Source organism: Tsukamurella sp. DT100 (assembly GCF_049844855.1).
GTDB lineage: Bacteria > Actinomycetota > Actinomycetes > Mycobacteriales > Mycobacteriaceae > Tsukamurella.
In genome coordinates, this window is record NZ_JBNCLV010000003.1 from 395,621 (window position 1) to 449,325 (window position 53,705).

General features: G+C 71.0%; 59 protein-coding genes, 4 tRNA genes and 1 pseudogene (2 of these 64 running past the window's edge). 38 read left to right on the forward strand and 26 right to left on the reverse strand.

The window, feature by feature from the left end:
- A protein-coding gene (locus ACLQ3K_RS09040) for a DUF899 family protein (protein WP_425998675.1) crosses the window boundary here: on the forward strand, positions 1-164 show its 3' end. It extends 523 nt beyond the left edge of the window; 164 of the gene's 687 nt are visible here — the last part of the coding sequence; its start codon lies beyond the left edge, outside the window; its stop codon occupies positions 162-164.
- 219 nt (positions 165-383) lie between these two features.
- Here ACLQ3K_RS09040 and ACLQ3K_RS09045 read toward each other — a convergent pair whose 3' ends face one another.
- Both ACLQ3K_RS09045 and ACLQ3K_RS09050 read right to left on the reverse strand, forming a co-directional pair.
- Positions 384-1,934 carry a hypothetical protein gene (locus tag ACLQ3K_RS09045; protein ID WP_425998677.1) on the reverse strand — a complete coding sequence of 517 codons (1,551 nt, stop codon included), beginning with the start codon at positions 1,932-1,934 and terminating at the stop codon, positions 384-386.
- Positions 1,931-2,881 (reverse strand): ABC transporter ATP-binding protein, encoded by a 951-nt coding sequence (locus ACLQ3K_RS09050; RefSeq protein WP_425998679.1) that lies wholly within the window; start codon positions 2,879-2,881, stop codon positions 1,931-1,933. Before ACLQ3K_RS09050 ends, ACLQ3K_RS09045 begins: the two co-directional genes overlap by 4 nt.
- A 90-nt stretch (positions 2,882-2,971) precedes the next feature.
- On the opposite strand from ACLQ3K_RS09050, the gene ACLQ3K_RS09055 reads away from it, so the two are divergent.
- On the forward strand, positions 2,972-3,667 hold the full coding sequence (locus ACLQ3K_RS09055) for a TetR/AcrR family transcriptional regulator (protein WP_425998681.1): 696 nt from the start codon (positions 2,972-2,974) through the stop codon (positions 3,665-3,667).
- On the opposite strand, the gene ACLQ3K_RS09060 is transcribed toward ACLQ3K_RS09055, so the two are convergent.
- Positions 3,664-4,311 carry an FABP family protein gene (locus ACLQ3K_RS09060; RefSeq protein WP_425998683.1) on the reverse strand — a complete coding sequence of 216 codons (648 nt, stop codon included), beginning with the start codon at positions 4,309-4,311 and terminating at the stop codon, positions 3,664-3,666. The two genes, ACLQ3K_RS09055 and ACLQ3K_RS09060, sit on opposite strands and share 4 nt — an antisense overlap.
- 115 nt (positions 4,312-4,426) lie before the next feature.
- Entirely contained in the window at positions 4,427-5,446 is a 1,020-nt protein-coding gene (locus ACLQ3K_RS09065; protein ID WP_425998685.1) for a LacI family DNA-binding transcriptional regulator, read from the reverse strand.
- Between the two features lie 133 nt (positions 5,447-5,579).
- Between ACLQ3K_RS09065 and ACLQ3K_RS09070 the strand changes: the two genes are divergently transcribed.
- The 6 genes and pseudogenes from ACLQ3K_RS09070 (at position 5,580) to ACLQ3K_RS09095 (ending at position 9,751) form a co-directional block, all read left to right on the forward strand.
- Positions 5,580-6,584: a substrate-binding domain-containing protein gene (locus tag ACLQ3K_RS09070; RefSeq protein ID WP_425998687.1), complete on the forward strand. Its 1,005-nt coding sequence runs from the start codon at positions 5,580-5,582 to the stop codon at positions 6,582-6,584.
- A complete protein-coding gene (locus ACLQ3K_RS09075) occupies positions 6,581-7,540 on the forward strand; it encodes an ABC transporter permease (RefSeq protein ID WP_425998689.1) in 960 nt (319 codons plus the stop codon). The genes ACLQ3K_RS09070 and ACLQ3K_RS09075 overlap by 4 nt, the downstream gene beginning before the upstream one ends.
- Entirely contained in the window at positions 7,537-8,331 is a 795-nt protein-coding gene (locus ACLQ3K_RS09080; RefSeq protein WP_425998691.1) for an ATP-binding cassette domain-containing protein, read from the forward strand. Before ACLQ3K_RS09075 ends, ACLQ3K_RS09080 begins: the two co-directional genes overlap by 4 nt.
- A 19-nt stretch (positions 8,332-8,350) precedes the next feature.
- Positions 8,351-8,563, forward strand: a pseudogene (locus ACLQ3K_RS09085) (PfkB family carbohydrate kinase); the annotation flags it as partial.
- Between the two features lie 349 nt (positions 8,564-8,912).
- Positions 8,913-9,146, forward strand: a complete 234-nt coding sequence (locus ACLQ3K_RS09090) for a PfkB family carbohydrate kinase (protein ID WP_425998693.1) — start codon at positions 8,913-8,915, stop codon at positions 9,144-9,146.
- A complete protein-coding gene (locus tag ACLQ3K_RS09095; RefSeq protein WP_425998695.1) occupies positions 9,128-9,751 on the forward strand; it encodes a nucleoside/nucleotide kinase family protein in 624 nt (207 codons plus the stop codon). Before ACLQ3K_RS09090 ends, ACLQ3K_RS09095 begins: the two co-directional genes overlap by 19 nt.
- 8 nt (positions 9,752-9,759) lie before the next feature.
- Here the strand turns inward: ACLQ3K_RS09095 and ACLQ3K_RS09100 are convergent, their stop codons facing one another.
- The 9 genes from ACLQ3K_RS09100 to ACLQ3K_RS09140 all read right to left on the reverse strand — a co-directional run bounded on the left by ACLQ3K_RS09100 (position 9,760) and on the right by ACLQ3K_RS09140 (position 16,225).
- Entirely contained in the window at positions 9,760-10,428 is a 669-nt protein-coding gene (locus ACLQ3K_RS09100; protein WP_425998697.1) for an alpha-ketoglutarate-dependent dioxygenase AlkB family protein, read from the reverse strand.
- A gap of 1 nt (position 10,429) precedes the next feature.
- Positions 10,430-11,137 (reverse strand): 2OG-Fe(II) oxygenase, encoded by a 708-nt coding sequence (locus ACLQ3K_RS09105; RefSeq protein ID WP_425998699.1) that lies wholly within the window; start codon positions 11,135-11,137, stop codon positions 10,430-10,432.
- Complete coding sequence (locus tag ACLQ3K_RS09110; RefSeq protein ID WP_425998701.1) at positions 11,134-11,736, reverse strand: methylated-DNA--[protein]-cysteine S-methyltransferase; 603 nt, start codon at positions 11,734-11,736, stop codon at positions 11,134-11,136. The genes ACLQ3K_RS09105 and ACLQ3K_RS09110 overlap by 4 nt, the downstream gene beginning before the upstream one ends.
- The gene (locus ACLQ3K_RS09115; RefSeq protein ID WP_425998703.1) at positions 11,733-12,203 is read right to left on the reverse strand and encodes an RNA polymerase sigma factor; all 471 of its coding nucleotides are present in this window, start codon (positions 12,201-12,203) and stop codon (positions 11,733-11,735) included. The genes ACLQ3K_RS09110 and ACLQ3K_RS09115 overlap by 4 nt, the downstream gene beginning before the upstream one ends.
- A complete protein-coding gene (locus ACLQ3K_RS09120) occupies positions 12,200-12,733 on the reverse strand; it encodes a methylated-DNA--[protein]-cysteine S-methyltransferase (RefSeq protein ID WP_425998705.1) in 534 nt (177 codons plus the stop codon). The genes ACLQ3K_RS09115 and ACLQ3K_RS09120 overlap by 4 nt, the downstream gene beginning before the upstream one ends.
- A gap of 83 nt (positions 12,734-12,816) precedes the next feature.
- Entirely contained in the window at positions 12,817-13,860 is a 1,044-nt protein-coding gene (locus ACLQ3K_RS09125) for an alpha/beta fold hydrolase (RefSeq protein ID WP_425998707.1), read from the reverse strand.
- A gap of 145 nt (positions 13,861-14,005) precedes the next feature.
- Complete coding sequence (locus ACLQ3K_RS09130) at positions 14,006-14,311, reverse strand: DUF1416 domain-containing protein (protein WP_068522737.1); 306 nt, start codon at positions 14,309-14,311, stop codon at positions 14,006-14,008.
- 11 nt (positions 14,312-14,322) lie between these two features.
- A complete protein-coding gene (locus tag ACLQ3K_RS09135; protein ID WP_425998709.1) occupies positions 14,323-15,150 on the reverse strand; it encodes a sulfurtransferase in 828 nt (275 codons plus the stop codon).
- Positions 15,151-15,409: 259 nt separating this feature from the next.
- A complete protein-coding gene (locus ACLQ3K_RS09140; RefSeq protein ID WP_425998711.1) occupies positions 15,410-16,225 on the reverse strand; it encodes an LmeA family phospholipid-binding protein in 816 nt (271 codons plus the stop codon).
- A 107-nt stretch (positions 16,226-16,332) separates the two neighbouring features.
- On the opposite strand from ACLQ3K_RS09140, the gene ACLQ3K_RS09145 reads away from it, so the two are divergent.
- The 7 genes from ACLQ3K_RS09145 (at position 16,333) to ACLQ3K_RS09175 (ending at position 23,205) form a co-directional block, all read left to right on the forward strand.
- Entirely contained in the window at positions 16,333-17,067 is a 735-nt protein-coding gene (locus ACLQ3K_RS09145; protein WP_259144045.1) for a winged helix-turn-helix domain-containing protein, read from the forward strand.
- Entirely contained in the window at positions 17,068-17,943 is an 876-nt protein-coding gene (gene mshD, locus ACLQ3K_RS09150; RefSeq protein WP_425998714.1) for a mycothiol synthase, read from the forward strand.
- 167 nt (positions 17,944-18,110) lie between these two features.
- The gene (pstS, locus tag ACLQ3K_RS09155) at positions 18,111-19,196 is read left to right on the forward strand and encodes a phosphate ABC transporter substrate-binding protein PstS (protein ID WP_425998989.1); all 1,086 of its coding nucleotides are present in this window, start codon (positions 18,111-18,113) and stop codon (positions 19,194-19,196) included.
- A gap of 110 nt (positions 19,197-19,306) precedes the next feature.
- Positions 19,307-20,314: a phosphate ABC transporter permease subunit PstC gene (gene pstC / locus ACLQ3K_RS09160; protein ID WP_425998716.1), complete on the forward strand. Its 1,008-nt coding sequence runs from the start codon at positions 19,307-19,309 to the stop codon at positions 20,312-20,314.
- Entirely contained in the window at positions 20,311-21,225 is a 915-nt protein-coding gene (gene pstA, locus ACLQ3K_RS09165) for a phosphate ABC transporter permease PstA (RefSeq protein ID WP_224649339.1), read from the forward strand. The genes pstC and pstA overlap by 4 nt, the downstream gene beginning before the upstream one ends.
- A 14-nt stretch (positions 21,226-21,239) precedes the next feature.
- The gene (gene pstB / locus ACLQ3K_RS09170) at positions 21,240-22,016 is read left to right on the forward strand and encodes a phosphate ABC transporter ATP-binding protein PstB (RefSeq protein WP_425998718.1); all 777 of its coding nucleotides are present in this window, start codon (positions 21,240-21,242) and stop codon (positions 22,014-22,016) included.
- Between the two features lie 49 nt (positions 22,017-22,065).
- On the forward strand, positions 22,066-23,205 hold the full coding sequence (locus ACLQ3K_RS09175; RefSeq protein WP_224649344.1) for an FHA domain-containing protein: 1,140 nt from the start codon (positions 22,066-22,068) through the stop codon (positions 23,203-23,205).
- A gap of 66 nt (positions 23,206-23,271) precedes the next feature.
- Here the strand turns inward: ACLQ3K_RS09175 and phoU are convergent, their stop codons facing one another.
- The 8 genes from phoU to ACLQ3K_RS09215 form a co-directional block, all read right to left on the reverse strand.
- Positions 23,272-23,934 (reverse strand): phosphate signaling complex protein PhoU, encoded by a 663-nt coding sequence (gene phoU, locus ACLQ3K_RS09180; RefSeq protein ID WP_212553810.1) that lies wholly within the window; start codon positions 23,932-23,934, stop codon positions 23,272-23,274.
- A gap of 65 nt (positions 23,935-23,999) precedes the next feature.
- Entirely contained in the window at positions 24,000-25,202 is a 1,203-nt protein-coding gene (dusB, locus tag ACLQ3K_RS09185) for a tRNA dihydrouridine synthase DusB (RefSeq protein WP_425998721.1), read from the reverse strand.
- A gap of 131 nt (positions 25,203-25,333) precedes the next feature.
- Complete coding sequence (locus ACLQ3K_RS09190) at positions 25,334-26,320, reverse strand: acyl-ACP desaturase (RefSeq protein ID WP_425998723.1); 987 nt, start codon at positions 26,318-26,320, stop codon at positions 25,334-25,336.
- 156 nt (positions 26,321-26,476) lie between these two features.
- Positions 26,477-27,115: a response regulator gene (locus ACLQ3K_RS09195; RefSeq protein ID WP_425998725.1), complete on the reverse strand. Its 639-nt coding sequence runs from the start codon at positions 27,113-27,115 to the stop codon at positions 26,477-26,479.
- Entirely contained in the window at positions 27,112-28,266 is a 1,155-nt protein-coding gene (locus tag ACLQ3K_RS09200) for a sensor histidine kinase (protein ID WP_224647393.1), read from the reverse strand. Before ACLQ3K_RS09200 ends, ACLQ3K_RS09195 begins: the two co-directional genes overlap by 4 nt.
- Positions 28,267-28,270: 4 nt before the next feature.
- Complete coding sequence (locus ACLQ3K_RS09205; RefSeq protein ID WP_425998727.1) at positions 28,271-29,101, reverse strand: ABC transporter permease; 831 nt, start codon at positions 29,099-29,101, stop codon at positions 28,271-28,273.
- Positions 29,098-30,060 (reverse strand): ABC transporter ATP-binding protein, encoded by a 963-nt coding sequence (locus ACLQ3K_RS09210; RefSeq protein ID WP_425998729.1) that lies wholly within the window; start codon positions 30,058-30,060, stop codon positions 29,098-29,100. Before ACLQ3K_RS09210 ends, ACLQ3K_RS09205 begins: the two co-directional genes overlap by 4 nt.
- Positions 30,057-30,338 (reverse strand): hypothetical protein, encoded by a 282-nt coding sequence (locus tag ACLQ3K_RS09215; protein WP_224647387.1) that lies wholly within the window; start codon positions 30,336-30,338, stop codon positions 30,057-30,059. The genes ACLQ3K_RS09210 and ACLQ3K_RS09215 overlap by 4 nt, the downstream gene beginning before the upstream one ends.
- Before the next feature lie 191 nt (positions 30,339-30,529).
- Here ACLQ3K_RS09215 and ACLQ3K_RS09220 point away from each other — a divergent pair, with 191 nt between their 5' ends.
- The 4 genes from ACLQ3K_RS09220 to ACLQ3K_RS09235 are packed head-to-tail and all read left to right on the forward strand — an operon-like array spanning position 30,530 to position 34,765.
- Entirely contained in the window at positions 30,530-31,462 is a 933-nt protein-coding gene (locus ACLQ3K_RS09220) for a carbohydrate ABC transporter permease (RefSeq protein WP_425998732.1), read from the forward strand.
- 26 nt (positions 31,463-31,488) lie between these two features.
- Complete coding sequence (locus ACLQ3K_RS09225; RefSeq protein WP_224647399.1) at positions 31,489-32,292, forward strand: carbohydrate ABC transporter permease; 804 nt, start codon at positions 31,489-31,491, stop codon at positions 32,290-32,292.
- A gap of 38 nt (positions 32,293-32,330) precedes the next feature.
- Positions 32,331-33,647, forward strand: a complete 1,317-nt coding sequence (locus ACLQ3K_RS09230; RefSeq protein ID WP_425998734.1) for an ABC transporter substrate-binding protein — start codon at positions 32,331-32,333, stop codon at positions 33,645-33,647.
- Between the two features lie 47 nt (positions 33,648-33,694).
- The gene (locus ACLQ3K_RS09235; protein ID WP_425998736.1) at positions 33,695-34,765 is read left to right on the forward strand and encodes an ABC transporter ATP-binding protein; all 1,071 of its coding nucleotides are present in this window, start codon (positions 33,695-33,697) and stop codon (positions 34,763-34,765) included.
- On the opposite strand, the gene ACLQ3K_RS09240 is transcribed toward ACLQ3K_RS09235, so the two are convergent.
- Entirely contained in the window at positions 34,679-35,941 is a 1,263-nt protein-coding gene (locus tag ACLQ3K_RS09240; RefSeq protein WP_425998738.1) for a glycosyltransferase, read from the reverse strand. The genes ACLQ3K_RS09235 and ACLQ3K_RS09240 overlap by 87 nt on opposite strands.
- Before the next feature lie 99 nt (positions 35,942-36,040).
- Here ACLQ3K_RS09240 and ACLQ3K_RS09245 point away from each other — a divergent pair, with 99 nt between their 5' ends.
- Positions 36,041-36,460 carry a VOC family protein gene (locus ACLQ3K_RS09245; RefSeq protein WP_425998740.1) on the forward strand — a complete coding sequence of 140 codons (420 nt, stop codon included), beginning with the start codon at positions 36,041-36,043 and terminating at the stop codon, positions 36,458-36,460.
- Here the strand turns inward: ACLQ3K_RS09245 and ACLQ3K_RS09250 are convergent.
- A complete protein-coding gene (locus ACLQ3K_RS09250) occupies positions 36,438-37,202 on the reverse strand; it encodes an HNH endonuclease (protein WP_425998742.1) in 765 nt (254 codons plus the stop codon). The genes ACLQ3K_RS09245 and ACLQ3K_RS09250 overlap by 23 nt on opposite strands.
- 3 nt (positions 37,203-37,205) lie before the next feature.
- On the opposite strand from ACLQ3K_RS09250, the gene ACLQ3K_RS09255 reads away from it, so the two are divergent.
- A tRNA-Lys gene (locus ACLQ3K_RS09255) sits at positions 37,206-37,278 on the forward strand.
- 88 nt (positions 37,279-37,366) lie between these two features.
- Positions 37,367-37,936, forward strand: coding sequence for a YdeI/OmpD-associated family protein (locus ACLQ3K_RS09260; protein ID WP_425998744.1), 570 nt, complete (start codon positions 37,367-37,369; stop codon positions 37,934-37,936).
- 55 nt (positions 37,937-37,991) lie between these two features.
- On the opposite strand, the gene ACLQ3K_RS09265 is transcribed toward ACLQ3K_RS09260, so the two are convergent.
- Positions 37,992-38,375 carry a DoxX family protein gene (locus ACLQ3K_RS09265; RefSeq protein ID WP_425998746.1) on the reverse strand — a complete coding sequence of 128 codons (384 nt, stop codon included), beginning with the start codon at positions 38,373-38,375 and terminating at the stop codon, positions 37,992-37,994.
- Between the two features lie 78 nt (positions 38,376-38,453).
- On the opposite strand from ACLQ3K_RS09265, the gene ACLQ3K_RS09270 reads away from it, so the two are divergent.
- From ACLQ3K_RS09270 to ACLQ3K_RS09305, 8 genes are all read left to right on the forward strand, one after another.
- On the forward strand, positions 38,454-39,305 hold the full coding sequence (locus ACLQ3K_RS09270) for a sigma-70 family RNA polymerase sigma factor (protein ID WP_425998748.1): 852 nt from the start codon (positions 38,454-38,456) through the stop codon (positions 39,303-39,305).
- 167 nt (positions 39,306-39,472) lie between these two features.
- Positions 39,473-39,545, forward strand: a tRNA-Glu gene (locus ACLQ3K_RS09275).
- A gap of 25 nt (positions 39,546-39,570) precedes the next feature.
- A tRNA-Asp gene (locus tag ACLQ3K_RS09280) sits at positions 39,571-39,647 on the forward strand.
- A gap of 42 nt (positions 39,648-39,689) precedes the next feature.
- Positions 39,690-39,763 (forward strand) — tRNA-Phe (locus ACLQ3K_RS09285).
- Positions 39,764-39,845: 82 nt separating this feature from the next.
- On the forward strand, positions 39,846-40,127 hold the full coding sequence (locus ACLQ3K_RS09290; RefSeq protein ID WP_386849577.1) for a hypothetical protein: 282 nt from the start codon (positions 39,846-39,848) through the stop codon (positions 40,125-40,127).
- A gap of 80 nt (positions 40,128-40,207) precedes the next feature.
- Positions 40,208-40,645, forward strand: a complete 438-nt coding sequence (locus tag ACLQ3K_RS09295; RefSeq protein WP_425998751.1) for a hypothetical protein — start codon at positions 40,208-40,210, stop codon at positions 40,643-40,645.
- 257 nt (positions 40,646-40,902) lie between these two features.
- Positions 40,903-41,091 (forward strand): hypothetical protein, encoded by a 189-nt coding sequence (locus tag ACLQ3K_RS09300; RefSeq protein ID WP_425998753.1) that lies wholly within the window; start codon positions 40,903-40,905, stop codon positions 41,089-41,091.
- 98 nt (positions 41,092-41,189) lie between these two features.
- Positions 41,190-42,128, forward strand: a complete 939-nt coding sequence (locus tag ACLQ3K_RS09305) for an LppP/LprE family lipoprotein (protein WP_425998755.1) — start codon at positions 41,190-41,192, stop codon at positions 42,126-42,128.
- Between the two features lie 13 nt (positions 42,129-42,141).
- Here the strand turns inward: ACLQ3K_RS09305 and ACLQ3K_RS09310 are convergent, their stop codons facing one another.
- Complete coding sequence (locus ACLQ3K_RS09310; protein ID WP_224647360.1) at positions 42,142-42,765, reverse strand: TetR/AcrR family transcriptional regulator; 624 nt, start codon at positions 42,763-42,765, stop codon at positions 42,142-42,144.
- Between the two features lie 178 nt (positions 42,766-42,943).
- Between ACLQ3K_RS09310 and ACLQ3K_RS09315 the strand changes: the two genes are divergently transcribed.
- Entirely contained in the window at positions 42,944-44,329 is a 1,386-nt protein-coding gene (locus ACLQ3K_RS09315) for a lipase family protein (protein WP_336671293.1), read from the forward strand.
- Between the two features lie 7 nt (positions 44,330-44,336).
- Here ACLQ3K_RS09315 and ACLQ3K_RS09320 read toward each other — a convergent pair whose 3' ends face one another.
- Positions 44,337-45,398 carry a 2Fe-2S iron-sulfur cluster-binding protein gene (locus ACLQ3K_RS09320; RefSeq protein ID WP_425998757.1) on the reverse strand — a complete coding sequence of 354 codons (1,062 nt, stop codon included), beginning with the start codon at positions 45,396-45,398 and terminating at the stop codon, positions 44,337-44,339.
- An 87-nt stretch (positions 45,399-45,485) separates the two neighbouring features.
- On the opposite strand from ACLQ3K_RS09320, the gene ACLQ3K_RS09325 reads away from it, so the two are divergent.
- The 7 genes from ACLQ3K_RS09325 to ACLQ3K_RS09355 form a co-directional block, all read left to right on the forward strand.
- Entirely contained in the window at positions 45,486-46,466 is a 981-nt protein-coding gene (locus tag ACLQ3K_RS09325; protein ID WP_425998759.1) for an alpha/beta hydrolase, read from the forward strand.
- Positions 46,466-47,320: an SDR family NAD(P)-dependent oxidoreductase gene (locus tag ACLQ3K_RS09330; protein WP_425998761.1), complete on the forward strand. Its 855-nt coding sequence runs from the start codon at positions 46,466-46,468 to the stop codon at positions 47,318-47,320. The genes ACLQ3K_RS09325 and ACLQ3K_RS09330 overlap by 1 nt, the downstream gene beginning before the upstream one ends.
- A 35-nt stretch (positions 47,321-47,355) precedes the next feature.
- Complete coding sequence (locus ACLQ3K_RS09335; RefSeq protein ID WP_336671290.1) at positions 47,356-48,279, forward strand: ferritin-like domain-containing protein; 924 nt, start codon at positions 47,356-47,358, stop codon at positions 48,277-48,279.
- A gap of 17 nt (positions 48,280-48,296) precedes the next feature.
- Positions 48,297-49,781: a flavin-containing monooxygenase gene (locus ACLQ3K_RS09340; protein ID WP_425998764.1), complete on the forward strand. Its 1,485-nt coding sequence runs from the start codon at positions 48,297-48,299 to the stop codon at positions 49,779-49,781.
- Positions 49,782-49,790: 9 nt separating this feature from the next.
- Positions 49,791-50,561 carry a MerR family transcriptional regulator gene (locus ACLQ3K_RS09345; protein WP_425998766.1) on the forward strand — a complete coding sequence of 257 codons (771 nt, stop codon included), beginning with the start codon at positions 49,791-49,793 and terminating at the stop codon, positions 50,559-50,561.
- 65 nt (positions 50,562-50,626) lie between these two features.
- On the forward strand, positions 50,627-51,472 hold the full coding sequence (gene fdhD / locus ACLQ3K_RS09350) for a formate dehydrogenase accessory sulfurtransferase FdhD (protein ID WP_425998768.1): 846 nt from the start codon (positions 50,627-50,629) through the stop codon (positions 51,470-51,472).
- Positions 51,469-53,705, forward strand: the 5' portion of a protein-coding gene (locus tag ACLQ3K_RS09355) for an FdhF/YdeP family oxidoreductase (protein ID WP_425998770.1). It continues 103 nt past the right edge of the window; only the first 2,237 of its 2,340 coding nucleotides appear in the window; the start codon lies at positions 51,469-51,471; the stop codon falls past the right edge of the window. Before fdhD ends, ACLQ3K_RS09355 begins: the two co-directional genes overlap by 4 nt.

Genomic DNA, 53,705 nt, shown 5'->3' on the forward strand with positions numbered 1-53,705 from the left:
GCGCGGAGCAGGTGTCCTACACCTTCGGCCTGCTCGACGTGCTGCCCTACGGCCGCCAGGAGGAGTGGCAGGACGCGCCCGACGGCTGGCCGCAGGGGCCGACCTATTCGCGCTGGGCGTCGTCGAAGCAGTTCGCCGACTGGTACGGCGAGAATGCATCCTGACCAGCGTGTTCGCCCTCCGGATAATTCCGTTGCCGACGCCTGCGAGCGGGCGTAGCGTCGAAGACGTCAACGGAAAGGAGGTGATCCAAGAAATGGTGAATTTCAGGATCAAGGAGGTGGCTGACCGCTAGGCGGCCACCCACCTGGAATACGGCAGGCCCCGGGAGCGCGTGATGTTCACGCCCCCGGGGCCTGTTTCCGTTCCGGGGCCGGCGCGGCTCAGCCCGCGGCGAGGTCCCGCCGCGCGGCGAGGGCCGGCGTCGCCGCGCCGAGCACGACGGCGAGCGCCCCGAGGACGACGGTGGCGGTCAGGTCCGGCGCGTCGATCGGCAGGGTCCCCACCGCGTGCAGCGGGGACAGGTCCCGCGCCCAGCCGGGCAGCCGCAGCGTCTCCGCGAGCAGCCCGACGACGCCCGCCCAGGCCAGCGCGACCCACCCGAGCAGGACGGGGCGCACCGTCGCCGCCCGGGAGGCGAGCCCGACGAGGACGATGACGGCCACGGGGATCAGGTAGCCGGCGCCCGCCGCGAGGGCCGAGCCCACCTCCGCTCCGCGCCCGGTCGCGAGCGCCGTCGCGACGCCCAGGACCGCGGCACCGCCGAGCAGGACAGCGCCCGCGCCCGCGAGCGCGACCGCGCCCCAGGAGGGCCACCAGGTCCGGAGCGGGACGCGCGTCGCGGCGACGAGGCCGAGCCGGCCCTCCGCCTCCTCCGCCGAGAGGGTGCCGACGGTGCCGAGCCCCGCGGCGCCCGCGCTGAGCGCGATGAACAGGAGCGCAAGGCTGCTGACGAGATCGGTCGCGGACCGCACCCCCATCGCCTCCAGCAGAGCGGAATTCGCGTCGATGAGGCGCGTCACCTCGTGCGAGAGGGCCCCGAACACCGCCGCCCAGACGGCGGCGAACGCCGCCCAGCCGACCAGCGTCCCGGCCGCGAGCCGGGCGGCCAGGCCCAGCGGCGACGCGAGCCCGGGCCGAGCCCGCGGCGGGCCCAGCCGCGGCGCGACCACGCCCGCGCCGAGATCGCGGCGCCGCGCGATCGCCACCGCGCCGGCCGTCGTCAGCGTCGTCATCGCGGCGAGGGCCACCAGCGGCCACAGCTGCGGCGCCGCCCCGAACGGGCGGATCTCGGCGGGCCAGCCGAGCGGGCTCAGCCAGGTGGCGTCGAGGCCGCGGCCGTCGACCGTCGCGCGGACCAGCAAGGTCGCGAGCAGGAAGCCCAGCGCGAGGGCCCACGCGGTGCGGGCGGTCTGCGCGAGCTGTCCGGCGACGAGGCCGACGCCCGCGTACGCCGCCATCAGCAACCCGATGCCGGCGCCGTAGCCGGCGCTTCCGGTGGCGAGCGCCGAGAGGACGCCCGCGGCCGTGCACGCGCCGCCGATCACGACCGCCGCGGAGGCCAGGGGCGCGAGCGGGGCGATGCGCGTCGCGGTGATGAGTTCCGTGAGGCCGGACTCCTCCTCGCGGCGCGTGTGCCGGATCGCCAGGCCGATGCCGCACGCCGCCACCAGCAGTTGGCCGAACAGGCCGACCTCCAGCGCGGTGATGCCGCCGGCGGTGTCCAGGTCGTAGCCGCGGCCGTTGAAGGCCGCGCCCGCCGCGGAGTCGCCGATGGAGGCGGCGTACCCGGCGCGGGCCTCCGCGGTGCCGTAGAGGCCGGCGATGCTGACCGCCGTCACGGCGACCAGGCCCGCGATCGCCGCCGGCGCGGCGAGCAGGCTCACCCGCCCGGAGCGCAGGCGCAGCCGGATCGCGGCGACGAGGCCGTTCATCGGGGGCTCCCCGCGGTCTCGGCGCTGCCCGCCTCAGCGCCGTCCGCCTCGTCGCGGTAGTGACCGAGGAAGAGCTGCTCCAGGCTGGGCGGGTGCACCGCGAGCTCGGTGGGCCCGGCGGCCGCGACCGCGGCGACGGCGCCGGCCAGCCCGGCGTGTGAGGCCGTGAGCCGCGTGCGGATCCCCGCGGCGGTGCCGGCGGTCTCGAGGTCGGCGACGCCGGGCAGGCCGTCGAGGCCCACGGGCGGCGCGGGGGTCACGGCGTCGATCGCGGTGCGGGTGCCCGCGCGCAGCTCCCGGAGCGTGCCGGTGGAGACGGTGACGCCCGCGCGGACGATGGTCACGCGGTGGCACAGCGCATCGACCTCGGCGAGGATGTGGCTGCTCAGCAGGACCGTCCGGCCCTCGGTGTTGCGCTCACGGACCGCGTCCTGGAAGTGCGCCTCCATCAGCGGGTCGAGCCCCGAGGTGGGCTCGTCCAGGACGTACAGGTCCGCGTCACAGGCGAGGGCGGCGATGAGCGCGACCTTCTGCCGGTTGCCCTTGGAGTACGTGCGGGCCTTCTTGCGCGGGTCCAGTTCGAAGCGCTCGATCAGCTCGTCGCGGCGACGCGGGTCGAGGTGTCCCTGTAGGCCACCGAGCACGTCGATGCACTCGCCGCCGCTCAGGCCCGGCCACAGCGAGACGTCGCCGGGCACGTAGGTGAGGCGGTCGTGGACCGCCGACGCGTCCGCGCGCGGATCGAGACCGAAGACCCGGGCCTCGCCGCCGTCGAGCCGCAACTGCCCGAGCAGCGCGCGGATGGTGGTCGACTTGCCCGCGCCGTTCGGGCCGAGGAAGCCGTGCACCTCGCCCTCCTCGACGGTGAGGTCCAGTCCGTCCAGCGCGACGGACCGGCCGAAGTTCTTGCGGAGGCCTGATGCGGAAACTGACAGTGACTTGCTCATGACAGTGACTGTACGACTTTCGTCCGCCCTTGGGAAGATGATTCTGCGAGTGACTGTCAGAATGGACGGTGATCGAAGGAAGGGGTCCTGATGCCGGAGCCGATGAACACCGCGGTGCGCGATGCCGCCGGGCACGCGGACGGCCCGGCGCCGCAGCCGACTCTCCGCGAGCGCAAGAAGATGGCCGCGATGGTCCACATCCAGCGGGTGGCGCTGCGGATGATCGACGAGCGGGGTTTCGACTGGGTCACGGTCGAGAAGATCGCGGCCGAGGCGGAGGTCTCCCCGAGCACCGTCTACCGGTACTTCGGCACGAAAGAGGGGCTCATCCTCACCGACGCCTTCGACTCGCGATCGCTCGCGACGATGGGACATCTTCTTGCGCAAGGGGTCCCACCCTGGGAGGCGGTGACGAAGGCGGTCATCGACATGTCGGTCGAGACGAAGGACGAGCTCGACGAGACGGCCCCGATCCGCGCGCGGCTCTGGTTCGAGATCCCCTCGGTGCGCGCTGCGGCGTTCCTCATGATCGACGAGGCGACCGAGCATCTCGCGGAATCCGTGGTCGCCGGAGGGCGGTACGACCGCTACGAGGCGCGGGTGATCGCGAACGCGATCCTGTGGTCCCTCGTCGCCGCACTGCGGAACTGGCACGAGGCCGGCGGTGGGGACGACTGGCACGCGCACATCACGGGCGCGATCGACACCCTGCGTCGGTTGGGGGTTCCGCCCGCGCCGGGAGCTGCGGCGCCGAATGATCCCGAGGGGATCGCGCCGGGGAACTAGCCCGCGTAGCGGTTGAGCTTGGCGCTCAGGCGGGGGATGAGCTCGCCGTCGGCGTCGATGCGCTCCTCGACGTACGCGAGCGCGCCGCCTTGCTCGACGAGGCCGTACAGCCGCTTGGCGGCGCCGGCGAGCGGTGAGGACTTGGAGCGGATCACCACGTCGGCCTCGAGCTCCCACGCGGTCTGGGAGACGGGCTTGCCGTAGTAGAGCTCGACGATGCCGCTGGCGTGGGTGACGACGAACTCGATCTCGTCGTCCTCGCCGATGTGCCAGAAGCCGGCCTCGCGCAGGTCGGGCTCGGAGAACTCGCCCTTGTCGTCCAGCTTCCAGGACCGCGCCTCCCACGAGAGGAAGTTCTGGCCGTCGTGGCTGACGACGATCTGCTGCCCGAAGTGGTAGTCGCCGGCCGCGTCGTGGCCCTCGCCCTCGCCGCGCCAGATGCCGACGAGGGGGAGCAGGCCGAGCAGGCCGGAATGCAGGTCCGGGCCCTGCCGCAGGTTCGCCGTGTCGTCGGCGAGCGGCAGCCCGGGGAGGTTCGAGATGTTGCGCGACGAGGTGGTCTCGGCGCGCTCGACGGCGGCGTCCAGCGCCTCCTGACCGGTACCGGCGGAGACGGAGGCGTCGGGGGTGGCCTCGTCGCTCACGGCGGTTTACTGCCCGTCGGTGAGGACGCGGTACATCACGAAGATCGCGAACGCGAAGATCGCGACCGACGCCACCGCCATGAGGATCTCGAAGAAGATGACCATGGCCTCGATACTAACCCCCGGCGTGCGGCCGCTCGCAACCGCACGAGTCCCGGTGGTGGAAGGCTGTGGGCAATCTCTCGACCCGCCGCGGACCGTCGAATCCCTCGATCCGTTCGACGAGGAGGTCGACGCACCGGCGTCCGATGGCCTCGACGTCCTGGGCCGCGGCGGTGAGGCCGGGGGCGAACAGGTCGGACCACTCGAAGTCGTCGTAGGCGACGAGCGCGACGTCGTCGGGGATGCGCAGGTCCAGCTCGCGCAGAGCCCGCATCGCGCCGACCGTCATCTCGTTGTTGAGGACGACGAGGGCGGTGGGCCGCGGTGCCCGCGCGCGGAACATGGCCAGGGTCTGGACGCGGGCCTCGTCGGCGCGGGAGTCGCCGCAGCGCACGTGCCGGGGCGCGGCGCGCAGCCCCGCGGCGTCCATCGCGCGGACGAAGCCCTCGATCCGTTCCTCCGTGGACTGGATGCCGGGTCGGCCGGTCAGGACGCCGATGCGCCGGTGCCCGAGCTCGGCGAGGTGCGTGGTGAGCCGGACGACGGGTTCCGCGCCCTCGGACGCGACCTGGTCGACGTCGGCGGGGGAGAGGCGGTCGATGAGGACCAGGGGTGTCCCCGCCGCCCGGACGGTCGGGATGGTCCGCTCCTCAGATCCCGGCGACGGCGCCATGATCAGCCCGTCCACGCGGCGGTCGAGCAGCGAGCCGACGAGGCGGTGCTCGATCTCGGTGTCGTCGTGGGAGTCGCCCATCATCAGCGTGTAGCCGAGCTCGCTGGCGCGCGACTCGATCGCGCGCATGAGGGGGCCGAAGTAGGGGTTGCGTCCGGCGGCGATGCTCAGCGCGAGGACGCCGGACCGCGACGTCGCGAGCGCGGCCGCCAGGGCGTTCCGCCGATAGCCCGTGGAGGCGATCGCGGCGAGCACCGCGTCGCGGGTGCGCGGGTCCACGCGCCGCGTCTCATTGATGACGTGGGAGACGGTGCTGATCGACACGCCGGCGGCGGCGGCGACGTCGGCCATGTTTCCCATCGGCCCAGTCTGCCCGCCCGTGAATCGGCCGCGCAAGCGTTTGCGCAAACCCTTGCGCGGGTTTCAGCTGCGGGTATAGCGTCGCAACCACTCGCCAGTCGTGTGATTCACAACACAGTTGAATGGAGCCCTCATGTCGAATCGGAAGAGCCTGCGCATCGCGGCGGTGTGCTGCGCCCTCACGGTCAGCCTCACCTCGGTGGCCGCCTGCAACCGCGACGGCGGTTCGTCGGGCGACGTCAAGGTCGGCCTGATCACCAAGACCGATACGAACCCGTTCTTCGTGAAGATCCGCGAGGCCGCCAAGAAGCAGGCCGAGGCCAAGGGTGCGAGCCTGGTCGCGCTCGCCGGCAAGTTCGACGGGGACAACGAGGGCCAGGTCGCCGCGATCGAGAACCTCGTCAGCCAGGGCGTCAAGGGCATCCTCATCACCCCGAACTCGTCGACGGGCATCCTCGCGGCGATCAAGAAGGCCCGCGACGCGGGCGTCGTCGTCATCGCCCTCGACACCGCGACCGACCCCGAGAGCGCCGTGGACGCCACCTTCGCCACCGACAACAACGAGGCCGGCCGCTTGCAGGGCGCGTGGGTCAAGGGCGCGCTCGCGGGTAAGCCGGCGAAGCTGCTCATGCTCGACGGCACCCCGGGCAGCACCGTCTCCGAGTTCCGTCACCAGGGCTTCCTGCAGGGCATCGGGTTGGCGGAGAACGCGCCCGAGGTGGCGGGCAAGGAGACCACCAACGGCGACCAGACCAAGGCGCAGACGGCGATGGAGAACCTGCTGCAGCGCGTCCCGGACGCCAACGCGCTCTACACGATCAACGAGCCCGCGGCGGCCGGCGGTTACGAGGCGGCGAAGAAGGCGGGCAAGGCGGCGCAGCTGGCGATCGGCTCGATCGATGGCAGCTGCACGGGCGTCGACAACGTGAAGAAGGGCGTCATCGGCGCCACCGTGCTGCAGTTCCCGGCGAAGATGGCCGAGCAGGGCGTGGACGCCGTGGTCGCCTTCGCGAAGGACGGCACCAAGCCGACCGGCTTCACCAACACGGGATCCCAACTGGTGACCGACAAGCCGGTCGCCGGCGTCGAATCGAAGGACACCGCGTGGGGCGCGGAGAACTGCTGGGGGCAGGCGTGAGCCTGGCCCGGCCGTCTCTGGCGGGCGTCCTGCGGGAACCCCTCGCAGGGCCGCTCGCCGCCCTCGTCGTCGCCTGCGTGGTCTTCTTCATCCTCACCCCGCAGTTCGCGACGGGCTACAACATCTCGCTGATCCTGCAGCAGTCCATGGTGATCGGGATCCTCGCCGTCGCGCAGTCGCTCATCATCCTGACCGCCGGCATCGACCTGTCGATCGGCGCGACGTGCGTGCTCGGCACCGTCGTCCTGGCGAAGGTGGCGGGCACCGACCCGGTCCTGGCGATGGTGGCCGCCCTCGGCGTCTGCCTCCTGATCGGCGCGGTCAACGGGGCGCTCGTGACCCTGCTCAAGCTGCCGCCGTTCATCGTCACGCTCGGCATGTTCACCATCGTGGCGGCGGCGACCCAGCTGTACGCGGGCTCGCAGACCTACCGCGTGGCCGACGGCCCGCTCACCTTCCTGGGCAAGGGCTTCGACGTCGCGGGCTTCCCGCTCACCCTGGGCCTGCTCGTGCTCCTGGTGGTGTACGCCGCCGCCTGGTACGTGCTCAACCGCACCGCCACGGGGCGGCACGTCTACGCGGTGGGCGGCAACCCCGTCTCCGCGTCGCTCGCCGGCATCAAGACCTCCAAGACGGTCTTCGGCGTCTACCTGGTGTCCGGCCTCATCGCCGCGATCGCGGCGTGGGCGGCGCTCGGCCGCATTCCCACGGCGGACCCGAACGCCTTCCAGACGGCCAATCTCGACACCATCACGGCGGTCGTGATCGGCGGCACCAGCCTGTTCGGCGGCCGCGGCTCGGTGCTGGGCACGCTGGTCGGCGCGCTCATCGTCGGCGTGCTGCGCAACGGGCTCACGCTGGTGGGGATCGACAACCTGTACCAGAACATCGCGACCGGCGTCCTCGTCATCGCCGCCGTCACGCTGGACCAGATCTCGCGCAGGAGGCAGCAGTGACCACCGCCGATCGCACGCCGGTGCTGCAGGCCCGCGGCCTGGTGAAGAACTACGGGCAGGTCCGGGCCATCGCGGGCGCGGACTTCGAGCTGCGGGCGGGCGAGGTGCTGGCCGTGATCGGCGACAACGGCGCCGGCAAGTCCAGCCTCATCAAGGCCCTGTCGGGGGCGCTCGTCCCGAGCGAGGGCGAGATCCTGCTCGACGGTGCGCCGGTCCACTTCCGCAGCACTCTGGACGCCCGCAACGCCGGCATCGAGACCGTGTACCAGGACCTCGCCGTGATCCCCGCGCTGGACATCGCCGCGAACGTCTACCTGGGGCGGGAGATCCGTAAGCCGGGCGTCTTCGGCTCGGTGTTCCGCCAGCTCGACCGGCGGGCCATGCGGGACGCCGCGGCCGGGTACCTCGCGGACCTGCAGATCGGCATCACGTCACCGACGCAGGCCGTGGAGACCCTCTCCGGCGGGCAGCGTCAGGGCGTCGCGGTGGTGCGGGCGGCCGCCTTCGGCACGAAGGTGATCATCATGGACGAGCCCACCGCCGCCCTCGGCGTCCGCGAGTCGGGCCAGGTCATCGACCTCATCCGGCAGATCCGCGATCGGGGCACGCCGGTGATCCTGATCAGCCACGACATGCCGCACGTCTTCGAGGTGGCCGACCGCATCCACGTGCACCGCCTCGGCCGCCGCGCCGCCGTCGTGGATCCGAAGCAGCGCAGCATGTCCGAGGTGGTGGCGCTGATGACGGGCGCGCTGGCGCCGACCGACGAGGAGGCGGCCGGTGGGCCGTAGCGGGCCCCGGGGCCTCTTCGTGGGGCTCGCCACCGTCGACGTCATCTCCCGCGTCGACGAATCGCCGCCCCGCAACGGGAAGGTCACCGCGGTCCGGCAGGACGTCTCCGGGGGCGGCCCCGCCCTGAACGCCGCGGCGGTCTTCGCCGCCCTCGGCGGGCGAGCCGTGCTCGCCGCGCCGGTCGGCGACACCGCCCTCGGCCGCCTCGTGTGCGAGGACCTCTACGCGTGCGGGGTCGAGCTCCTCGACCTCGCCCCACCGGGTTTCGCGCCGCCCGTCTCGTCGGTCACGGTCCACGCCCCGTCGGGCGACCGGCAGGTGGTCTCCTTCGACGGTTCCTGGTACCCCGACGCCGTGCCGCCGATCCACGCCGAGGGCTTCGACGTGGTGCTGCTCGACGGGCACGGCCCCGCCGCCGCGCGGTCCGCGATGCGCAGCGCCGTCGCCGCGGCCGGCGACGATCCTCGACGCCGGCCGCTGGCGCCCCGTCTTCGCCGACCTGCTGCCGCTCGCCGCACACGCCGTCTGCTCCGCGGACTTCGTTCTGCCCGGGGACGTCCCGACGCCGCCCGTCCTCGCCGTGACCGACGGTGCCGGGCCGATCCGGTACCGCGACCACGGGGTCGACGGCACCGTCGACGTCCCGGCGGTGCCGGTGGTCGATACGCTCGGGGCGGGCGACGCGCTGCACGGCGCGTACGCCTACGCGATCGCACGGGGTGAGGTGGTCGCCGACGCACTGCGCTTCGCGGCGGCTCACGCCTCCGCGAAGTGCCGCTATCCGGGGGTGAGGGCGTGGCTGAAGACGCTGTGACGGTCGAGCTGCTCGCTCGCGCACGGGAACTGATCGCGCGCCCGGGCCGCGCGCTGCTCGGCGTCGCCGGGGCGCCCGCGTCCGGCAAGTCGACGCTGGCGGAGCGGCTGGTGGACGCGCTCGGCGACGACGCGGTGCTGGTCCCCATGGACGGCTTCCACCTCGACGACGCCGTGCTGCGCCGGCACGGCAGCTGGGGGCGCAAGGGCGCGATCGACACCTTCGACGACGCGGGCTTCGCCGAACTGCTGCACCGCCTGCGCGCGGCCGACGGCACCGTCTACGCCCCGCGGTTCGATCGCGGCCTCGAGGCGTCGATCGGCGGCGCCATCGAGGTGGCGCCGGACGTTCCACTCGTGGTGACCGAGGGGAACTACCTGCTCGCCGAGACCGGCGCCTGGCCCCGCGCTCGCGCCGCGCTCGACGAGGTGTGGTTCCTGCGGATCGACCCCGCCCTGCGCCGGGAGCGCCTCATCGCGCGGCACATGCGATTCGGTCGTGGGCCCGAGGAGGCGCGCGCCCGCGCCGACGGCACCGACGAGACCAACGCCCGGCTCATCGAGGGCACGGCGCGGCGCGCGGACCGCATCGTCGCCGGGGCGTAGCGGCGGGCTCAGCCCTCCATGCCGGTCTCGCGGAGGGTGAGGTTGATCCGACCCGTTTCCAGGCCGCAGCCGGGCGGCGCCGTCCCGGGCTGGACGGCGGTCACGCCGTGGAAGGCCAGCCGGGACGGGCCGCCGAAGACCACGAGATCGCCGGATTCGAGCGTCACGTCCGCGTAGGGGCGGTTCCGGTTCTCCGTGTTGCCGAGCCGGAAGGTGCAGCTGTCGCCGATCGACAGGGAGACCACCGGCGCGCGGGAGATCTCGTCCTTGTCCTGGTGCATGCCCATGCGGGCCTGTTCGTCGTAGAAGTTCACCAGCGCGGTGTCGGGCGTGTACCGCTCGACCTCGTCGGCGTCGTGCCCCGTGTCGGCGAGCGCGCTCCGGCCGGCCCGCACCAGCCAGTCCGGGAAGGGCAGCACGCGAGCGCCGTTCACGTCCGTCGCGTCCCGCGAGTAGCGGTAGGGCTGCCAGTGCCAGCCCAGGCACACCGTGCGCACCGACATCGGGTGCCCGCGCACCGTCGCCGCGCGGATCGGCACCGGCCCGGTCGCCCACTCCCGGAACCGGCGGACGATCCATTCCTGCTGCGCGAGGTCGAGCCAGCCGCGGATCAGGTACGCGCCCGGCGCGAGGTCGACTACGGCTCGGTCGGGCGGGAACAACATGTCGGAGCCCATGTCATGCCGCGTCGTGGAAGACCAGGGCCAGCGTGTGCCGCTCGCCCGAGCGGACCGTCGAGACGCCGTGCCGCACGGGCGCCGCGGACCAGCCCCGCGCGGAGCGGACCGGGCGATCGCGGGTGGTGAACACGAAGCCGTGCCCGCGCGGCAGCGTGAAGGACGTGCCGCGGGACTGCGCGCGGGGCCGCTGCTCGAGCAGGAGGAACTCGCCGCCCTCGTGGTCCACACCGGGATCGTTGAGCGCGATCACCACCTGCAGTGGGAAGACCAGGTCGCCGTACAGATCCCGGTGCAGCGCGTTCCAGTCGCCCGCGCCGTACTTGAGCAGGATCGCCGTCGACTTCCGCTGGCCCGCCTCGTGGCACATCGCGAGCCACTCGTCGAGGTCGTCGGGCCACGGCGCCTCGCGGCCCAGCCGCTCCCACCATCGTCGCGCGATCGGCAGCAGGTACGGATACAGCGCGTGCTTGAGCTCCTCGATCGGCTCCGGATACGGCCGGGCGAAGTAGCGGTACTCCCCGGCGCCGAACCGGTACCGCTCCATGTCGATCGTGCTGCGGAACAACTGGTCCCGCCCGTACAGCTCCCGCAGTTCGACGGTGCGCTCGTCGGACAGGAGGCGGGGCAGGAGCGCCCCGCCCACCGCGTCGAGCTCGGCGGAGACGGCGCCCCAGTCGGCGGAGTCGAGCCCCGGGGCGGCGCTCACGCGGCCGACTCCAGCTCCAGCAGGGCGGCTTTCGCCTCCACGCCGCCGACGTACTGCCCGATGCCGCCGTCGGACTTCACGACGCGGTGGCACGGGACCACCACGGGCAGGGGGTTCGTGGCGCAGGCGGTGCCGACGGCGCGGACCGCCGCCGGGCTGCCGACGAGCTCGGCCACCTGCTTGTAGCTCAGCGTCGTCCCGTAGTCGATGTCGGGCAGCCGGCTCTGCACCAGCTGCCGGAAGCCGTGCGAGAGGGCGTGATCGAGCGGCAGGTCGAACGCGGTCCGCCGGCCGGCGAAGTATTCGTCGAGCTCGCGGGCCGTCGCGTCGAGCCGTCGTGGCGCACGCAGCACCCGCGGGCTCACCTTCTGCGCCAGCGTCTCCAGGACGGCGTCGTGGTCCTCGCGGGCGTAGGCGACCCGGACCAGGCCGCGCTCGGTCGCCGCGAGCAGCAGACCGCCGACGGGGGAGTCGACGACGGTGTAGGCGATGTCGAGCAGGCCGTCCGCCTCGGCGCTCGCCGCGAGGCGGGCGCGGAGCCGGGCGAGGGCGTCGGTATCGGCCGGCGCCGAGAGGGTGTCGGTGATCTTCTCGCTCATGAGAGTTCCTCCCTGGTGCGAGTGGTTCGGAGTTTCTTGAGGCCGTCGGCGGCCGCGCGGCGCGCGGCGTCGACGGTGCCGCCGAGGATCTCGGCGATCTCGGCGTAGGGCAGGTCCGCCGCGTAGCGGTACGCGACGGCCTGCCGCTGCTTGTCCGGCAGGGCCGTGACGGCGACCCAGAGGTCACCGTCGGGCGGGGCGGAGACGACGGGGCGCTCCGGGACGGTGTCGACGGGGACGGCGCGCCGCTGCGCCGCCCGGACCTGGTCGATGGCCTTGCGGTGCGCGATGGTCACGAGCCAGGCCTCGACGTTGGCCGATTCTGGCAGCTCCGGGTAGGCGCGTAGCGCGGAGAGGAAGGTCTCCGACCACGCGTCCTCGGCGTCGTGCGGGCCGAGGATCGCGCGGCAGACGCGCAGCACGGTACCTGCGTGCTCGTCGACGACGCGCTCGAACGGTGGTTTCACGCCGCCCCCGGGGTGTGGGCCCCCATGCCGGGGAGCCAGGGCTCGCCGTCGGCGGCGGCCTCGAGGTCGAGCAGGACCCGCTTGCGGCGCAGGCCGCCCGCGTACCCCGTCAGCGTGCCGTTCGACCCGAGCACGCGGTGGCACGGGATCAGGACGCACAGCGGGTTCGCGCCGACGGCCTGCCCCACGCCCCACGCCGACGTGACGAAGTCGAGCCGCTCCGCGAGGGCGCCGTACGTCGTCGTGGTGCCGTACGGGATCTCCCGCAGCGCCGCCCAGACTGCCTGCTGGATCTCGTCGCCCGCGGCGGCGAGCGGCAGGTCGAAGGCGCGACGCTCCCCGGCGAGGTAGGCGCGGATCTCGTGCGCCGCCTCGTCGAGGAGGACGTCCGAGGCGACCCGCTCCCCGAACGACGATTCCGCCGGCCGGCGGATGTGGTGGCGGAAGTACACGCCGGTCACGGCGCGGCCCTCGGCGACGAGCGTCAGCTCGCCGAGGGTGGTCTCCGCCACGATGTGCCTGGTGCTCATGATCTCTCCTCGTCTCGATCCTGCCCTGTAGACGCCGCGGGCGGGCGGAACGTGAGATCCGGATCTCCAGGAGATTCGAGGGGCTACCCGGTGTAGCCGGGGCGGGCGAGCAGCTCCCGCAGTCCGGCGTCGATGAAGGCCGTGTCGACCGGGTTGGCGCCGCCGCCCGCGAAGTGGCCCCACACGCCGGGGATCACCCGCACCTCGCCGTGCTCGATGAACTGCGAGGCCCACGCCTCGTCCTCCGGCGGGAAGTACAGGTCCTTCTCCGCGGGCATCGCCAGGAGGGGGCACTTGATCGAGCGCAGCGCGGCCTCGTGGTCGCCGTCGAACCCGGGGGTGTTGCCGACGTTCCCGGCGTGCCACGTGCCGATCATCGCGATCAGGTTGTTGGGGTCGCGGCCGTCGCGGAAGAACTGCTCCCAGAAGCCGTAGAGGAAGTCGTGGAGTGAGGTGAAGCCCAGCTCGCGCCACGTCTCGTTCCAGTAGAAGGCCTGGGAGAAGCCCCATCCGGAGTAGATCCGGGCGAAGGCGCGCAGGCCCTTGATCGGCGGGCGCGCGGGCTCGTAGTCGCCGTCGGCCCACGCCGCGTCGGCCCGGAGCGCCTCGCGCAGGGACTCGAGGAACACCTGGTTGTGCGGTGCGGTGCGGCTGGAACCGCAGAACGGGGCCGCGCGCTGCACCATCTCGGGGTGGCTCACCGCCCACTGATAGGTCTGGCCCGCGCCCATCGACCAGCCGGTGACCAACGCGATCGTCGAGATGCCCCACTTCTCGGTGAGCAGGCGGTGCTGCGCCTCGACCTGGTCGTAGAAGGTGACGAGCGGGAAGCGGGCGTGGTCGTACGGCGAGGCGGCGTTCGACGGGGAGGTCGAGAGGCCGTTGCCCAGCATGTTGGGAATGACGATGAAGTACTCGTCCGGGTTCAGGGTCTTGTCGGTGCCCACGAGCCACTCGTTGTCGGTGTGCCAGCCCGAGTACCAGGTGGGGTAGACGATCACGTTCGACTTGTCGGCGTTGAGCGTGCCGAAGGTCTTGTACGCGAGGCGGGCGCCGCGCAGGGTGTGGCCGGACTGCAGCGTGACGTCGCCGAGCTCGAAGTACTCGGCGTCGGAGGGAGCGGGCACGGTGGGACTCCTCGGATAGCGGGTTCGCGACGTAGTACCGAATCGGTACTGATCCCCGACGCTACCCGTCCGATTTCCGCCGGGTAGCGGAAAACGGAAAGGGCGCGCACCCGGAATCCGGATGCGCGCCCCTCACCTGTCCGGCCTACTTGGCGACGGTGATGTCCTGGTTGTAGACGCCGTTCGACTCGGGCGAGACCTGGATGTCGCCGTTGCCCACGGAGGACAGCGCGCGCAGCGTCCAGGTGCCCGGCGCCGCGAAGAAGCGGTAGTCGCCGGTGCCCGAGGCCACGACCTCGGCGGTGAACTCGCCGGTGCCGTCGAGCAGGCGCACGAACGCGCCGGCGACGGGGTTACCGGCACCGTCGAGGACCTGACCGGTCAGGACGGTCTCCTTCTCGACGTCGACGCCTGCGGGCAGGACCTGGCCCTGCTTCGGTGCTCCACACATGATGGTCTTCCTTACTTCTCGATCGGGGCGCCCACGAGGGAGCCGTACTCGACCCACGAGCCGTCGTAGTTCTTGACGTTCTTCTTGCCGAGGAGCTCCTGCAGCACGAACCACGTGTGCGAGCTGCGCTCGCCGATGCGGCAGTACGCGATGGTCTCCTTGGACTCGTCGAAGCCCTTCTCCGCGTACAGCGTCGCGAGGTCGTCGTCCGACTTGAAGGTGCCGTCCTCGTTCGCGGTGGTCGACCACGGGATGTTGATGGCGCCGGGGACGTGGCCGCGCTGCTGCGCCTGCTCCTGCGGGAGGTGGGCCGGCGCGGAGATCTTGCCGGTGAACTCGTCGGGCGAACGCACGTCGACGAGGTTCTTCTTGCCGATCGAGTCGATCACCTCGTCGCGGAAGGCGCGCAGCGACAGGTCGACGGGCTTGGCCTGGTAGGTCGTGGCCGGGCGCGACACCGCGTCGGTCGACAGCGGGCGGGCGTCGAGCTCCCACTTCTTGCGGCCACCGTCGAGCAGCTTCACGTCCTGGTGGCCGTAGAGCTTGAAGTACCAGTAGGCGTAGGCCGCGAACCAGTTGTTGTTGCCGCCGTAGAGCACCACGGTGTCGTCATTGCCGATACCGCGCTCGGAGAGCAGCTTGGAGAAGCCCTCCTGGTCGAGGAAGTCGCGTCGGATCGGATCCTGCAGGTCCTTGCGCCAGTCGAGGCGGACGGCGCCCTGGATGTGGTTGTCGTCGTAGATCGACGTGTCCTCGTCGACCTCGACGAAGACGACACCCGGGGTGTCGAGGTTCTGCTCAGCCCAGTCTGCGGAGACCAGGACGTCGGAGCGTGCCATAAGGGAGCCCTTTCATCGGGGAGAGTTCTTCAGGGTGCGCGGATGCGCTGGGAGGGCATGAGGATGCACCGGGAGAATCGGGCACCCGGCCCGGAGAGAGGCGGGACTAGCCCAGACAGCGACAACCGGCCATACGGCACAGATCGACCGCCAGACGGCGGGTGAGCAGCAGCTCACAGCGGTTGCGCATGAGACCGAGGATACCCAACCCGCGAGGTTCCGTCACGGGAGGGGCACGGGACCCTCGGTGCGCGGAGGGTCAGGCCAGGGGGCGGTAGAAGGCGCCGGGGGTGACGGTGACCCCGTCGGCCTCGCCGAGCAGCACGACGTCGGCGTTCTCCGCCCGCGCGCCGGTGGGCGCGACGCCGAAGGGCAGGGCCATCCGCGGCAGCACCCGGGTGAAGGCTGCCAGGACCGTCCGGTCCTCGCCCGGCAGCAGGTCGGCCTTCGCGTGATCCTCGGGGCCCGAGTAGATCCCGGTGGCGCGCACGGAGATCGCGTCGCCCGCGTTGGTGAAGTCCGCGGCGACCGAGATCAGGACGGTGCGCTTCGGCTCGGCCGGGGTGGGCAGGGGGACGGTGCCGGTGAGGACGATGCCCTTCGACGCCTTCACGTAGCCGTCGGCGGGGCTGCCCGCGCCGGCGCGCTTCGGCGCGGGCGTGTGCACCTGCAGGTCGACGATGTCCATGTACCGGCCCACCGTCTTCTGGTCCAGCCGCACCCGCGCCTCCACATGCCCCGCGGCGATCGGGGTGTCCGGCGCGAACACGGGCAGCAGGCCGCCGGGGATCCGGACGTCGGCCATCTCGGCCTCGAGCCGGGCGTTGCGGTCGTGCACCTTCGCCGGCACGGCGATCGTCAACTTCGGGTGCGCCCCGCCCGAGGTCAGGTACGGGAAGCCGCCGATCGTCACCTCGGGGTCGTCGGAGAGCCCCGCGGCGGCGCGCAGCTCGCGCGACAGGCGGTACTCGGCGGTCGCCGCGGAGCCGAGCTCGGCGAGCAGTACGACTGTGACGAGCGTCGCAACGGCGATCAGAACCCGCCTGATCCACGCCCGTCCCTGCGCCTGTGTCACGCCACGTCCCTCTCGTTCACCGTCACACCGTCACGCACGGCGTCTTGACCACCGCTATTCTGACATTCGTTGTTTTCTCGTCGACCGCCGCGCAGTGAGGAGGGCAAGTGGATCTGATCCTGCTCACGTCCGACCGGGAGCCGGACACGGTGCTGCCGTCGCTCTCGCTCCTGCCGCACACGGTGCGCACGCTGCCCGCCGACGTCTCGTCGCTGCTGGAGGTCGGACCGGCGGAGGTCGCCCTCGTCGACGCCCGCACCGATCTGGTGACGGCGCGCGGCCTGTGCCGGCTGCTCGGTAGCACGGGCGCGGGCCGGATGGCCGTGGTCGCGGTGCTCACCGAGGGCGGGCTCGTCGCCGCCAGCGCCGACTGGGGTCTCGACGACTTCCTCCTGCCCACGATCGGACCCGCCGAGATCGACGCCCGGCTGCGGCTCGTCGTCGCGCGGCGCGACGCCGGCGGCGAGGACGAGGTGGCCGACAAGGTCACGCTCGGCGAGCTCGTCATCGACGAGGGCACCTACACCGCCCGCCTGCGCGGCAAGCCGCTCGACCTCACCTACAAGGAGTTCGAGCTGCTCAAGTTCCTCGCGCAGAACGTGGGCCGCGTCTTCACCCGCGCCCAGCTGCTGCAGGAGGTGTGGGGCTACGACTTCTTCGGCGGCACCCGCACCGTCGACGTGCACGTCCGGCGCCTGCGCGCCAAGCTCGGCGCCGAGCACGAGGGCATGATCGGCACGGTCCGTAACGTGGGCTACAAGGCGGTGCGGCCCGTGCGCGGCAAGGGCGAGCGTCCCGTCGAGGACATGGAACCGACGGACGAGGATCTCGAGGAGATGTAGATGGTCGACGTGGTGCGCGGTCCGATCGCCGATGCGGAGGCGGTGCTCGGGATCGCCGGCGCCGCGGAGGCCGCCGACGGCATCGGCCCGCTCTCGGAGCAGTTCCGCCTGGGTATCGCGGGCGACGGCCCGCACGTGCTCGCGCGGGGCGCGGACGGCGCACCGTCGGGCTACGCCGGCGTCGTCGTCCCGCCCGCCGGCGGGCCCGGCGCGGCGGAGGCGGTCGTCGCACCGTCGGAGCGCCGACGGGGCCTGGGGCGCGCCCTGGTGACCGAAGCTCTCGACCTCGTGGGCGAGGGCGGCACCGTCTGGGCGCACGGCGACCTCCCCGGCGCCCGCGCGCTCGCCGCGGAGCTCGGCCTGACCGCCGTGCGCACCCTGCTGAACCTGCGGCGACCGCTCGCCGGGCTGGAGCCGGCACCGTCGGCCCCCGCCGGCGTGACCGTGCGGACCTACGCCGGGCCGGCCGACGACGCCGCGATCCTCGCGGTGAACAACGCCGCGTTCTCCTGGCACCCCGAGCAGGGCGGCTGGACCGGTGAGCAGATCGACGAGCGGACCGGCGCCGACTGGTTCGACCCGGCGGGCCTGTTCCTGGCCGTCGACGAGCAGGACCGCCTACTGGGCTTCCACTGGACGAAGGTCGCCGATCCCGCCGCGGGCCTCGGCGAGGTCTACATCGTCGCGGTCGCGCCCGCCGGGCAGGGGAAGGGCTTCGGGAACCTGCTGACCGCCGCCGGCCTGCACTACCTCGCAGGTCGCGGCCTCGCGGAGGTGGAGCTGTACGTGGAGGGTGACAACACCGCGGCGCTGCGCACCTACACCCGGCTGGGTTTTGAGGAACGCGAAAGACACGTGGCGTACGCGCTACGGTAATCCACTCGACCGGGCGAGTTTCCCCGCCGTTCACCCGGGACACCCGATTCGGACACCCGGCCTCCCTATGTTGCTGGGAGACACCCGCAGTGCCGGGGTGATCAGTCCTGACTCGACCCGGAGGAATCTCGGTGAACTTCAAGCGTGGATCCGTATCGGCCCTGGCCATGGTGGCCGCCCTGTCCCTGACCCTGTCCGCGTGCGGCGGCGAGGAGTCGAGCGACGCCGCGGGCAGCTCGTCCGCCGGCGGCTCCGGCGTGCAGTGCGACGGCAAGCTGCAGCTCAAGGGCAGCGGCTCGACGGCGCAGGCCAACGCCATGACCGTCTTCAAGAACACCTTCGCCCAGGACTGCGACGGCGCGAACGTCGACTACAGCGGTAACGGCTCGGGCCAGGGCATCACCGAGTTCACCTCGGGCCTGACCAACTTCGGCGGCTCCGACTCGCCGCTCAACGCCGACCAGGCGAAGAAGGCCGAGGAGAAGTGCGGCGCGCCCGCCCTGAACCTCCCGCTCGTCTTCGGCCCGATCGCCGTCGCCTACAAGCTGCCCGGCGACGTCGCCGTGAACCTCTCGGCCCCGACCCTCGCGAAGATCTTCAGCGGCGTCGTCACCAAGTGGAACGCCCCCGAGATCGCCGACGAGAACAAGGGCACCGCGCTGCCCGACCTGCCGATCACCGTCGTCTTCCGCTCCGACGAGTCGGGCACCACCGAGAACTTCCAGAAGTACCTCGGCTCGGCCGCGCCGGCCGAGTGGTCCGCCGACAAGAAGGGCAAGGCCTTCAAGGGCGGCACCGGCCAGGGCGCGAGCGGCAACGCCGCCGTCGCCGCGACCGTGAACAAGGCCGAGGGCACCATCACCTACGCCGAGTGGAGCTTCGCCAAGGCGCAGAAGCTGCAGGTCGCGAACATCATCACCTCGGCCGGCCCCGAGGCCGTGAAGCTCTCGAGCGAGTCGGTCGCCAAGACCATCGAGTCGGCCAAGTTCAAGACCCCGGGCAGCAAGGACCTGGTCATCGACACCGAGGGCTTCTACAAGCCGTCGGCGGCCGGCGCCTACCCGATCGTGCTCGCGACCTACGAGATCGTGTGCTCGAAGTACGCGGACGCCGAGGTCGGCAAGGGCCTGAAGACCTTCCTCAAGGTCGCCGCCAGCAAGCCGGCGCAGGACCAGCTCGCGGGCCAGGGCTACGCCCCGATCCCCGAGTCCTTCCGCACCACGCTCACCGAGTCGATCGACTCGATCCAGTAGGACACTGCTGAACCACCGGGCGTCGTGCGGGCGGCCAGGCACAATGGCTCTCGCACGACGTCCGGCTCAGCCGGAAGGACGATTTTCGCGTGGCCGAACAACGGGGAAACATGGCGACTGAGGATTCGACGGACCGCGACGCCGACGGCGCCGTAGCGGCCACCGACGGGGCTCCCACCCGCACCACCTTCGCCGGCGGTCACGACCGCATGGAGAAGATCTTCAAGTGGGCCGCGTACGCCTCGGGCGTGCTGCTCGTGGTCGTGATCGCGTTGATCTTCCTGCAACTGGTGGTCCAGGCGGTCCCGGCGCTCACCAAGAACAACGCCAACTTCCTCACCAGCTCCGAGTGGCAGACGAACCCGTCCAACATGCGGTTCGGCATCCTCGAGCTGCTCAAGATCACGGTCCTCTCCTCGGTCATGGCCCTGATCCTCGCCGTGCCGGTGGCCGTGGGCATCGCGACCTTCCTCGTGCAGTACGTGCCGCAGCGGCTCTCACGGCCGCTCAGCGCCGTGATCGACCTGCTGGCTGCGGTCCCGTCGATCATCTACGGCCTGTGGGGCATCTTCGTGCTGGCGCCCTTCCTGGTGCCGCTCCAGAAGTGGCTCAACGAGAACCTCGGCTGGTTCTTCCTGTTCAAGACCGGCAACGTCGAGCTGTCCCTCGGCTCGACGGTGTTCACCGCAGGCATCGTGCTCGCGATCATGATCCTGCCGATCATCACGTCGATCACGCGCGAGTCGCTGCGGCAGACCCCCGTCGCGCACCAGGAGGCCGCGCTGGCCCTGGGCGCCACCAAGTGGGAGGTCATCCGCCTCACGGTGTTCCCGTACGGCCGGTCCGGCATCGTCGCGGGTTCCATGCTGGCCCTCGGCCGCGCCCTGGGCGAGACCATCGCGGTGCTCATCATCCTGTTCGCCGCCACCAAGACCTCCATCTGGTCGCTGTTCGACAGCGGCTACACCTTCGCTTCGAAGATCGCTTCCGCCGCCGCTGAGTTCGACAACGTCGATCAGCGGGGCGCCTACATCGCCGCCGGCCTCGTGCTGTTCGTGCTCACCTTCGTGGTGAACGCGGTCGCCCGCTGGATCGGCGGGGGACGGGTGAACGGATGACCGCCACCGAGCTCGACGACGTCGCCAAGAGCGGCACCGTCTTCCACCGCACGTCGACGGCGCGCCGGATCAAGAACAACGCCGCCGCGATCATCTTCGGCGCGTGCTTCCTGCTGGCCCTCGCGCCGCTGATCTCGCTGCTGTACATGGTGATCGCCAACGGCGTCCCGGCGATCATCCATCCCGAGTGGTGGACCAAGTCGATGGTCCGCGTGGCCCCCGACTCCTACGCCGGCGGCATCCGCCACGCCCTCTACGGCACGCTCGTGCAGGCCGGCATCGCCGCGCTGTTCTCCGTGCCGATCGGCGTGATGGTCGGCATCTTCCTCGTCGAGTACGCCGAGGGCACCCGCCTGGGCAGGGTCACCACCTTCATGGTCGACGTGCTCGCCGGCATCCCGTCGATCGTGGCCACGCTGTTCATCTTCGGCATCTGGATCACCACGTTCGGCATGCCCCAGTCCGCCTTCGCGGTGAGCCTCGCGTTGATCCTGCTCATGGTGCCGGTCGTCGTGCGCTCCACCGAGGAGATGCTCAAACTCGTGCCGAACGAGCTGCGCGAGGCCTCCTACGCGCTGGGCGTGCCCAAGTGGAAGACCATCGTGCGGATCGTGCTGCCGACCGCCGCGTCCGGCATGGTGTCCGGCGTCTTCCTCGCCATCGCCCGCGTCGTCGGCGAGACCGCGCCCGTGCTGCTGCTCGTGGGCATCAGCGACCGGATGAACTACGACCTGTTCAACGGCAACATGTCGTCGCTGCCGCTGTTCATCTACGACCAGTACCGCAACAACCCCGGCGCCGTCGGCGAGTACCGGGCGTGGGGCGCCGCCCTCACCCTGGTGATCCTCGTGGGCATCGCGAGCGGCCTGGCCGCCCTCATGTCCCGGCTGCTCGCCCCCAAGACGAAGTAACAAGGAGAACCGACATGGCGAAGCGCCTGGACATCAAGGACCTGAACATCTACTACGGCGCGTTCCACGCGGTGCAGGACGTCTCGCTGACGGTGCCGCCGAACTCGGTGACGGCGTTCATCGGACCGTCCGGCTGCGGCAAGTCGACGGTGCTCCGGTCGATCAACCGCATGCACGAGGTGACCCCGGGCGCGCGCGTCGACGGGCACATCACGCTCGACGGCACCGACATCTACGGCACCGGCGTGGACCCGGTGGGCGTGCGCAAGACCATCGGCATGGTCTTCCAGCGGCCCAACCCGTTCCCCACCATGTCGATCCGCGACAACGTGGTGGCCGGCCTCAAGCTGCAGGGCATCCGCAGCAAGGCGAAGCTCGACGAGGTCGCCGAGCAGTCGCTGCGCGGCGCGAACCTCTGGGGCGAGGTCAAGGACCGCCTGAACAAGCCGGGCGGCGGCCTGTCCGGCGGCCAGCAGCAGCGCCTGTGCATCGCCCGGGCGATCGCCGTCAGCCCCGACGTGCTGCTCATGGACGAGCCGTGCTCGGCGCTCGACCCGATCTCGACCCTCGCCATCGAGGACCTGATCGGCGAGCTCAAGCAGAAGTACACGATCGTCATCGTCACCCACAACATGCAGCAGGCCGCGCGCGTCTCCGATCAGACCGCCTTCTTCAACCTCGAGGCCACCGGCAAGCCGGGTCAGCTCGTCGAGATCAACCCGACCGAGAAGATGTTCTCCAACCCGGACGAGCGGGCCACTGAGGACTACATCTCGGGCCGGTTCGGCTGACGGGTCACACCGACACGGCGTCGTCGGATATCGGCCGTATCCTATGGGGATGACATCGCAGCCCCGGACCGGCGACCGGTACAGCACCGTGCTGCCCGGCGACCGCGTGGTGGCCCGCGCGCGCGAGCGGTTCCTGTTCGTGGACGCGCCGGCCGTCGGCGGGCCCGCCGCGGTCGCGGAACTGCGCGCGGCGCTCGAGGTCGACGGTGACGTCGCCCCCGTCCTGAGCGCCATCACCGGCCCGGCCTTCGCCGTCGTCGAGCTGAGGAACGGCACGGCGCGGGCGATGCTGCGCGGCATCGCGGGGGCGGACGTCGAGCTCGCGATCACCGTCGCGATCTTCCCGTCCGCCGCGGCGGCGACGCCCGGTCACGTGCTGCACGCCGGCGGCGACTTCGCGGAGCGCGTCGCGCCCCTGGCCCCGGGCTCGGTGGTCACGGTCACCGTCGGGCCGCCGCCCCCGCCCGCCCCGGTGTGCGTGCCCGGCGCGCTCCACTTCGACGACGGTGCCGTGCCCGGCGCAGGCGTCGTGATCTGGTCGGACGAGTCCGTGCAGCCCGAGGCGGAGGGCGAGATCGCGACGGACGTCTTCCCCGCCGACGCGCCCACCAACGAGGAGCCGACCGGGGTGAGCCCGCTCTTCGCGGCCACCGACTACGAGGTGGACGTCGGCGACGTGAGCGCTGCCGTGGCGGCCGGGCCCACGGTCGAGGGCCGGCGCTGCGCCTTCGGGCACCTCAACGCGCCCGTCGCCGCGTACTGCACCCGCTGCGGCGCCCTCGTCGATCGGCGGGCCCCGCTCGAGAGCGGCCCGCGGCCGCCGCTGGGGCTGCTCGTCGCCGACGACGGCACCGCCTTCGTCGTGGAGAACGACATGGTGATCGGGCGCGACCCCGCAGCGTTCGTCGCGCAGCGCGCCGGTCGTTCGCTCGACGGTTCCGGGCGGCTCGCGCCCGTCGTCCTGCCGGACCGCAGCGGCGCACTGTCGCGCGCCCACCTGGAGATCCGCATCGACGGCTGGCAGGTGCTCGCCGTCGACGTGGGCTCGGCGAACGGCACGTGGGTGCGGCCGCCGGGCGCGGCGCAGCCCCTGCGTCTCCCGCCGGGCCAGCCCGTGCCGCTCGGCGTGGGCTCCGACATCCACCTCGGGGGCAGGATCCTGCAGCTGCAGGACGGCGTGGGTTCCTGAGCGCGGGCCCGGCCTGAGCCCGGACAGCGGAACGGCCGCCCCGGAGGGCGGCCGTGCGTGCGCGTGCTACTTCGAGATGTCGGCGGTGGGCTCGGGGCTGCCGGTGGCCTGGAAGATCACGCGGCGGCCGATCTCCACGGCGTGGTCGGCGAAGCGCTCGTAGTAGCGGCCCAGCAGCGTCACGTCGACGGCGGCGGCGACGCCGTGCTTCCACTCGCGGTCCATGAGCACCGTGAACAGGTGGCGGTGCAGGTCGTCCATCGCGTCGTCCTGCTCCTCGATCTCCGCGGCCTGCTTCGGGTCCTGGGTCACCAGGACCTCGCGGGCGGAGTTCGCGAGCTCGACCGCGAGGCGGCCCATCTCGGCGAAGTAGCCGTTGACCTCCTCGGGGAGGGTCTTGTTCGGGAAGCGGCGGCGGGTCACCTTGGCGACGTGCAGGGCGAGCGCGCCCATCCGGTCGACGTCGGCCACGATCTGGAAGCCGGAGACCACGACGCGCAGGTCGCTGGCGACGGGCGCCTGCAGCGCGAGGAGGGAGAAGGCCTCCTCCTCGGCGCGGCGGCTCAGCCGCACGATCTCGTCGTGCTCGGTGATGACCTCTTCGGCGAGGGCGAGGTCGGCCTGGAGCAGCGAGTTGGTGGCCTTCTCCATGGCGATGCCCGACTTGTCGCAGATGTCGCCGAGGATGTCGTTGAAAGCAGCCATCTGCTGGATGTACGCGTTACGCATGTGCGCAGTATATCGGCCTTTTCATACACGACCGCAGCGTTGGATGAACGCCGGGTGAACGACGGTTAACCGCCGCTCGTCTCCACCTCGGCGCCCGGCATCGCCGCGGCGTCCGACTCCCACGGATCGTCCAGCCAGCCCTCGGGGAGGACCACCTTGCCGGGCGTGCCCTGCCGACCGCGGGGACCCTCGGCGTCCTTGGGGAAGGGCACGTCCTGGGGCAGCGTGTCCAGCAGTGCGCGCAGGTCGGCGAGGGTCTTGACCGTGGCGAGCCGCGTGCGCAGTTCGCCGCCGGCGGGGAAGCCGCGCAGGTACCAGGCGACGTGCTTGCGGATCTCCCGCATGCCCTTGTCCTCGCCGTGGTGCGCGGCCAGCAGCTCGCCGTGCCGGTACATGATGTCGGTGACCTCGCCCAGGTGCGGCGGGACCGGCATCGGGGTGCCGTTGATCGCGGCGGAGAGCTCGGAGAACAGCCACGGCCGGCCCAGGCAGCCGCGGCCCACGACGACGCCGTCGCAGCCGGTGCGCTCCATCATGGTCACGGCGTCCTCCGCCGCGAAGATGTCGCCGTTGCCCAGCACCGGGATGGTGTCGCCGAAGTGGTGGTGCACGTGCTCCTTGAGCCGCGTGATCTCGTCCCAGTCGGCCTGGCCCGAGTAGCGCTGCGCGGCGGTGCGGGCGTGCAGCGCGACGGCGACCGCGCCCTGCTCGGCGGCGATCCGGCCGGCATCGAGGTGGGTGTGGTGCTCGTCGTCGATGCCGATGCGGAACTTCACCGTCACCGGGATCTCGGGGGAGCCCGCGGGGGAGCCGTCGGCGATACCGCGCACCGCGGAGTCGACGATGCTCGCGAACAGGTTCCGCTTGTAGGGCAACGCGGAGCCGCCGCCGCGGCGGGTGACCTTGGGGACGGGGCAGCCGAAGTTCATGTCGAGGTGATCGGCCAGGCCCTCCTCGGCGATCATCCGGGCGGCCTCGTAGGTCCACTTCGCGTCGACGGTGTACAGCTGCAGGCTGCGCGGGTCCTCGTCGGGGGCGAACGTGGTCATGTGCATCGTCACCGGATGCCGCTCCGCGAGGGCGCGGGCCGTGACCATCTCGCACACGTACAGCCCCGCGACGGTGCCGGTGCGCGCGCGCTCCAGCTCCCGGCACAGGCTGCGGAAGGCGACGTTGGTGACGCCGGCCATCGGTGCGAGCACGACGGGGGAGTCGAGCTCGAACCGCCCGATGCGCAGCTTGGGCTGCGTCGTGGTGGCTGTGGTCATCAGTGCTCTCCCGTGGTCGTTCATTCCATGATCGCTGGCGGCGGCCGGTTCCGGCAAACCGCGGCGGCCTCGAACGAGAAGAAACCCGCCGGGCCTCGGCGAGGCGCGACGGGTTCCGGTGTGCGTCGGTATTAGACGGCCAGTCCGGCCTTCTCGCGCTTCGCGGCCTCACGGGCCAGCGAGCGGTCGCGCATCTCCTCGAACTTGACGGCGGCGGCTTCGAGCTCGTCGAGGAAGGCGGCGAGTTCCTCGCGGGTGCGCTCGCCTTCGGCGGTGAAATCTTCGCGCTCGAAGATCTTCCACTTGCGCAGGACGGGCATGACGACCTCGTCCTTGTGCTGGCGGAGGTCGTAGATGCCGTGCTTGGCCATGAGGACGCCGTTGCGGCGGAAGTCGGGCATGCCGGCGCCGGGCATCTCGAAGTGCTTGATGGTGTCGGTGATGGAGCGGATGGCCTGGTCGGGGACGAGGTCGAGGCCGGCGGCGGAGATGTTGCGGTAGAAGATCATGTGCAGGTTCTCGTCGGCGGCGATGCGCTGGAGCATCTTGTCGGCGATGGGGTCCTGGCAGACTTTGCCGGTGTTGCGGTGGCTGACGCGGGTGGCGAGCTCCTGGAAGGTCACGTACGCCACCGAGTGCAGCATCGTCATCTTCTGCTCGGTGTGCTGCGCGACCTTGCCCTGGGGGTCCCAGCCGTTGGTCATGTGGATCATGCGGGCTTGCTCGAGCTTGACCGGGTCGACGCCGCGGGTGACGACGAGGTAGTCGCGCATGGCGATGCCGTGGCGGTTCTCTTCGGAGGTCCAGCGGCCGACCCAGTGGCCCCAGGCGTCGTCCATGGAGAAGTTGGCGGCGATCTCCCGGTGGTAGGTGGGGAGGTTGTCCTCGGTGAGGAGGTTGGTGATCATGGCGGCCTTGGCGACCTCGTCGAGGCGGCTTTCCTCGGGGTCGTAGTCCGATCCGCCGAGGGCGGCGAAGTTCTTGCCGTCCGACCACGGGATGTAGTCGTGGGGGCTCCAGTCCTTCGTCATCGAGAGATGGCGGTTGACGTTGTCCTCGGCGACACCGGAGAGCTCCTGCAGGAGCTCCAGCTGGGTCAGTTGGCGGGTCGACATCATTCCTCTTTCGACGTTTGGATCAGTTCCAGATTATCCCGAAAGTCTACGCACTTCGGTCGTTGTACTCAACGTCCCCAGCGGAAAGTGACCCTTTCGGGTAAGGGACGCACCAGGTGCATCGCCATGGGACGTGGGTACGTTACACCGAGACGAGGGTCACAGGATCCAGCCGAGCTCGCGGGCCCGCACCGCCGCCTCGTACCGGTTCGCGGTTCCCAGCTTCGCCATCGCGGACGAGAGGTAGTTGCGGGTGGTGCCCGCGCTCAGGTGCGCCCGCTTCGCGATCTCCTCGACCGACGCGCCGTCGACGGCGAACTCCAGCACGTCGGCCTCGCGCGGGGTCAGCGGCGAATCGCCCGCGCTGATCGCCTCCGCCGCCAGCTCGGGGTCGACGTACCGCCCGCCGCCGTGGACGGTGCGGATGACCTGCGCCAACGTGGCCGCCGGCACCGTCTTCGGCAGGAACCCGCGGACCCCCGTCGCGAGGGCGCGCTTGAGGTAGCCGGGCCGGCCATGGCTGGTGACGATGAGCGTCGCGGCACCGGGCGTGCGGCGCAGCAGCTCGGCCGCGGTGTCGATGCCGTCCGGGCCCGGCATCTGCAGGTCGATCACCGCGACCGCGGGCGGGAGCCCCTCGGCGACACGGCGCTCCCACAGCGCGATCAGCTCGGTGCCCGACGCCGCCTCCGCGGCCACCGAGATGTCCGGTTCCAGGTCGAGCAGCGCGGCCACGGCCGTGCGGATCAGGTGCTCGTCGTCCGCGATGACCACCTCGATCTCGGGTGTCTCGGTCATGCCGCCTCCCAGGTCGCGGTCAGGGTGAACTCGTCGCCGTCGTGCGCGGCGTCCAGTGCCGCGCCCACCGCCCGGAGCCGCCCGCGCAGCCCGTCGATGCCCGACGGTGCGCCGTCGCCCCCGGTCGCGGGGCCGGCACCGTCGTTGCGCAGGACCAGGCCCGACGGGCGCAGCGTGAGCACGGCCTGCGTGGCCGTGGAGTGCTTGACGATGTTGGTGGTGCCCTCGCGGACGACCCAGGCGGCGGCCTCGTGGAGTGCGGGCGGGATCTCGTCGGGCTCGCCGATGACGCGGAGCTCGCAGCCCGCGGCGGAGAGCAGGGAGCGGGCTCCGGCGACCTCGGTGGCGAGGTCGATGGCGCGGTAGCCGCGGACCAGGGTGCGGGCGTCCTCCATCGAGGAGACCGCGAGGGCCTTGACCTCGTCCATCTCGCCGGCGGCGCGTTCGACGGCGCCCGCTCGGGCGAGCGTGGCGGCGAGCTCGCTCTTGACGGAGATGGCGGAGAAGGCGCGGCCGACCACATCGTGCAGGTCCCGGGAGAAGCGCAGGCGTTCCTCGGCGACCTCGAGTTCGGCCGCGAGCCGCTTGCCGTTCTCCAGCTCGGTGAGGATCTGCATGCCCCAGACGGTGCTGCGCGAGGTCCACATCAGTGCGGCCCCCACCACCAGCAGCAGGAAGCTGACCTGCCAGGCTTCGGGCCCGCGGGTGAGCAGCGGGGTGAGGACGGCGCCGGCGACGAGGACGAACCAGCGGTGCCGCACGAACGGGATCACGCCCGCGGACGCCATGAAGAAGGTCATCGATGCGGTGACCGCGGCCTCGTTCTTGTCCACGCCGGGGAATCGGGCGGCGACGATGGTGGCCAGCCAGACGCCGGCGACCCCTACGACCGCGAACCGCCAGGCGAGGCGTCGCTGGCGGTCGGTCGCGCGGATCGCGAGGTCGGGCTGTGCCTCGATCCCCGCGATCGAGGCGAGGCCGGCGATGACGATGCCGATCGCCGGCCAGGCGCGGGTGCCGCTGACCAGGAGCATGGTGACCACGCCGACCATCACGCTCTGCAGGACGAGCCGGGTGTAGAGGCGGTACTTCTCCACACCCGGCATGTCCCGCCACCACGCCACGACGCGGCGCAGCGGGGCGGGGATCACTCGATCACCCGCGGTCGTCCCAGCGGAACCACTTCTTCGCGAGGATGACTGCGATCACGGTCCATACCGCCAGTGTCGCAAGCGGGCGGCCGGTCTCGCCGAAGGTGGCGGCGAAGCCGAGCGTCGCGGCGTCGTCGGGCGCGCCGGGCGCGAGGCCCGCCTGCCCCAGCCGGATGAGGTCGGAGATCGCGGCGAAGGGGGTCCAGTCGGCGATCAGGGCGAGCCGGTCGGGGAGGATCTGCCGGATGTTGGCCATGCCCACCATCGAGATCACCATGACGGGCATCGACGTGATCTGCGCGGCCTCGGCGTTCTTGGTCATGGCGCTGGTGGCGAGTGCGAGCAGCGTGAAGATCACCAGGCCCGCGGCGAGCGCGAACACCATGAGCAGGGCGTTCACCGGCATCGGCCCGCCCGCGCCGTACACCGCGCCGGACACGATGACCGCGCCGAGCACGGTGAGGGCGATGCCCGGTACCGCGGGGGCGGCGAGGATCTGCAGGTCCGAGGACTCGCCGGTGCGCAGGCGCTTGAGCACGCCCTCGGAGCGACGGGTCGTGACCATCGACAGCACCGAGTAGTACTGCACGAACAGCAGCGCGAAGACCGCGAACATCTCCATCGTGATCGCCACGCCGAGCGGCTTCGGCGCCGCGTCGCCGCGGGCGAGGAAGAACAGGAGCAGCGGCGTCCCGATGGGGAAGACGGTGCCCATGAAGAGCAGCGTCTTGTTGCGCCGGAACTGGAGGAACTCGGCGTGCGCGAGGGCGCGCAGCGGGTGCCGGCCGTATCCGACGGCGGGCGCGGACGGGGTCGCGGCGGTGGTGGCGGTCATGCGGGGGCTCCGATCGGCTCGTCGGCGACGGTCTCGTCGCCGCTCGCGATGGTGAGGAAGACGGACTCGAGGGAGGGGTGCCGGGCCTGCAGCCCGGACAGCGCGAGGTCGCGGCCGGCGGCCCACCCGAGGAGGGCGTGCAGGTCGTCCTGCAACCGGAAGGTGCGCAGGGTGACGCGGCCGGCACCGTCGGCCGCGGCGGACCAGCCGTCGGCGAGCGACGGCAGGGGCACGCCGGGGTCGTCGAACGAGATCTCGGCGGGGTGGCCGCCGACGATCTCGCGGAGCGTCCCGAGCCGGGCGATCGCGCCACGGTGCATGATCGCGATGCGGTCGGCGAGCGCCTCGGCCTCGTCGAGGTAGTGCGTGGTGAGCACCATCGTGACGCCGTCGCGCTTGAGCTCGCTGAGCAGCTTCCAGGTGGCGCGGCGGCTCTCGGGGTCGAGGCCGGTGGTCGGCTCGTCGAGGAACAGCAGCCGCGGCTGCCCGATGAGCGCGCACGCCAGGTCGACGCGCCGCTTCTCGCCGCCCGAGAGGGCGCCCACCCGGACGTCGGCGCGCTCGCGCAGGTTCACGCGGTCGAGCACGGCGTCGGCGGTGGTGGGGTTGCTGCAGGTGCCGCGCCACATCTCGAGGGTCTCGCGCACGGTCAGCTCGGCGGGCAGGCCGCCGGACTGCAGCATGATGCCGGTCAGCGGGCGGACCCGGCGCCGCTCGGCGTGCGGGTCGAGGCCGAAGACGGCGAGCTCGCCGGCGCTGGGCCGGGCGAGGCCCTCCAGCAGGTCGAGGGTCGAGGTCTTGCCGGCGCCGTTGGTGCCGAGGAGCGCGAAGACCTCGCCAGCCTCGACGCGCAGGTCGATGCCGCGGACGGCCTCGAAGGCGTCGGCGCCGGTGCCGTACGTGCGGCGCAGACCGGTCGCCTCGATGACGGGGCCGGGGGCGGACGCGGGGGCGCTCATCGACGGTCCCACTTCCGCATGCCGAGCACCCACCGCACCGCGAGGTGCAGCGCGGCGACGCCGGCGACGATCGAGGCCAGCACGACGGGCGGCTGCAGCACGACCACGACGAGCGCGATGAGCACGACCGTCGCGACGATCACGGCGCCCTCGCGGGCCCGGGTCGGGGCGGGGCCGAGGCGGCACACGTCGACGAAGAAGTCGTGCAGCCCGCCGGACGACGGTGCCGCCGGCGGATGGTCGGGACGGTGGGCGGTGTGGAGATCGTTGGCGTTCATGCATTCAGCTTGTCCGCGATCCGGGCCGCCCAGTAGTGCGCGCTGTCAGCGGTTTCCCGCAGGTTGTCACCGATTCCCGATGACATCTGTCATGCCGGGCGGCCGCACCGCCCCCGTGCGATCATGAATTCGTTACCGAATCTTTTCCCGTTCTTCCTCCGCCGGACGGGGAAGTGCAGCACGCTACGGCAGTGACCGCCACGACCGAACGGGTGGAGCCATCACCCAAGACGGGGCTGGCCGCCAACCTGGTACTCAAGGACAACCTGCTGTTCCTGTTGTTCGTCGTGCCGAACCTGGTGCTGCTGGCCGTCTTCACCTATCGCCCGCTGATCGACAACGTGCGCCTGAGCTTCCAGGACTGGTCGCTCGCCAGCGTGGACCCGGCGCGGTGGATCGGTCTCGACAACTATCGCGAGTTCTTCTCCAAGGCGGAGAGCTGGCAGGTCGTCACGATCACGCTGATCTTCACGGTGAGCGCGGTCATCTTCTCCATGGTGCTGGGCCTGGCGCTGGCGATGCTGCTCGATCAGAACCTCAAGGGCCGCAACCTGGTCCGCTCCGCGGTCTTCGCGCCCTTCGTGATCTCGGGCGCGGCGATCGGCGCAGCCTTCTACTTCGTCTTCAACCCGCAGTTCGGGGCGGTCGCCTCGATCCTGGCGTGGTTCGGCATCGAGAGCCCGGACTTCTACCAGAATCCGGGCTGGGCGCTGTTCCTGGTGACCTTCACCTACATCTGGAAGAACCTGGGCTACACCTTCGTCATCTACCTCGCCGCGCTGCAGGGCCTCAACAAGGACCTCGACGAGGCCGCCGCGATCGACGGCACGCCGCCGTGGCGCAAGTTCGTGCGCGTCACGCTGCCGCAGCTGCGGCCCGCGACCTACTTCCTGTCGATCACCGTGCTGCTCAACAGCCTTCAGGTCTTCGACATCATCAACATCATGTTCCCCGCGGGCGGCCCGCAGGGCGGCACCACGACGATGGTCTTCGACATCTACTGGCAGACCTTCCGGAACCAACGCGCCGGCTACGGCGCGACCATCGCGACGATCATGTTCCTCGTGCTGCTCATCGTGACCGTGGTGCAGGTGCGGATGATGGATCGGGGGGACGACAAGTGAGCGGATCGCCTACGGGCACCACCGGAATGAAGGCGCTCGGCTACCTCGGCATGGCGGCGACGCTGCTGCTCGTGGCCGTGCCCGTGTACTTCATCGTGATCACCTCGTTCAAGGACCGGCCGGACATCTTCGTCTCGCCCGCGACGTGGTGGCCGCCGACCTGGTACCCCGAGAACTACAGCTACGTGACGCAGGAGATCCCGTACTGGCAGTACCTGCGGAACTCGGCGATCATCACCCTCGTCACCGGGACCATCAAGTTCGTCCTCGGCGTGAGCACCGCCTACGCGCTGGTCTTCCTGCGCTTCCCGTTCAAGAAGCTGCTGTTCCTCGTCGTGATCGCGGCGCTCATGGTGCCCAACCAGATCACGGTGATCTCGAACTACGCGCTCATGGCCGACTACCGCAACACCTTCGTCGGCATCATCCTGCCGCTCGCGGGCGTCGCCTTCGGCACCTTCCTCATGCGCAACCACTTCCTCTCGCTGCCGAAGGAGATCGTGGAGGCGGCGCGCATGGACGGGGCCGGTCACCTGCGGCTGCTGTTCCGGGTGATCCTGCCGATCTCGATCCCCACGATGGTGGCCTTCGCGGTCATCACGCTGGTGAACGAGTGGAACGAGTACCTCTGGCCGTTCCTCATGTCGGACAACGCCGCCGTCGCGCCGCTGCCCGTCGGCCTCACCCTGCTCCAGAACACCGAGCAGGGGGTGAACTGGGGGCCCGTCATGGCGGCCACCCTGCTCACCGCCCTGCCGATGCTCATCGTCTTCCTGATCCTGCAGCGGCAGATGATCAAGGGCCTGACCTCCGGCGCCGTCAAGGGCTGACCGGGACCACCACAGAAGAAACACCAAGGGAGAAACTCATGGGCGACTTCACACGGCGCGGATTCCTCGTCACCGGCCTCGCGGCGACCGCGGCGGTGGCGGCGGCGTGCGCCGGCTCGGGATCGGGCGGCGGCTCGTCGAACTCGGGCAGCGGCGGCAGCGGCGGCGACATCACGCTGCGCTTCCTCAGCAACCACCCCGGCAGCTCGAAGGCCACCGAGCAGGCGCTGATCGAGGAGTTCCAGAAGGCCAACCCCGGCATCAAGGTGGAGCTGCTGGACGGCGGCAAGAACTACGAGCAGGTGGCCCAGAAGTTCCAGACCTCGCTCTCGGGCGGCGACAAGGCCGACATCATCGTCGTCTCCGACGTCACCTGGTTCAACTTCGCGCTGAACAAGCAGATCGCGCCCCTCGACGACCTCTTCGGCGCGGCCGGCCTCAAGCCCGAGGACTACGTCGACTCCCTTCTCGCCGACACGAAGTTCGAGGGCAAGCACTACGCCGTGCCCTTCGCCCGCTCGACGCCGTTGTTCTACTACAACAAGGACGTCTGGAAGAAGGCCGGCCTCGAGGACCGCGGCCCCAAGGACTGGGACGAGTTCGCGCAGTGGGCGCCCCGCATCCAGGAGGCCATCGGCGGCGACAAGAAGGCCATCGTCATCGCCGACGGCGAGAACTACATCGACTGGGTCTTCGAGGGCTGGAACTGGTCCAAGGGCGGCGCCTACTCCGACGGCTGGGACCTGAAGTTCACCACTCCGGAGTCGATCGCCGCGGCCAACCAGCTCAAGGACGTCATCGGCAAGTGGGGCCGCCTGGCCACCACCCCGGAGAACGACTTCGGCGCCGGCCTGGCCGCCGTCACCCTGCAGTCCACCGGCTCGCTCAAGACGATCAGCACCACCGCCAAGTTCGAGCTGGGCACCGCCTTCCTGCCCGGCCCCGCCGGCAAGTCGTGCCCCACCGGCGGCGCGGGTGTCGCGGTGGCCGAGGGCATCTCGGCCGAGCGCAAGGCCGCGGCCGTGAAGTTCATCGAGTTCCTCACCAACACGGCGAACACCTCGAAGTTCTCGCAGGCCACCGGCTACATGCCGGTGCGCAAGGCCGCCGTCGACGAGCCCTCGATGAAGGCCTTCATCGAGAAGAACCCGAACTTCGGCACCGCCGTCAAGCAGCTCCCGCTGACCCGCAGCCAGGACAACGCCCGCGTCTTCGTGCCGGGCGGCGGCGAGGACATCGGCCGCGCGCTGCAGCAGATCGCGACCGGCGGCGACGCCGCGGCCGTGCTCGGGGCGCTGCAGAAGACCATCCAGGGGAAGATCGACTCGCAGATCAAGCCCAAGCTGCCGAAGTAGTCCCGGCAGCAAACGGTTCCGTACGAACTAGGAGTGACAGGAAGACCATGGCAACGGTGCGTTTCGACGGTGCGACCGTCCAGTACCCGGGCGCCGAGCGGCCCTCGGTCAGCTCGCTCGACCTGGACATCGCCGACGGCGAGTTCGTCGTGCTGGTCGGCCCGTCGGGCTGCGGCAAGTCCACCAGCCTGCGGGCGCTGGCCGGGCTCGAGGCCGTGACGGACGGGCGGATCCTCATCGACGACGTGGACGTCACGGCGGTCTCGCCGAAGAAGCGCGACGTGGCCATGGTCTTCCAGAACTACGCGCTCTACCCGAACATGACGGTGGCGCAGAACATGGGCTTCGCGCTGCGCAACGCCGGTGTCTCCAAGGAGGACACGGCGAAGCAGGTCGCCGAGGCGGCGGCGATGCTGGAGCTGGAGCCCCTGCTCGACCGCAAGCCCGCGCGGCTCTCGGGCGGGCAGCGGCAGCGCGTCGCCATGGGGCGCGCCATCGTGCGTCACCCCAAGGTCTTCGCGATGGACGAGCCGCTGTCGAACCTCGATGCGCGGCTGCGGGTCTCGACCCGCTCGCAGATCTCCGCGCTGCAGCGGCGACTCGGCGTCACCACGCTCTACGTGACGCACGACCAGGTCGAGGCCATGACCATGGGCGACCGCGTCGCGGTGCTCAAGGACGGCCTACTGCAGCAGGCCGCGCCGCCGCGCGAGCTGTACGACGACCCGGTCAACACCTTCGTCGCGGGCTTCCTCGGCTCGCCCGGCATGAACCTGCTCACCGTGCCCCGCACCGACGCCGGCGCCGACCTCGGCGGCGCGACCGTGCCGGTGCCGCGCACCGTCGAATCCGGTACGACGGTGACCGTCGGCCTGCGGCCCGAGGCCTTCGACGTGGTCGCGGCGGGCACGCCGGGCGCGGCCAAGGGCACCGTCGCCCTGGTCGAGGAGTTGGGCGCCGAGGCGCTCGTCTACGTCACCGTGGAGGGCCAGGACAAGCCGGTCGTGGCGCGCGCCGACCGCGCGTCGACGCTACGAGCCGGCGAGGAGACCGGCCTCGTTCCGGCGGCGGAGCAGGCGCTGTTCTTCCACGCGGAAACGGGCGACCGGCTGCGCTGACCGCCCGCCGCGCAGGAACATCCGCCGCTGCGCCGTCACCCGGTGCAGGTCCAGCATCGCGTCCACAGCGCGGTCCCAGGTGTACTGCTCGGCACAGACCCGTGCCGCCGTGCGGTACTCGTCGCGCTCCAGCACCGCCCGCACCACCGCGGCGAACGCGGCTCCCGTGTCGGCGGCCGGAAGGCCGCACCCGTCGCGGGTCACGTCGGCAAGGGCGCTGTTGCGCGACACCACGATCGGCGTGCCGGACGCCAGCGCCTCCATCGCGCTGAGCCCGAAGGTCTCGTGCGGGCCCGGGCAGATCGCGACGTCCGCCGCCGCGAGCAGGTCGGCGAGGGCGTCGCGGTCCGCGAGGTGCCCGGTGAAGGTGACCGGCAGCCCGCGGGCCTGCCGCCGCAGCTCGTCGGCCATGGCGCCGTCACCCGCGATCACCAGGCGGGCACGGACACCGTCGGCCACGAGGGCCCGCACGACCTCGATCCCGCGCGCCGGGTGCTTCTCCATCGACAGCCGGCAGGACTGCACGAGGAGGACGTCCGCAGCGGTGTCGTGCGGCCCGCTCGCTCCGCTCCCGGCGCCGGTGGCCCAGCGGGCGCGCGCCGATGGGGTGGCGCGGTCCGGGCGGAACGTCGCGAGGTCGACGCCCAGCGGCACCGTCTCGACGTTCGGCGCCTGCACCCGGGCGAACTCCTCGCCGGCGAAGGCGGTCGTGCACACGACGGTGTCGTAGCTGCGCGCAGTGCCGAGGTTCGCGACGTCGGCGGCCCAGGTCGCGACGCTCGACGGGGCCCCGAGCTCGATCATCCGGTCCAGTCGCTCGTGGCTGATCATGATCGAGCCGATGCCGTGCGCCTTCGCCCACGGGCCCATGCCGCGCAGCGTGAGACGGTCGGAGACCTCGAGGCTGTCGGCGCCGAGGCGGGGGAGGAGCCGGCGGATGAGGACCGGGCTCGCCGCCCGGTAGCCCTCCACCTTGAAGAACTTGCGGCCCGGGACGGTGATGCGGCGGACGCCCGAATCCAGCACCTCGTCGTCGTGCGCGGGGCCCGCGACCACCAGCGTGACGGCGTGCCCGCGGGCGGCGTAGCCCGCGCCCCACTGGTCCACGGCCGTGCGCAGGCCGCCGGAGCGGGGCCCGTAGAAATTCGCCAGCTGAACGATGTGCATCGGCTGCATCCCGCCAGGCTGCCCGTGGGGGCGGTCGCGGGGGTGAACGGGCGGAATCCGCTGGACGAACTGTGTGAACTTGTCGGTCCACAGGAGCAGAATCAGGGCATGACGGTACGCCTGAACCCCTACATCAGCTTCTCCGACAACGCCCGCGAGGCACTCGAGTTCTACCGGGACGTCTTCGGTGGCGAGCTTGAGATCTCCACCTTCGAGGGCATGCCGCCCGAGATGCTCACCGATCCCTCCGACGCCACCAAGGTGATGCACGGCCAGCTCACCACGGCGGACGGCTTCACCCTCATGTGCGCCGATACGCCGACCGGGATGCCGCGGAACGTCGGTGACGACGTGTCCGTCTCCCTGTCGGGCGACGATCTCGCGAAGCTCACCGGGTGGTGGGAGAAGCTGTCCGCCAGCGGCTCCGTCACCGTCCCGTTCGTGCAGGCACCGTGGGGTGACACCTTCGGCATGTGCATCGACGGCTTCGGCGTGCACTGGATGGTCAACGCCGCGGCGCCGAGCTGACCTGTCGACGAAGTCCCGCAGCCCCGTGGGGGAACGGCCATCGGTCTCCCTTTCGGGAGTTGCAGGACTTGCAGGCGGGTCGGAGGTTCGCGAGCATGTCCGGCCCGCCCTTCGACAGTGGCTTCACGTGATCGACGGTGCGGACCCGATTCGTGGTGAAGGGCTTGCCGCAGACCCAGCATCCCGACCACAAGGACATGCGCGCACTGAGTAGGTCACTTGTGAACGGCAGCGCTGTAGCGTTCTTCAGGCGCGCCGCCCGCCGGTGGCGTTCGCGCCGCCGGTTCTCAGGATGGGCTGCGTACCACGCGCGTTTGCGGGCATCGAGGGTCGCACGCATGGACGGATCGTCGCGGTACGCCCGGTGCAACGCGAGCACACGTTCTCGATTGTTCGCGTACCAGTCCTTGTAGTACGCGGACTGCGCGGCAGCCCGACGGCGACGCTTCTCCTTGAACCGGTCGGACTGCGCTCGCACGCGATCTTTCTCAGCGAATCGCTCGGGGTCCCTCGCCCGTGCTCGACGTGCGCGTTCCGCAGCGCCTACATCAGGTTTGACTTGGCGGTACGCCCGGCTGCGCGCCGATTGGCATTGTCGACAGAATCGATACGGCCTGGCGCGACCCTTGCGCCGATAGAAGTCGGACAGGGGGAGCTCGCGCTTACAGTCGACACAAACCTGAGTGCTATCCACGGCGCCCTCGTACTCTCGGCGTTCCCGGGGGCACTGGTACTCTCGCATCGCGCCCCCCTAGCTCAATTGGCAGAGCATCCGACTTTTAATCGGCTGGTTGTGGGTTCGAGTCCCACGGGGGGCACTCGCACTTATCCTCATTCTCGCGGTCACCACTGACAGGTTTCTTCGGGCTGTTGTTGCCGCACATCGGTGGGCTGAGGGAGGTTCGCGTGGATCCGCTCGAGTTCGTCACCGTCGATGAGTGGGAGCGCTGGCTCGAGAACCACCATGCGGATGCGGGGGAGGTGTGGCTGCGGATCGCGAGACGGAACTCCGCCGTCCCGGGTCTGACGATCGAGGACGCGCTCGACGGGGCGCTCTGCTTCGGGTGGATCGACGGGCAGCGGAAGTCGAACGACGCCGAATCGTTCCTGCAGCGCTATTCGCCGAGGCGCCGCACCAGTTCGTGGTCGCGGATCAACGTGGAGAAGTTCGAGGCGCTGGCCGCCGCGGGCCGGGTGCGGCCCGCGGGCTACGCGCAGCGCGACGCCGCGCAGGCGGACGGGCGCTGGGACGCCGCGTACGAGTCCCAGCGCACCGCAGAGACGCCGCCCGATCTCAGGGCGGCGCTGGCCGAGAACCCCACCGCCGCGACGGCGTTCGAGGCGATGAGCCGCTCCGACCGCTACGCCGTGATCCTGCCGCTCCTCAAGGCTCGCACCCCGCAGCGGCGCGCCGAGCTCGTCGCGCGGGCTGTTGCCGAGCTCACGGCCTCAGGAAATCGAGCCCAGGACGCGTAGACGCGTGCAGGTGCACGCCCACGGTCACAGAACTCGACATCGTGAGCGGCCTGGCTCACGCGTACGGCTCGAGCGCGAACCTGCCCCACGCGACGAACGCGAGGGCGGCGATGAACACGACGTCGCCGGCCATGTACCCCCACTCGTCGCGACGGAACCGCGTCGTCGCGGCGCCCGACATGAACAGGGCGAGCCCGCACGCGGCGAGTGGTGAGAGCATCGTCGCCACCCCGGTGACGGCCGGCAGGATCAACCCGAGCCCGCCCATTACCTTGATCGTTCCGATCGCCTTCAGGTGGCCGTCGCCGAAGTCGTCCACCCAGTGCTGATTCGCGCCGAGAGCCCGGTAGCGATCGCGGGGGAGCGCGAGCAGGGCCAGGCCGCCGGCGGTGAAGCCGAGGGCCAGGACGGCGGTGATGATCCACAGTGCGGTGTTCATGGCGGTGTCCTCTCGTTACCTTCGCCCGTGCGGGCTCGTCACAGGTCTGACGGATGACCGCATGGAAAGGTAACGACGATGGACCGCACGACCCGCACGGAGCAGTTCGAGCAGCACAGGGCGCGACTGATCGCGGTCGCCACGCGCGCCCTCGGGTCCCGCGCGGACGCCGAGGACGCGGTCCAGGAGGCGTGGCTGCGCCTCGACCGGTACGACGGTCCGCCGATCGAGAACCCCGGCGGCTGGCTCACCCGCGTGGTCGGACGGATCTGCATCGACGTCCTGCGCTCCCGCACGGCGCACCCCGAGACGGAGTTCGACGACGCCGCCCCGATCGTCACCGACGACGACGGACCGGAAGACGTCGCCGTCGCAGCGGACGCCGTCGGGCTCGCGCTGATGGTGGTGCTCGACTCACTCAAACCGGACGAGCGCCTGGCCTTCGTCCTCCACGACCTGTTCGCGGTGCCGTTCGCCGAGATCGGCGCCATCGTCGGCCGCTCGCCCGACGCCGCGAAGATGGCGGCGAGCAGGGCGCGGCGCCGGGTGCAGGGTGGCCCGCCGCCGATGGCCGAGCGTCGCGAGCAGCGCGCGGTCGTGGACGCCTTCCTCGCCGCCGCGCGCGGCGGCGACTTCGATGCCCTGTTGCGGGTGCTGGATCCCGACCTCACGTGGACCCGCCGAACGCCCCGCGGCGAGGTGGTCACCGTGGGCGCGAACGCGGTGCTCGAGGCGGTTCGACGGGGTGACCCGAGCCGGATCGAGGCACGCCGGGTCAGCGTGAACGGGTCGCCCGGGATCCTGGTCTGGGGGCCGAGCGGGAAGCCGGTCGGGCTCATGGCGTGCACCGTGGTCGGCGGCCGGATCGTCGACGTGGTCTCCATCATCGACCCGGCGCGGCTGGCGCGGATGGATCTGCCCGCCCGGTGATCGCTTCGGGGCTGTTCAGCCGCTGTTCACCGCCGCGGCCCGAGGTCGTCGATTTCTGGCCCCTGACCAGCCGATTTGGGAACTGGGTGGAATGTGCCATAAGCTATCCCAGCTCCCAACGGAACACGGAAGCGGTGCGGAGAGCGGCTTCAAGTCGCCCGAAGCGAGCCCCCTTCGTTTAGTGGCCTAGGACGCCGCCCTTTCAAGGCGGTAGCGCGGGTTCGAATCCCGTAGGGGGTACGTCGCAAGACGGAAAATTGCATATGGCCCTGTGGCGCAGTTGGTTAGCGCGCCGCCCTGTCACGGCGGAGGTCGCGGGTTCGAGTCCCGTCAGGGTCGCCATCCGAGTTCGGAAGAACTCGGCGGTGACGGTTTTACCGGCACGGCCAGGTAGCTCAGTTGGTACGAGCGACCGCCTGAAAAGCGGTAGGTCGCCGGTTCGATCCCGGCTCTGGCCACAAGCAAAACCCCCTGTTCGCAGGGGGTTTTCTTGTGTCCGGAGACGGTGTGCGCCCGCGGCCGATCCGGGGGATTCACCTGATGTGCCGACGCCGCCCGCACGACAGGGTGGACGCGAGCGCCGGCGCCGACGTGGGGAGCTACGGCTTCTACATCTTCGACCGGATCTCGCTCGCTGGGCAGCTCATCCGGCGTTCGGCGCCGTCGGATCCGGGACCGCCGAAGGACCGCACGCCCCTGGATCCGGTGCGGAAGGCGGAGGCGAAGCGGCGGGCCGCGGCGGGGGAGAGCACAGAGCGGATCGCCGAGGACTTCGACGTGCACCCGAGCGTGGTCTACAGCGCGGTCCACTCGTTCGACTGACGGCGCATGAGTACTTCCCCCTAGAAGGCCGCGCACTGTTACGGATTCCGGGCAACGGGCCGACGCGCCATGATCGACAAGTGAACGAATCCTCGCGCGGAGGCACCCCCGCGGCCGCCGGTCACCAAGTGCCGCAGTACCCGTACCCGGCGGCGATGCCCGTCGCGCAGCAGGTGCCGACCCACTGGCCGGCGTGGCGCATCGTCGACCTGGTGGCGACGATCGCCCTGTTCGTCGGGTACGCGGTCGGGGTCCTCGGGCTCCTCTACTTCAGCATCTTCTGGGTGATGGCGACGGACTCCTGCGGCGCGAACGACTGCGACTACGACAGGCTCGGCACCGCGTACGTGCTGAACGACCTCGGCGGGGTCGTCGTGTACGCGGTGGCCCTCGTCGTCGCCGTGATCCTCGTGGTGCTGCGACGGCCCGCGTTCTGGCTGCCGCTCGTCGGCGGTGCCGTCCAGGTCGGGCTGTTCCTCGCCGCGATGAATCAACTCAGCGGAGTGACCGCGGCGTAGGCGTTCGCCGCCCTCGCCTCGTCGGGAACGCGGGTTGTCGCCGTTGGGTCACAGCTCACCGGGATGTTCGCGCAGGTCACGGCACCGAAGTGCAGCCATCGCGCCAATGCGGTGAAGTGAAACAAGGGTTCTGTTCCGTACATGTACGGTTGCGCGGCATGCGTGCAGGCGGCAATCATGTCGTTCTCTCCGCGAAACGTCTCCGTGGGGCCCGGCCCGCGAACCGCGCGGGCCGCACGACGAAGGAACGAGCAGTGGTGACTGTGCGACTGTATCCGGGCGACCGGGTTCGATACCTCGAGGAACCCGCCGCCTTCGGCACCCTCCTCTCCGTGCCGTACGACGAGGAGGCCTCGGTACGCCTCGACGACGGCAGGGCGATCCGCGTCCCGGTCGACCGCATCTCGCGGATCTCGGAGCACGCCGCGACGAAGGTCGTCGACTGAGCTGCACTACACGGTGGTAACGATTGCCTGGTGATCACCGAACGAGAGAACGACGGCGCACCGTTGGGGGCTGCGCCGACCGTCGTTCGGGGGAATGCATGATCAGGACATCGAAGGCCGCCATCGCGCTCGTCGCCGCACTCGCTCTCACCGGCGGGTGCGGCGACGGATCCACCACGGCGGGGGACGCACCGTCGACCTTCGCGGCGCCGGCGACGAGCGCGCAGGCCGGAACCGGAGAGGCCCGTGCGGGTGCCACGACGCCGCCCGGCGCGGGCGGCGACTCAGGCCCCGTGACGCAGGGGAGCGGGAAGTGTCTGGACCTCTCCTCCTCGACGGTGCGGGATGCGGTGGCGAAGCTCCCGTCGTTCCGCGGCAGCGGATTCACCGCCACGCGTGGCACCGACGCGAGGGAGGGCTCCTGCCCCGCCCTGATGTGGGCGCGCGCCGACCTGACCGGCGGTACGGGGAGCTCGCCCGTGTGGATCCTGTTCTTCGACCGCCAGGGCTACCTCGGCACGGCGACCAGCCGGTACACCACGTTCACCGGCGTCTTCGGCAGCACCGACGACTCGGTCGCGGTCTCGTACCGCTGGCTCAACCCGGGCGACAGTACCGCCGGCGTCTCCGGCGGCCCCGTGATCGTCACGTACACGCTCTCGGGGCGCACCGTGACGCCCGACAAGGACGTACCGCCCCAGGTCTTCGACGGTGGCGCGCCCGCGCCCACTTCCACCGCGCCGACCGCGACGCCCGCGCCGGTCTCGCACTGCTCGGAGGCGACGCCCGAGACCCTGGGCGCCAACGCCGAGATGAACTGGGGCGCACAGATCGTCAAGCCCTTCACCGTCGACTCGGTCGCCTGCGTCGACGACTGGGCGACCGCGCGCATTCCGGCGCGGGACGCCTATCCGCAGAGCGCGAAGCTGCTGTTCCGCTACACCGGCGGCGGGTGGAGCGGCGTCGCGTTCGGCAGCGGCTTCTCGTGCACGGAGAAGGGCGTTCCGGCGGCCATCGCCGCCCGGCTCGGCTGTTAGGCCTGGGCGTCGATCAGCTGAGGACTCCGGAGGTGATCAATCGCATCAGCGCCGCGGTCACGGTGGCGAGCTCGATCTCCGGGCGGGTCGCGTACTCCACGGTGGCGGCGTTCACGGCGCCCTGGAAGACGGTCCAGTCGAAGGTCCGGTCGCGGGCCTCGATGAGACCCTGCGCGGCGATGGACCGGCTCGCCGCATCGAGGATTCCGCTCCAGCTCTCCCGTGTTCTGCGCCGCTGCTCCTCCAGTTCGGGCGAGACGCCGACGACCTCGATGAAGCACAGTCGCACCCGCCGGGGATCGGCGCGGAAGTGATCGAAGTAGGCCCCGAGGCCGACCCGGATCCAGGGTTCGAGCTCTGTCATGTCGCTCGGGAATCCGTCGACCGCAGCCGTGAGGGAGGCCATGGCGTTCGCATGGACCTCCGTGTAGATCGCCGTCAGTAGCGCCTCGCGGTTGGCGAACAGCTCGTAGAACTGCCGGGAGGACAGGCCCGCCTCGGCGCACACGGCGGGCACGCTCGCCGCCGAGTACCCGTCACGGGCGAACACCTCGAGTCCCGCCTCCATGAGGCGCTGTCGGCGCTGGGCGCGCCGGAGCTCGAGCTCCTCACCGCCGTACTGCTTGGTCCGTGCCACGGGATGACGATACCGCCGAGGCGTGTGTCCGACGTCCATCTGAAACAGATTCGTTTCGATTTGGCGTTTCCGCGCCCGGCCGCGTGCTAGTGTCCGTCATCACAGTGACACACATATGTTTCACACTAACCCCCGGGAGGGTAACGTGGCAGCTCGTGGCGGTATTTCGCGACGGATCGTGAGGCTGGTCGGCGCCGTGGTCCTGGCGTTCGCGATGGCGGTGACGGGGCTGCCCGGCGTGGCCTCGGGCGACGCGGTGCGCCCGGCGACGGTGCCTGTCGAGCCGGCTCCGGCGATCCCGTTGCCGGCCGAGTTCGACCCGTCGTTCTACGCGCCGCCGGCCGCGGCCTACGCGGACAAGAAGCCCGGAGAGATCGTCGCGGCGCAGGCGATCAACGCAGCGAACTTCGGCGTTCTGCCCCTCAATGTGGACGCGTGGAAGGTGTCCTTCCGTACCGAGAACACCCGGGGAGAACCGATTCTCGGTGTGACCACCCTGCTCAAGCCGCGGGGTCGGACTGCGGGTGCGCGGCACGTGGTGTCCATGCAGTTGGCGGAGGACGGACTGGCGCAGTACTGCGCCCCGTCGTACGCGGTACAGCAGTGGTCGCTGAGCCTCCCCGTGCAGAACGCCGCGATCCCGTTCGAGATGCTGGTGGTGCAGGGCGTGCTGCAGCAGGGCTACGCTGTGTCGATACCGGACTACCAGGGCGCGGCGTCCGCCTACGGGGCGGGCCCGTTGCACGCGCGGATCACCCTGGACGGCCTGCGCGCGGCGCGGGACTTCGGTCCGCTGGGGGTGTCGAAGGACAGCCGGATGGCGATGTTCGGCTACTCGGGCGGCGCCATCGCGACCGGTCACGCGGCGGAGCTCAAGCGCAGCTACGCCCCGGAGCTGCCGATCGTCGGCGCTGCCGAGGGCGGCGTTCCCGCAGATCTCGGTGTGGTGCTCGACGTCGCGAACGGCCAGGCGACCAGCGGGCTGATCTTCGGTGCGGTGCTCGGACTCACCCGCGAGTACCCCTACTTCCGGGAATTCCTCGAGAAGCACCTCGACCCCGCGGGGAAGTTCCTCGCTGCGATCAAACAGCCCTTCTGCGTGGGTGTTCAGGCCGCGACATTGCCCTTCGTCAACCTCAAGGGCATGATCCGGTGGCCGGGCGATCCGCTCACCGCGCCGCCCGTCCGGCGGGTTCTCGCCGAGACGAGGATGGGCACAGTGCTGCCGGACATGCCGATGTACATCTGGAACTCGAATCCCGACGAGGTGATTCCAGTCGGTCAGGTCAACCGGCTGGTCGCCGACTACTGCGCCAAGCCCGGGGCGAGGGTGACGTACACGAGGGACCACTTCAGCGAGCACATCACCGGTGAGGTCGTCGGCGCGCCACTCGCGCTGCTCTGGCTCCGGGATCGCCTGGAGGGCAGGCCCGCCCCGTCCGGCTGCTCCACGAAGGACGCGGGTTCGATGGCTCTCGATCCGGCCTGGTGGCCGACCTTCTCGCAGGTGGTCGGCGGCGATCTGGCTGCGCTCTTCGGGCACGCGATCGGGGCCGGTCGCTGATCGCGGGTCAGTCGAACTCGACCTCCAGATCGTCGGCCCGGGGGAGTGACTGGCAGGCGAGCCGGACGCCGTTGCCGAGCTCGTAGTCGTCGAGGGTGTCGTTGACCAGCATGTGCACCTCGCCGCGGCGCAGCGTGAAGGCGCAGCCGCCGCAGTTGCCCTCGCGGCACACATAGGGAGCGTCGAGGCCCCGGTCCAGGAGCGCGTCGAGCAGCACCTGGTCGCGGGGCCAGGCGATGACGGTGGTCTCGCCGTTCAGGCCGACGGTGGCGGTCGCGGCACCGTCCGGCGATGTCGGGCCGCCGGCCGGCGCCCCGGAGGGCGTGGCGGCGAACGGATCGCCGGTCAGCGACGAGAAGGCCTCGCGGTGGATGCGCGCGCCGTCGATGCCCGCGGCCGCGGCGGCCTCGGTGGCGCAGTCCATGAACGGGGCGGGGCCGCACAGGTACGCCGACGTCGCGACGGTCGGCGCGGGCAGGAGTGCGCCGAGCGCCGCGGCGTTTGGCAGACCGCGCTCGGACTCGAGCCAGTGGGTGATGCGCAGCCGGTCGCCGTGGGACGCGGCCAGTTCCGCCAGCGCGGCGTCGAAGACGACGGACTCGCGGTCCCGGTTCGCGTACACGAGCACCACCGGCACGGCGGACTCCGCGAGGGCGGCCCGCAGGATCGAGATCACCGGAGTGATGCCGCTCCCCGCGGCGAACAGCACGAGCGCGTCGGGGGAGTCGCGCACGGTGAACCGCCCGCCGGGCCGCAGGGACTCGATCGTCATCCCCGGTTTCGCGTTGTCGCACAGCCAGTTCGAGGCGTATCCCCCGGCCGTCCGCTTGACGGTGACCTGCAGGTGCGCATCGATCCCGGGGGTGCTGGAGAGCGAGTAGCAGCGGGGCGCCCAGGTGGAGCCGTCCTCCGGCGTGCCCGGCACGCGCAGCGTCAGGAACTGCCCGGGCAGGTAGTCGAAGCGCTCGCCGTCGGGACGCGCGAAGACGAGGGAGACCGCGTCGGCGGTCTCCTCGATCACGTCGATGATCTCGAGCGGATGCGACTGCGCGGGCGTCGATGGATCCACGTGCTCTGCTCCTTCGTCGGGGACCCGGACGCTACCGCCACAACTGTGCCATTGACAAATGGCACGATTGCTGGTGGTGTGAAAGGCATGCGAACAACGACACCGGCGCCGCCGGTCCCGTCGGCCTCGACGACCCGGTCCGACGTCGCCGCGGTTCTGACCCGCTACGGATTCGGCGCGGCCACCGGGCTGATCCCGATGAACGCGCCCGGGGTCCGGCTCGCCCGCGGGCTCGTGGCCACGATCATGGGTGCGCTGGGCTCGACCCCGCGGGGGACCGCCGTCACCGCCGTGCGGGCCCCGGTGCGGGGCGACTGGGTCCTCGGTCCCGGCGTCACCTACGGGCGGCGCGCGATCTATTACGTGCACGGCAGCGCCTACGCGATCTGCTCGGCGCGCACGCACCGCAGCCTCGCCGCTCGGCTGTCCGCCACCACCGGGCTCCCGGTCTTCGTGGTGGACTACCGGCTCGCGCCGGAGCACCCCTTCCCGACCGCGGCGGGCGACGTCGCCGCCGGCTGGGACTGGCTGCTCACCCAGGGCTACGCGGCCGAGGGCCTGGTGATCGCCGGGGATTCCGCGGGCGGACACCTCATCTGCGACCTGCTGCTGCAGCGCGCGGCCACCGAACGCCCGCAGCCCGCCGCGGCCGTCCTGTTCTCCCCGCTCATCGACCTCACCTTCGTCCTCGCCGCAGAGCAGGAGCGCGTACGGCGCGATCCCGCCATCTCCGCCGCCGCGGCGAAGCGCCTCGTCGACCTCTACACCGCGGGCGTGGATCCGGAACATCCGCGCCTGCGCCTCGACTTCTGGCGCTCGGACCGGCTGCCACCCTTCCTGATCCAGGCCGGCGGCGCCGAGATGCTCTCCGCGGACGCACGGTACCTCGACGCCGAGCTCCGCGACCACGGCGGCGCGAGCACGCTCGAGATCTGGCCCGGCCTCATGCACGTCTTCCAGGCGCTGCCCCGGCTCGCGCCGGAGGCCGACGCCGCGCTCCTGCGGGTGCGCGACTTCCTCGCCGCGCTCGACACCGTTGCGGCTCACACTGATTCGGAGGCCTCCTGATGTTCGGTATCGACCGACTGCTGCACCACCTCGTCCGCGATCCGATCACCGGCGATGCGAAGGCCGTCGTCACCGGCGCCGGCAGCGGCATCGGCCGCGCCTTCGCGCTCGAACTCGCCCGCCGCGGCGGCGAGGTCGTCTGCGCCGACATCGACGAGGGGCGCGCGAAGGAGACCGTGGGGCTCATCGAGGCCCGCGGTGGGCGGGCGCACGCCGTCGTCGTCGACGTGGCCGACCGGGCCGCCGTCGAATCCCTCGCGGCGTTCGCGCGCACCGTCTTCGACGGTCCGCCCACCCTGGTGATCAACAACGCGGGCGTCGGCATCGGCGGCCGCCCCGTCGGCGACATCGGGCTCGACGACTGGAACTGGGCCCTCGGCATCAACCTCTGGGGCGTGGTGCACGGCTGCGAGCTGTTCGCGCCCATGCTCCGCGAGGCGGGCCGCGGCGGCATCATCAACGTCGCCTCCGCCGCCGGTTTCGCGGCCGCGCCGTCGATGGGGCCGTACAACGTCTCGAAGGCCGGCGTCATGTCCCTGTCGGAGACCCTCGCCGCCGAGCTGGCCGGGACCGGCGTGAACGTGACGGTGCTGTGCCCCACCTTCGTCAAGACCAACGTCGCGCGCGACGGCCGGATCACCGAGGGCAGCAAGAACCTCGCCGGCACCCTCATGAAGCTCACGGGCATCTCGCCCGACGGCGTCGCCGCGCAGACCCTCGACGCGGTCGACCTCGGCCGCCTCTACGTGGTGCCCCAGCTCGACGCGAACGTCATCTGGCACCTCAAGCGCCACTTCCCGACGCCCTACGTCCGGGGGCTGGGCCTACTCACCCGGCTGTTCCCCGCCTCCTGACCGGACACCCCCGCCACCCCGAAAGGACCGTTCTCATGGCCATGGACCTCGACAACATGCTCCAGATGATCAAGGACCGGCAGTGGGCCCTCGTCGACATCGACTGGGACGCACCCGGTGCCGAGCTCATCGACCCGGAACTGCACGCCAAGCTCAAGCCCTTCCTCTCCGACCTGATGTGGATCGAGAACGTGGGCGCCCGCGGCTTCGCCGCCATGGCGCGCAAGGCGCCGACCCCCACGCTCAAGAGCATCTACGAGCACTTCCACGCGGAGGAGCAGAAGCACGCCAACGCCGAGCTCGCGCTCATGCGCCGGTGGGGCATGCTCGACGACGACGAGATCCCGTCGCCGAACATCAACGTGCAGCTGGTGATCAACTGGCTCGACCAGCACTCCGACGGCATGTCGCTCTCCTTCCTCGGCACCGTCATCCCCATGCTCGAGGTCGCCCTCGACGGCGCCCTCATCAAATTCATCACCGACGAGGTGAAGGACCCCGTAGCGCAGGAGGTGTTCAAGCGGATCAACGCCGACGAATCCCGCCACCTCGCGGTCGACTTCGAGGTCATGGACATGCTCGGTCACGCAGACCTGCGCAAGCGCACCATCGACTTCGTCGGCGGGTGGGTCAAGCCCTCGCTGCTCATCGGCTTCCTCAGCTACGTCCCGCTGCTGAACAAGATGCGCGACAACATCGTCGAGATGGGTGTCGACGAGGAACGGCTGTACGGCGCCATGAAGCGCTACCGCGCCGCCGGCGATCGCAGCGAGTACATCAAGCGCCTCCCCATGTTCCGCGTGGTGGCCTGGCACGGCAGCTGGGTGATCAACCGCACCAACCGGCTCTACCACGTGCCCGCGGACACCCTGGTGAAGGCGACCTCCCTCATCCCGTTCCCCCTGGTGCACCGCACGCCCACCTGGTCGCAGGAACTGACCTACGAGCCCACCGCCTGACGAGGATCTGATCAGCCATGACCCACTCCGTAGCCGTCATCGGCGCCGGCTTCGCCGGTATCGGTGCCGCCATCCGCCTCCGCGACAAGGGGATCGACGACTTCGTCGTCCTCGAACGCGACACCCGCGTCGGCGGCACCTGGCGCGACAACACCTATCCCGGCGCCGCCTGCGACATCCCGTCGCGCCTGTACTCCTACAGCTTCGCGCCCAACCCGGACTGGTCGCACACCTACTCCGGCAGCGCCGAGATCCTCGGCTACATCGACCGCATGGTCGAGACCAGCGGCGTCGCACCGCACATCAGGTTCGAGCACACCGTGACCGGACTCGAGTACGACGCCGACGCGGGGGAGTGGACCGTCGCCCTGGAGGGCCGCGAGCCGCTGCGCGCCCGGTCCGTGATCCTCGCCTCCGGCCCCCTCGCGAACTGCTCCTTCCCCGCCATCACCGGCATCGAGGACTACGAGGGCCACAAGATCCACAGCGCCCGCTGGGACCACGACTACGACTTCACCGGCAAGAAGGTGGCCGTCGTCGGCACCGGCGCCAGCGGCGTCCAGATCGTGCCCGAGCTGGTGAAGAAGGCCGCCTCCGTCAAGGTCTTCCAGCGCACCCCGGGGTGGGTGCTGCCCCGGATCAACACCGAGACCGGCGAATTCACCAAGGGGCTGTACCGCTCGATCCCCGGCGCGCAGCAGCTCGCGCGGGCCCTGTGGTTCTGGGGCCACGAGTCCGTCGCGCTCGGCGTCGTGTGGAACACCCCGCTCACCCGGGTGGTGGAGGCCGTCAGCAAGCTGCACCTGCGGCTGCAGGTGTGCGACCCGTGGCTGCGCCGCCAGCTCACCCCGGACTTCGCGGCCGGGTGCAAGCGCCTGCTCATGACCAGCGACTACTACCCGGCGCTGCAGCGCGACAACTGCACCCTGGTCACGTGGCCCATCGCGCGCATCGCGCCGCAGGGGATCCGCACCGTCGAGGGCGTCGAGCACCGCTTCGACTGCATCGTCTTCGCCACCGGCTTCGACGTCTCCAAGACCGGCTCGCCGATCCCCGTCACCGGGCTCGACGGGCGCGTGCTGGCGGACGAGTGGAGCGGCGGCGCGTACGCCTACCGCAGCGTCGCGGTCTCCGGGTATCCGAACCTGTACGTCACCTTCGGCCCCAACTCCGGCCCCGGGCACAGCTCGGCGCTGGTCTACATGGAGGCGCAGATCGACTACATCACGGACGCGATCGCCCAGCTGGTCGGCAACGGCTGGAAGGCGCTCGACGTGCGCGCCGACGTGCAGGCGGAGTACAACCGCGAGATCCAGCGCCGGCTCACCTCGACCACCTGGAACTCCGGCTGCAGCAGCTGGTACCTCACCGACGACGGCTTCAACGCCACCATGTACCCGGGCTTCGCCTCGCAGTACGTGGGCCAGCTGCGCACCGTCGACCTGCGGGACTACCGGATCCTCGTGCACGAGGAGGCGGGTGCGGCGGTCGCCGCCGGATAGCATGCGGCTATGACCGAGTACCGGATCGACGACCTGGCCCGGGTGTCGGGGACGACGACCCGCAACATCCGGGGCTACCAGGAGCGCGGGCTGCTGCCCCAGCCCCTGCGCCGGGGCCGGGTCGCGATCTACACCGAGAAGCACCTCCGGAACCTGCTCGCCATCAACAAGCTGCTCGGCAACGGCTTCAACCTGGGGCACATCGCGACCTTCCTCACCAACCCCGGCGCGAGGATCGGCGACGCGCTCGACCTCAACGACATCCTCGACGAGCCGTGGGCGTCGGCGGACCGGCCGGTGCTGAGCCGGGCGGAGCTCGAGTCGCGGCTCGGGCCGCTGGACGAGGACGCGCTCGCCGCCCTCCTCGGCGCCGGCATCGTCACCGAGACCGCGGAGCCGGGGCGGTACGAGGCGGCCGACCGGCACATCATCGGCAACCTCGCGCGTCTGGTGGCCAAGGGCATGGACCTCGCCGTGCTGGTCGACGTGCAACACCGTTTCGTCGCCAAGATGAACGAGGCGGCCGAGATCCTCATGGCCGCCGCGCACGACGAGGTGGACCGGCGCCGCGGACCCGGCTGGCTCCCGTCGTCCGACGAGGACGTCGCCTGGGCGGTCGGACTGCTCGGCGCCATGCGTCGCGCGGGCACCGAGAACGCCCATGCGGCCCTGGACCGGGCCCTCGACGCCGCGCTCGATCAGGAGCTGCAGGCGCACAAGGTCGCGGCGGACGACCGGGCCGGAGCCGGCGGCGACGCAGGTGGCGCGGCACGCGGCTGACGGGCCGTCTCCGCCTCCCGCCGATGCCGTGATCGCGCGGAAGACACGGGTGTAGCGTCAGGGGCATGGGTCGGATCACGGTGCGTCGAGCGGTGGTCAAGGTCACCGTCGGCGGTGATCCGCTGCGCCGCATCGACACTCTCGCCGTGGAGGAGCCCCTCGAGATCCGCGTCGCGGGGACGCCGCTCGCGGTCACGATGCGCACCCCCGGGCACGACGTCGAGCTCGCCGCGGGCTTCCTCGTCTCCGAGGGCGTGATCGGCGCCGCGGAGGAGTTCCGCTCGGCCATCCACTGCGGCGGGCCCGGCACCGGCGGTGAGATCAACGAGTACAACGTGCTCGACATCGCCCTCGCGGAGGGCGTCCGCCCGCCCGCACCCGACGTGACCCGCAACTTCTACACCACCAGTTCCTGCGGGATGTGCGGCAAGGCCAGCATCGACGCGGTCCGCACCGTCTCGCGCTTCGACGTGCGGGCCGACCCGGTCGTCGTCGGCGCGGAGCGGGTCGCGGCGCTGCCGGACCGGCTCCGCGCGGGACAGGCCGTCTTCGACAAGACCGGGGGCCTGCACGCCGCCGGGCTGTTCGACGCCGAGACCGGCGAGCTGCTCGTGCTCCGCGAGGACGTGGGCCGGCACAACGCCGTCGACAAGGTGATCGGCTGGGCCCTGCTGCAGGGCCGGCTGCCGCTGCGCGGTGTGATCCTCCAGGTCTCCGGGCGCGCCAGCTTCGAGCTGGTGCAGAAGGCCGCGATGGCGGGCATCCCCGTGCTCTCGGCGGTCTCGGCACCGTCGTCCCTCGCGGTCGAGCTCGCCGACGAGGCCGGCCTCACCCTGCTCGGCTTCGTCCGCGGCGACCACATGAACGTCTACTCCCAGCCCCAGCGAGTGCGACAGGAAGTCCTGACATGACCACCGATCACCAGCCCCAGGCCCCGGCCCACGTCCCCGGCCTCCTGCCCGACGTCCCCCGCCAGGGCGGCTTCGGGCCGGTCACCGACGGCGCCTGGTCCAGTTCCCCGTACCACCACGCGGCGGCCTCCTGGGGCGCGGCCAAGTCCGTCGGCACCATCCTGTTCCAGCAGCGGGAGCTGATCCGCGGCACGCACTCGATGTTCGTGATGAACCACCCCACCGGCTACGACTGCCCCGGCTGCGCCTGGCCCGACGACAAGAAGCTCACGCTGGACTTCTGCGAGAACGGCGTCAAGCACGTGACCTGGGAGATGACGCCCAAGCGGGTCAAGCGCGACTTCTTCGCCGAGCACACCGTGACCGAGCTCGCGGACTGGACCGACTTCGACCTCGAGGACCAGGGCCGGCTGACCGAGCCGATGGTCTACGACGAGGCCTCCGACAGGTACGTCCCGATCGGCTGGGACGCGGCGTTCGCCCTGATCGGCGACGCTCTGCGCGGGCTCTCGAGCCCGAACGAGGCGGCGTTCTACACGTCCGGCCGGCTCAGCAACGAGGCCACCTTCCTCTACCAGCTGCTGGCCCGCGAGTACGGCACGAACAACCTCCCCGACTGCTCCAACATGTGCCACGAGGCGTCGGGCCGCGCGCTGCAGGCGTCCATCGGCACGGGCAAGGGCACCTGCGACCTCGAGGACTGGGAGGAGGCGGACGCCCTTTTCATCATGGGCGTCAACGCGGCGTCGAACGCGCCGCGGATGCTGACCGCCCTGGCCGACGCCACGCGGCGCGGCGCGCAGGTGGTGCACATCAATCCGCTGGTCGAGGCCGGCGCGACGAAGACGATCGTCCCGCACGAGATGGTCGACATGGCGCTGTTCAAGGCGACCTCGGTGTCCGACATGAACATCCAGGTGCGGCCGGGCGGCGACCTCGCATTGATGCGGGGCATGGCCAAGGTCGTCTTCGAGGCCGCGGAATCGGATCCGACGGTGCTCGACGCCGCGTTCCTGCGGGACTGCACCGCCGAGTTCGAGGCCTACCGCGACCTCGTCGCGGCCACGAGCTGGGACGAGATCACCGCCCAGGCGGGCCTGCCGGAGTCGGAGATCCGCCGCGCCGGGCAGGTGTACCTGGACGCGGACAAGACGATCATCGCGTGGTGCCTGGGCATCACCCAGCACGAGCACGGCGTGGACACCGTCCGCGAGATCACCAACCTGCTGCTGCTGCGCGGCAACATCGGCCGGCCCGGCGCGGGTCCGTCGCCCGTGCGCGGCCACAGCAACGTGCAGGGCAACCGCACGTGCGGCATCGACCACCGCCCGCCGCCGTGGATCGACAAGCTCGACGAGGTCTGCGGCATCGTCTCCCCGCGGGCCGGCGGCCTCGACACGGTGAACTCGATCGAGGGCATGCACGACGGGCGGGTGAAGGTCTTCGTCGGGATGGGCGGCAACTTCGTGCTCGCCGCGCCCGACACCGCGTACACCGCGGCCGGACTCCGCAAGACCGACCTCACCGTGCAGGTCAGCACCAAGCTCAACCGCAGCCACCTCGTGCACGGCCGCGCGGCCGTGATCCTGCCGTGCCTCGGCCGCACCGAGAAGGACGAGCAGCTCGCGGGCCTGCAGGGCGTGACCGTCGAGGACGCGATGAGCATGGTGCACATCTCCCGCGGCAAGCGCCGGCCCGCGTCGAAGGAGCTGAAGTCCGAGATGGCGATCATCGCCGGTATCGCGAAGGCGACGCTGCCCGACAGCCGGACGCCGTGGCAGTCCTACGTCGACGACTACGACCGCATGCGCGACGTGATGGCGCAGGTGCTCCCCGGCTTCGAGGGCTTCAACGAGCGGCTCAAGAACCCGGGTGGGTTCCGCATCCCGCAGCCCGCCCGCGAGCGGGACTTCCGCACGCCGTCCGGCCGGGCGAACTTCTCGCTGGCCCCGATGCCGAACGTGATCCCCGCGGACGAGGACGTGCTCATCCTCGGCACCATGCGCTCGCACGATCAGTGGAACACCACGATCTACTCGGCCAACGACCGGTACCGCGGCATCAAGAACCTGCGCGAGCTGATCTTCCTCAACGAGGCCGACATGGCCGCCCGCGGCCTCGCCGAGGGCGACTTCGTGGACATCACCTCCACCTCGCGCGACGGTTCGGAGCGCACGCTGCGCCGGTTCCGGGCGCTGAAGTACGACCTCCCCCGGGGCGCCGCGGCCGGCTA

What these genes read in the sequence shown, in the direction of transcription:
- ACLQ3K_RS09305 (WP_425998755.1), top strand. Translation starts at nt 41,190, where the DNA reads ATGATCAGGACATCGAAGGCCGCCATCGCGCTCGTCGCCGCACTCGCT.
- ACLQ3K_RS09065 (WP_425998685.1), bottom strand. Translation starts at nt 5,446, where the DNA reads ATGGGAAACATGGCCGACGTCGCCGCCGCCGCCGGCGTGTCGATCAGC.
- ACLQ3K_RS09130 (WP_068522737.1), bottom strand. Translation starts at nt 14,311, where the DNA reads ATGTGTGGAGCACCGAAGCAGGGCCAGGTCCTGCCCGCAGGCGTCGAC.
- ACLQ3K_RS09210 (WP_425998729.1), bottom strand. Translation starts at nt 30,060, where the DNA reads ATGAGCGCCCCCGCGTCCGCCCCCGGCCCCGTCATCGAGGCGACCGGT.
- pstB (WP_425998718.1), top strand. Translation starts at nt 21,240, where the DNA reads ATGGCGAAGCGCCTGGACATCAAGGACCTGAACATCTACTACGGCGCG.
- ACLQ3K_RS09270 (WP_425998748.1), top strand. Translation starts at nt 38,454, where the DNA reads ATGGACCGCACGACCCGCACGGAGCAGTTCGAGCAGCACAGGGCGCGA.
- phoU (WP_212553810.1), bottom strand. Translation starts at nt 23,934, where the DNA reads ATGCGTAACGCGTACATCCAGCAGATGGCTGCTTTCAACGACATCCTC.
- ACLQ3K_RS09050 (WP_425998679.1), bottom strand. Translation starts at nt 2,881, where the DNA reads ATGAGCAAGTCACTGTCAGTTTCCGCATCAGGCCTCCGCAAGAACTTC.
- ACLQ3K_RS09135 (WP_425998709.1), bottom strand. Translation starts at nt 15,150, where the DNA reads ATGGCACGCTCCGACGTCCTGGTCTCCGCAGACTGGGCTGAGCAGAAC.
- ACLQ3K_RS09230 (WP_425998734.1), top strand. Translation starts at nt 32,331, where the DNA reads ATGGGCGACTTCACACGGCGCGGATTCCTCGTCACCGGCCTCGCGGCG.
- ACLQ3K_RS09290 (WP_386849577.1), top strand. Translation starts at nt 39,846, where the DNA reads ATGTGCCGACGCCGCCCGCACGACAGGGTGGACGCGAGCGCCGGCGCC.
- ACLQ3K_RS09205 (WP_425998727.1), bottom strand. Translation starts at nt 29,101, where the DNA reads ATGACCGCCACCACCGCCGCGACCCCGTCCGCGCCCGCCGTCGGATAC.
- dusB (WP_425998721.1), bottom strand. Translation starts at nt 25,202, where the DNA reads ATGACCACAGCCACCACGACGCAGCCCAAGCTGCGCATCGGGCGGTTC.
- ACLQ3K_RS09195 (WP_425998725.1), bottom strand. Translation starts at nt 27,115, where the DNA reads ATGACCGAGACACCCGAGATCGAGGTGGTCATCGCGGACGACGAGCAC.
- ACLQ3K_RS09340 (WP_425998764.1), top strand. Translation starts at nt 48,297, where the DNA reads ATGACCCACTCCGTAGCCGTCATCGGCGCCGGCTTCGCCGGTATCGGT.
- pstS (WP_425998989.1), top strand. Translation starts at nt 18,111, where the DNA reads ATGGTGGCCGCCCTGTCCCTGACCCTGTCCGCGTGCGGCGGCGAGGAG.
- ACLQ3K_RS09265 (WP_425998746.1), bottom strand. Translation starts at nt 38,375, where the DNA reads ATGAACACCGCACTGTGGATCATCACCGCCGTCCTGGCCCTCGGCTTC.
- pstC (WP_425998716.1), top strand. Translation starts at nt 19,307, where the DNA reads ATGGCGACTGAGGATTCGACGGACCGCGACGCCGACGGCGCCGTAGCG.
- ACLQ3K_RS09100 (WP_425998697.1), bottom strand. Translation starts at nt 10,428, where the DNA reads ATGGGCTCCGACATGTTGTTCCCGCCCGACCGAGCCGTAGTCGACCTC.
- ACLQ3K_RS09250 (WP_425998742.1), bottom strand. Translation starts at nt 37,202, where the DNA reads ATGCGAGAGTACCAGTGCCCCCGGGAACGCCGAGAGTACGAGGGCGCC.
- ACLQ3K_RS09345 (WP_425998766.1), top strand. Translation starts at nt 49,791, where the DNA reads ATGACCGAGTACCGGATCGACGACCTGGCCCGGGTGTCGGGGACGACG.
- ACLQ3K_RS09240 (WP_425998738.1), bottom strand. Translation starts at nt 35,941, where the DNA reads ATGCAGCCGATGCACATCGTTCAGCTGGCGAATTTCTACGGGCCCCGC.
- fdhD (WP_425998768.1), top strand. Translation starts at nt 50,627, where the DNA reads ATGGGTCGGATCACGGTGCGTCGAGCGGTGGTCAAGGTCACCGTCGGC.
- ACLQ3K_RS09175 (WP_224649344.1), top strand. Translation starts at nt 22,066, where the DNA reads ATGACATCGCAGCCCCGGACCGGCGACCGGTACAGCACCGTGCTGCCC.
- ACLQ3K_RS09070 (WP_425998687.1), top strand. Translation starts at nt 5,580, where the DNA reads ATGTCGAATCGGAAGAGCCTGCGCATCGCGGCGGTGTGCTGCGCCCTC.
- ACLQ3K_RS09110 (WP_425998701.1), bottom strand. Translation starts at nt 11,736, where the DNA reads ATGAGCGAGAAGATCACCGACACCCTCTCGGCGCCGGCCGATACCGAC.
- ACLQ3K_RS09045 (WP_425998677.1), bottom strand. Translation starts at nt 1,934, where the DNA reads ATGAACGGCCTCGTCGCCGCGATCCGGCTGCGCCTGCGCTCCGGGCGG.
- ACLQ3K_RS09190 (WP_425998723.1), bottom strand. Translation starts at nt 26,320, where the DNA reads ATGATGTCGACCCGCCAACTGACCCAGCTGGAGCTCCTGCAGGAGCTC.
- ACLQ3K_RS09335 (WP_336671290.1), top strand. Translation starts at nt 47,356, where the DNA reads ATGGCCATGGACCTCGACAACATGCTCCAGATGATCAAGGACCGGCAG.
- ACLQ3K_RS09225 (WP_224647399.1), top strand. Translation starts at nt 31,489, where the DNA reads ATGAAGGCGCTCGGCTACCTCGGCATGGCGGCGACGCTGCTGCTCGTG.
- ACLQ3K_RS09245 (WP_425998740.1), top strand. Translation starts at nt 36,041, where the DNA reads ATGACGGTACGCCTGAACCCCTACATCAGCTTCTCCGACAACGCCCGC.
- mshD (WP_425998714.1), top strand. Translation starts at nt 17,068, where the DNA reads ATGGTCGACGTGGTGCGCGGTCCGATCGCCGATGCGGAGGCGGTGCTC.
- ACLQ3K_RS09120 (WP_425998705.1), bottom strand. Translation starts at nt 12,733, where the DNA reads ATGAGCACCAGGCACATCGTGGCGGAGACCACCCTCGGCGAGCTGACG.
- pstA (WP_224649339.1), top strand. Translation starts at nt 20,311, where the DNA reads ATGACCGCCACCGAGCTCGACGACGTCGCCAAGAGCGGCACCGTCTTC.
- ACLQ3K_RS09235 (WP_425998736.1), top strand. Translation starts at nt 33,695, where the DNA reads ATGGCAACGGTGCGTTTCGACGGTGCGACCGTCCAGTACCCGGGCGCC.
- ACLQ3K_RS09325 (WP_425998759.1), top strand. Translation starts at nt 45,486, where the DNA reads ATGCGAACAACGACACCGGCGCCGCCGGTCCCGTCGGCCTCGACGACC.
- ACLQ3K_RS09215 (WP_224647387.1), bottom strand. Translation starts at nt 30,338, where the DNA reads ATGAACGCCAACGATCTCCACACCGCCCACCGTCCCGACCATCCGCCG.
- ACLQ3K_RS09055 (WP_425998681.1), top strand. Translation starts at nt 2,972, where the DNA reads ATGCCGGAGCCGATGAACACCGCGGTGCGCGATGCCGCCGGGCACGCG.
- ACLQ3K_RS09330 (WP_425998761.1), top strand. Translation starts at nt 46,466, where the DNA reads ATGTTCGGTATCGACCGACTGCTGCACCACCTCGTCCGCGATCCGATC.